General features: G+C 40.4%; 33 protein-coding genes, 1 tRNA gene and 3 pseudogenes. 15 read left to right on the top strand and 22 right to left on the bottom strand.

The window, feature by feature from the left end; translation table 11 throughout:
• Positions 1 to 436: TlyA family RNA methyltransferase (locus tag CV014_RS19770; protein WP_236143586.1), on the bottom strand; the 436-nt coding region annotated here is incomplete at its 3' end.
• Positions 437 to 570: 134 nt separating this feature from the next.
• Here CV014_RS19770 and CV014_RS19765 point away from each other — a divergent pair.
• On the top strand, positions 571 to 831 hold the full coding sequence (locus CV014_RS19765; protein ID WP_236143585.1) for a DUF4160 domain-containing protein: 261 nt from the start codon (positions 571 to 573) through the stop codon (positions 829 to 831).
• Positions 832 to 834: 3 nt separating this feature from the next.
• On the top strand, positions 835 to 1,110 hold the full coding sequence (locus tag CV014_RS19760; RefSeq protein ID WP_103139870.1) for a DUF2442 domain-containing protein: 276 nt from the start codon (positions 835 to 837) through the stop codon (positions 1,108 to 1,110).
• Here CV014_RS19760 and CV014_RS19755 read toward each other — a convergent pair.
• A pseudogene (locus tag CV014_RS19755) lies at positions 1,106 to 1,291 on the bottom strand (S4 domain-containing protein); the annotation flags it as partial. The gene CV014_RS19760 and the pseudogene CV014_RS19755 overlap by 5 nt on opposite strands.
• Before the next feature lie 148 nt (positions 1,292 to 1,439).
• Here CV014_RS19755 and CV014_RS19750 point away from each other — a divergent pair.
• Together CV014_RS19750 and CV014_RS19745 are read left to right on the top strand one after the other, a co-directional pair.
• Positions 1,440 to 1,655, top strand: coding sequence for a hypothetical protein (locus tag CV014_RS19750; protein WP_236143584.1), 216 nt, complete (start codon positions 1,440 to 1,442; stop codon positions 1,653 to 1,655).
• A 2-nt stretch (positions 1,656 to 1,657) separates the two neighbouring features.
• Complete coding sequence (locus CV014_RS19745) at positions 1,658 to 2,062, top strand: type II toxin-antitoxin system VapC family toxin (protein ID WP_236143583.1); 405 nt, start codon at positions 1,658 to 1,660, stop codon at positions 2,060 to 2,062.
• 67 nt (positions 2,063 to 2,129) lie between these two features.
• On the opposite strand, the gene pcrA is transcribed toward CV014_RS19745, so the two are convergent.
• From pcrA to CV014_RS19725, 4 genes are all read right to left on the bottom strand, one after another.
• On the bottom strand, positions 2,130 to 4,451 hold the full coding sequence (pcrA, locus tag CV014_RS19740) for a DNA helicase PcrA (RefSeq protein ID WP_236143588.1): 2,322 nt from the start codon (positions 4,449 to 4,451) through the stop codon (positions 2,130 to 2,132).
• Between the two features lie 121 nt (positions 4,452 to 4,572).
• Positions 4,573 to 6,288, bottom strand: a complete 1,716-nt coding sequence (locus CV014_RS19735) for a sensor histidine kinase (protein ID WP_236143582.1) — start codon at positions 6,286 to 6,288, stop codon at positions 4,573 to 4,575.
• Between the two features lie 742 nt (positions 6,289 to 7,030).
• On the bottom strand, positions 7,031 to 8,305 hold the full coding sequence (gene metK, locus CV014_RS19730) for a methionine adenosyltransferase (protein ID WP_236143581.1): 1,275 nt from the start codon (positions 8,303 to 8,305) through the stop codon (positions 7,031 to 7,033).
• Positions 8,306 to 8,643: 338 nt separating this feature from the next.
• Positions 8,644 to 9,648, bottom strand: a complete 1,005-nt coding sequence (locus CV014_RS19725) for a phosphoribulokinase (protein WP_236143580.1) — start codon at positions 9,646 to 9,648, stop codon at positions 8,644 to 8,646.
• Positions 9,649 to 10,538: 890 nt separating this feature from the next.
• On the opposite strand from CV014_RS19725, the gene petH reads away from it, so the two are divergent.
• Together petH and CV014_RS19715 are read left to right on the top strand one after the other, a co-directional pair.
• Complete coding sequence (petH, locus tag CV014_RS19720; protein ID WP_236143579.1) at positions 10,539 to 11,783, top strand: ferredoxin--NADP reductase; 1,245 nt, start codon at positions 10,539 to 10,541, stop codon at positions 11,781 to 11,783.
• Positions 11,784 to 11,927: 144 nt separating this feature from the next.
• Positions 11,928 to 13,217 (top strand): homoserine dehydrogenase, encoded by a 1,290-nt coding sequence (locus tag CV014_RS19715; RefSeq protein ID WP_236143578.1) that lies wholly within the window; start codon positions 11,928 to 11,930, stop codon positions 13,215 to 13,217.
• A 118-nt stretch (positions 13,218 to 13,335) separates the two neighbouring features.
• Here the strand turns inward: CV014_RS19715 and CV014_RS30165 are convergent, their stop codons facing one another.
• Positions 13,336 to 13,458, bottom strand: a complete 123-nt coding sequence (locus CV014_RS30165; RefSeq protein WP_268964812.1) for a hypothetical protein — start codon at positions 13,456 to 13,458, stop codon at positions 13,336 to 13,338.
• A 3-nt stretch (positions 13,459 to 13,461) separates the two neighbouring features.
• On the opposite strand from CV014_RS30165, the gene CV014_RS19710 reads away from it, so the two are divergent.
• On the top strand, positions 13,462 to 14,517 hold the full coding sequence (locus tag CV014_RS19710) for an S-layer homology domain-containing protein (protein ID WP_236143577.1): 1,056 nt from the start codon (positions 13,462 to 13,464) through the stop codon (positions 14,515 to 14,517).
• 275 nt (positions 14,518 to 14,792) lie between these two features.
• On the opposite strand, the gene CV014_RS19705 is transcribed toward CV014_RS19710, so the two are convergent.
• The 4 genes from CV014_RS19705 to CV014_RS19690 form a co-directional block, all read right to left on the bottom strand.
• Positions 14,793 to 15,230, bottom strand: coding sequence for a CAAD domain-containing protein (locus tag CV014_RS19705; RefSeq protein WP_236143587.1), 438 nt, complete (start codon positions 15,228 to 15,230; stop codon positions 14,793 to 14,795).
• 451 nt (positions 15,231 to 15,681) lie between these two features.
• Positions 15,682 to 15,936: a hypothetical protein gene (locus tag CV014_RS19700; RefSeq protein ID WP_236143576.1), complete on the bottom strand. Its 255-nt coding sequence runs from the start codon at positions 15,934 to 15,936 to the stop codon at positions 15,682 to 15,684.
• A gap of 279 nt (positions 15,937 to 16,215) precedes the next feature.
• Positions 16,216 to 16,674 (bottom strand): pentapeptide repeat-containing protein, encoded by a 459-nt coding sequence (locus tag CV014_RS19695; protein WP_236143575.1) that lies wholly within the window; start codon positions 16,672 to 16,674, stop codon positions 16,216 to 16,218.
• Positions 16,675 to 16,984: 310 nt separating this feature from the next.
• Positions 16,985 to 17,848 (bottom strand): alpha/beta fold hydrolase, encoded by an 864-nt coding sequence (locus CV014_RS19690; protein ID WP_236143574.1) that lies wholly within the window; start codon positions 17,846 to 17,848, stop codon positions 16,985 to 16,987.
• Positions 17,849 to 18,011: 163 nt separating this feature from the next.
• On the opposite strand from CV014_RS19690, the gene CV014_RS19685 reads away from it, so the two are divergent.
• The 4 genes from CV014_RS19685 (at position 18,012) to CV014_RS19670 (ending at position 20,450) form a co-directional block, all read left to right on the top strand.
• The gene (locus tag CV014_RS19685) at positions 18,012 to 19,094 is read left to right on the top strand and encodes a glycoside hydrolase family 10 protein (RefSeq protein ID WP_236143573.1); all 1,083 of its coding nucleotides are present in this window, start codon (positions 18,012 to 18,014) and stop codon (positions 19,092 to 19,094) included.
• A gap of 167 nt (positions 19,095 to 19,261) precedes the next feature.
• Positions 19,262 to 19,405: a hypothetical protein gene (locus CV014_RS19680; RefSeq protein WP_236143572.1), complete on the top strand. Its 144-nt coding sequence runs from the start codon at positions 19,262 to 19,264 to the stop codon at positions 19,403 to 19,405.
• A gap of 77 nt (positions 19,406 to 19,482) precedes the next feature.
• Complete coding sequence (locus CV014_RS19675) at positions 19,483 to 20,031, top strand: NYN domain-containing protein (protein ID WP_236143571.1); 549 nt, start codon at positions 19,483 to 19,485, stop codon at positions 20,029 to 20,031.
• 347 nt (positions 20,032 to 20,378) lie between these two features.
• Positions 20,379 to 20,450: transfer RNA gene (locus tag CV014_RS19670), tRNA-Asn, on the top strand.
• A 189-nt stretch (positions 20,451 to 20,639) separates the two neighbouring features.
• Here CV014_RS19670 and CV014_RS19665 read toward each other — a convergent pair.
• The 5 genes and pseudogenes from CV014_RS19665 to phnD form a co-directional block, all read right to left on the bottom strand.
• Entirely contained in the window at positions 20,640 to 21,134 is a 495-nt protein-coding gene (locus tag CV014_RS19665) for a DUF427 domain-containing protein (protein ID WP_236143570.1), read from the bottom strand.
• A gap of 154 nt (positions 21,135 to 21,288) precedes the next feature.
• On the bottom strand, positions 21,289 to 22,857 hold the full coding sequence (locus tag CV014_RS19660) for an HlyD family efflux transporter periplasmic adaptor subunit (protein ID WP_236143569.1): 1,569 nt from the start codon (positions 22,855 to 22,857) through the stop codon (positions 21,289 to 21,291).
• A 40-nt stretch (positions 22,858 to 22,897) separates the two neighbouring features.
• Positions 22,898 to 25,912, bottom strand: a complete 3,015-nt coding sequence (locus CV014_RS19655) for a peptidase domain-containing ABC transporter (protein WP_236143568.1) — start codon at positions 25,910 to 25,912, stop codon at positions 22,898 to 22,900.
• A gap of 501 nt (positions 25,913 to 26,413) precedes the next feature.
• Positions 26,414 to 28,155: pseudogene (locus CV014_RS19650) on the bottom strand (sensor histidine kinase).
• A complete protein-coding gene (phnD, locus tag CV014_RS19645) occupies positions 28,152 to 29,189 on the bottom strand; it encodes a phosphate/phosphite/phosphonate ABC transporter substrate-binding protein (protein WP_236143567.1) in 1,038 nt (345 codons plus the stop codon). Before phnD ends, CV014_RS19650 begins: the two are co-directional and overlap by 4 nt.
• Positions 29,190 to 29,504: 315 nt before the next feature.
• Between phnD and CV014_RS19640 the strand changes: the two genes are divergently transcribed.
• Both CV014_RS19640 and CV014_RS19635 read left to right on the top strand, forming a co-directional pair.
• On the top strand, positions 29,505 to 31,232 hold the full coding sequence (locus tag CV014_RS19640; protein WP_236143566.1) for a succinate dehydrogenase/fumarate reductase flavoprotein subunit: 1,728 nt from the start codon (positions 29,505 to 29,507) through the stop codon (positions 31,230 to 31,232).
• Between the two features lie 129 nt (positions 31,233 to 31,361).
• Positions 31,362 to 32,540 carry a TIR domain-containing protein gene (locus CV014_RS19635; protein WP_236143565.1) on the top strand — a complete coding sequence of 393 codons (1,179 nt, stop codon included), beginning with the start codon at positions 31,362 to 31,364 and terminating at the stop codon, positions 32,538 to 32,540.
• Between the two features lie 252 nt (positions 32,541 to 32,792).
• On the opposite strand, the gene CV014_RS19630 is transcribed toward CV014_RS19635, so the two are convergent.
• Positions 32,793 to 37,196, bottom strand: a complete 4,404-nt coding sequence (locus tag CV014_RS19630; RefSeq protein WP_236143564.1) for a CARDB domain-containing protein — start codon at positions 37,194 to 37,196, stop codon at positions 32,793 to 32,795.
• Positions 37,197 to 37,960: 764 nt separating this feature from the next.
• Here CV014_RS19630 and CV014_RS19625 point away from each other — a divergent pair.
• Positions 37,961 to 39,520 (top strand): phytoene desaturase family protein, encoded by a 1,560-nt coding sequence (locus CV014_RS19625; protein ID WP_236143563.1) that lies wholly within the window; start codon positions 37,961 to 37,963, stop codon positions 39,518 to 39,520.
• A gap of 565 nt (positions 39,521 to 40,085) precedes the next feature.
• Entirely contained in the window at positions 40,086 to 41,312 is a 1,227-nt protein-coding gene (sbcD, locus tag CV014_RS19620) for an exonuclease subunit SbcD (protein WP_236143562.1), read from the top strand.
• A gap of 142 nt (positions 41,313 to 41,454) precedes the next feature.
• Here the strand turns inward: sbcD and CV014_RS19615 are convergent, their stop codons facing one another.
• From CV014_RS19615 to infC, 5 genes and pseudogenes are all read right to left on the bottom strand, one after another.
• Positions 41,455 to 44,511, bottom strand: a complete 3,057-nt coding sequence (locus CV014_RS19615) for a hypothetical protein (protein WP_236143561.1) — start codon at positions 44,509 to 44,511, stop codon at positions 41,455 to 41,457.
• Positions 44,512 to 44,575: 64 nt separating this feature from the next.
• The gene (locus CV014_RS19610; RefSeq protein ID WP_236143560.1) at positions 44,576 to 47,308 is read right to left on the bottom strand and encodes a tubulin-like doman-containing protein; all 2,733 of its coding nucleotides are present in this window, start codon (positions 47,306 to 47,308) and stop codon (positions 44,576 to 44,578) included.
• A 20-nt stretch (positions 47,309 to 47,328) separates the two neighbouring features.
• Positions 47,329 to 49,158 carry a VWA domain-containing protein gene (locus CV014_RS19605; RefSeq protein ID WP_236143559.1) on the bottom strand — a complete coding sequence of 610 codons (1,830 nt, stop codon included), beginning with the start codon at positions 49,156 to 49,158 and terminating at the stop codon, positions 47,329 to 47,331.
• A gap of 784 nt (positions 49,159 to 49,942) precedes the next feature.
• Positions 49,943 to 52,980, bottom strand: a pseudogene (locus CV014_RS19600) (MFS transporter).
• 119 nt (positions 52,981 to 53,099) lie between these two features.
• A partial coding sequence (gene infC, locus CV014_RS19595; protein WP_236143558.1) for a translation initiation factor IF-3 occupies positions 53,100 to 53,507 on the bottom strand: 408 nt, incomplete at its 5' end.

Raw genomic sequence — 53,507 nt, 5'->3', positions numbered from 1 at the left:
CATCTTCACTATATAAATCCCCAGGTTGTAGTTGTCGTAAATTGGTACGTTCCCGCAACACCACCTGGGGATTATTGCGTAAACCCCAATCAGTTTGTCCGTAACCGACATCAATTCCGTAAACTAATTTTGCCCCAGCTTGGAGTAAACAGTCAGTAAAGCCGCCTGTAGAAATTCCCCCATCCAAGCACACCCTACCCGCTACGGGAATAGTGAATAATTCTAAAGCTTTAGCGAGTTTATCACCACCACGGGAAACAAAGCGCGATCGCTCTTTAACTTTAATTTGAGCAGCAACATCAACCTCTGTTCCAGGTTTATCAATTACCTGTTCATTGACCATCACTTCCCCCGCCTGAATTAATCTCTGTGCTAAAGCGCGGGAATTACATAAATTTAACTCTACTAATAATGTATCGAGTCGCTGCTTCACCAATTAACTTGATTCTCCTGTTGTTGAAAAATAAATTTTTTGAAATTTTTGTATAGCCGCAATGCTGCGCCCCGACGTAGGCGATCGCTTCTTTGGTATGTTAATAGTCGTGATCAGCTAGTCATAGAGGTGAACTAATGCCAGAAATTAGCCGCTTTCTCGGAATTATTATCACTATGTATTATAACGATCATCCACCGCCACATTTTCACGTCCGCTATAATCAACAAAAAGCAATTATTGATATCGAAACTTTATCGATACTAGAGGGTAAACTCTCTTCCAGAGTATTAGCACTGGTAGTTGAATGGGCAAATTTACATAAAACAGAATTGATGAATAATTGGGAAAAAGCTAGAGTCAATGATCCTGTAGAGAAAATCGAACCACTGGAGTAAGTCATGCTCAAAGATATTATTGCAGTTGAACCGAGAGAAGGTTATCAACTATACATTAGATTTGAAGACAACCAACAAGGCATTATTGATATTAGTAAGTTAATTTCTTTTACAGGGGTTTTCGCACCGCTACAAAATATTGACTATTTCAAACAGGTAAAAATCAACCCGGAATGGGGAACTATTTGTTGGGAAAATGGCGCAGATTTTGACCCTGATGTACTTTATGCTGAAATTACTGGAGAAGCAATCAGTAATTATCAAATTGCCAAAACTTAGTCAAAATTTGCGATCGTTCCTTAATTCTAATTTGAGCAGCAGCATCAACTTCACATCCAGGCTTATCAATTACCTGGTCATTCACCATCACTTCCCCCGCCTGAATTAGCCTCTGTGCTAAAGCGCGGGAATTACATAAATTTAACTCTACTAATAATGTATCTAGTCGCTGCTTCACCAATTAACTTAATTCTCCCATGATTGAAGGTAAATGCTCAATATTGTATTTTACGAATATTTATAGATGAAAGCAAAAACTAATATTCATTGGCTATTGAAACTACAATGGAATTAGCTAATAGGGAAACTGACACAGGAAATAAACAAGAATGCTTAAAACTGTTGAGGGAATTTATAAAAACGGACAAATTGAACTAACTGAAACACCACAAGGTATTACTGAAAGTAAAGTCTTCGTGACTTTTTTAGAAACAAAACCGAATATTTGGCCGGAAAATATCATACAACATCAAGGCATAGCAGAAAGTATCGTTTTTGAGTCCTACCGAGATGAACTGCTCCCGACTGATGAAATAGAGTTTTAATTATGGGTTATTTACTTGATACTTGTGTAATTAGTGATTTTGTCAAGGGAGAGGAAATGACTCTCCAACAACTCAAGTCTAGCAATCCCAAAGATATTTTTATTTCGTCTTTAACGGTGATGGAAATAAAGTATGGACTAGGAATAAATCCCCAACGCGCCATCAAAATTCAATCATTAATTGAAACATTATTAAATACAGTGACAATCATTCCTTTTGGGTTAACTGAAGCTGAAGAAGCTGCCCAAATTAGAGGCACCCTCAAAAAATTAGGTACTCCTATCGGTGCTTATGATGTATTGATTGCTGCAACAGCAATAGTTCACAATCACATTCTTGTCACATCAAACATTCGAGAGTTTCAACGAATAGCCAGTTTACAAATTGAAAATTGGCGTTCTGCATAAAGAATATCTAATATTTGCATGATCAGACTAAAAAAAGACATCCCCAGGGTGTGGGGTATGGGAAAGATTAGTCTAGCTTTTGCAACTGCGCTACCCTGGGGTCAATAATCTTCTTTCCTAGACTGTCAAATTTTACAGCGACAGAAACTTTATTCCCTTCACCAAAAATATGAGTTATTTCACCTATACCGAAGGTTTTATGTAATACCCTATCTCCTACTTGCCAATTTGTTGTCGTTGCTTGCTTACCGTTAGTTTGAGCAGTTTTTGTGTAAGTTTGTCGGCTTTGATTAGGGTGTGCTAATAGTTCTGTGGGTAATTCATCGAGAAATTGCGATCGCATTGCGGGTTCGCGTGAACCATATAAGCGACGTTCTCTCGCAAAGGATAAATGTAGTCTTTCTTGGGCGCGGGTAATTCCTACGTAACACAAACGCCGTTCTTCTTCTAAGGCGGCTGGGTCGTTCATGGAGCGATAATTGGGAAATAATCCCTGTTCTAATCCCACTAAAAAGACTACAGGAAATTCCAACCCTTTAGATGCGTGTAAAGTCATCAAAGAAACTGCGGTTTGTCCCTCTTTTAAGTTATCTAAATCGGAACTGAGGGCGGTACTTTGCAAAAATGCTGTTAAAGAAACGTCTTCATTTTCTTCTTGAAATTGCAGCACAGCGTTATAAAGTTCCTGGACGTTTTGGATTCTATCTTCGGCTTCATCTGTACCTTGACTTTGCAAATCCTGCACGTAACCAGAATCGTCTAATACCCCCATCACCAACTCAGAAACGGGAACAGTGGCGATTTCATTTTGCCATTTGTTAATCATTTGGGCAAAGTTATTCACAGATTTGGCAGAACGTCCAGCTAAAGTATTCACTGATGTTTCATCACTTAAAATTTCCCAAAGAGTTGTACCCAATTGTTGAGAAGCATTCATTAAATTATCAATAGTGGCTTTGCCAATTCCTCGACGGGGTGTATTAATAACTCGTAATAAACTGACTGTATCAGATGGGTTTGCGATCGCTCTTAAATAAGCTATGACATCTTTAATTTCTTTGCGGTCATAAAATTTCATCCCACCCACTACTGTATAGGGAATTTGATTCCTGACTAATAATTCTTCAAAGGGGCGAGATTGGGCGTTAGTACGGTATAAAATGGCGAAACTTCCCCAGTTCAATTCGGGGTGTTGATTTTCTAAGTAGCGAATTTGTTTAATCACAAAATCGGCTTCTACTAGTTCATCATCGGCTTTGTAGCAATAAATCTGTTCTCCCGCGCCTCTTGTCGGCTTCAGGACTTTATCAATCCGTTGGGTGTTATTTTCAATTAGTTCATTAGCCGCCTGTAAAATATTTTCACAAGAGCGATAGTTTTCTTCTAACTTCACCATTGTGCGTGTATCTTCATCAGGCAAACCATCACCAAAATCTTCCTGAAATTCTAGCAAAATTGTAAAGTCTGCCATTCTAAAACTATAAATAGATTGGTCAGCATCACCCACAACAAAAACTGAGCGATTTCGCCAATCCCAGTCATTTTTATTATTTTCTCCGTTAGTTACCAATAGGCGAATCAATTCATATTGAGTGCGGTTAGTATCTTGATATTCATCAACCAAAATATGGCAGAATTTCCGATGCCAATAACCCAAGATTTGCTCGTTTTGTTGAAATAATCTTGTAGGGACAAGAATTAAATCATCAAAGTCGAGCGCATTATTTTCTGATAGTTTATCTTGGTAACGGTTGTAAACATCAGCAATTACCCGTCCCCGATAATTAGGCTGTTCCTTTTCAAATTCTTCTGGTGATAAGCCTTGGTTTTTGGCATTGCTAATAGCATACCGAACAGAACGCGGTTCAAATTTCTTATCGTCTAAATTTAACTGTTTAGTAACGATTTCCTTAATCAAACTCTGGACATCAGACTCATCAAAAATCGAAAAATTCCTATCCCACTTTCTCCCCTTTTCGTCTTGATATTTATCAACATCAAAACGGAGAATCCGCGAAAATAGACTGTGGAAAGTACCACACCACAAGTCTTTAATTATACTTTTATAAACACGCGATCGCAGTTTCGTTTGTTCGTATTCTGGCAGTAAATCCAACCGTTGACCATGTTCTGTCATAGCCAACTGTTCAGCAAATAGCCTTTGAATCCGGTCTTTCATTTCCCTGGCGGCTTTATTCGTAAAAGTCACCGCCAAAATATTTTCCGGTGCAACCCGATGTTTCAGAATTAAGTTAGCAATCCGGTAAGTCAAGGCGCGTGTTTTACCAGAACCCGCACCAGCCACCACTAACAAAGGGCCGCAATAATGTTCCACGGCTTGGCGTTGACTGGGGTTTAAGTGGCTCAGAAAGTCGATGTTAGTAGTCATGGTGTGAGTTTGGGCATTGGCTATGGGGCATGGGGCATAGGAAATATAATCTATCTTGTCTACCTTGTCTACCTTGTCTCCCGATTCCCAATTCCCAATTCCCAATTCCCTATTCCCCAGTTTACTCCTGTACTGTCAATGGTAGATGCACAGTAAAAGTAGAACCTACTCCTATTTGACTTTGCACTAAAATTTCCCCTCCCATCATCTGACAAAAGTGGCGACTGATAGCTAACCCTAGTCCTGTACCACCGTACTTTTTCGTGGTTGAGGTATCACCTTGAATAAAAGGTTGGAATAGTTGTTGCTGTTGTGTGGGAGACATCCCAATTCCTGTATCACTGACTGTGAAAGTAATCATTCCCAGGGGTGCTTCTAGGGAAGCATTTTGCAAATCATTTTTCACTGTCAGCTTAATTTTGCCGTTGGTGGTAAATTTCGCGGCGTTACTTAAGAGATTAAACAAAACTTGTCGCATCCTGGTTTGATCTGCGTACATTGTACCTAAGTGTGGATCACAATATACTTCCAATACATTGCCGTTTTTCTCAATGGCGGGTTTGACGGTAAGGACTACGTTATTAATTAACGTCATAATCTCAAATGTCTCTGGGTAGAGAGTCATTTTCTCGGCTTCAATTTTCGATAAGTCGAGGATGTCGTTAATTAGTTCTAGTAAGTGTCTTCCGGCTGCGTTGATGGTTTCTAAGTCGGTGATAAATTCTGGTGATAAGTTAATGTCAGTCGCATCATCTTGGAGGAGTTGACTTAAGCCAATGACTGCGTTTAAGGGTGTACGTAATTCATGGCTGACGTTGGCTAAAAATCGACTTTTAGCTTTGCTAGCGGCTTCTGCTTGTTCTTTTGCTAGTTCTAATTCTTTGGTGCGTTCTGATACTCTCTCAATCAACCGATTTAAAGATTTTGCCAATAAGCCAATTTCATCTTCGGTAGTGACTGGTGCGCGTAAGTCAAAATTATGTTTGCGTGCGACTTGTTCGGCGACTTGGGTGACAATAATTACTGGTTCTGCGATCGCGCGACTGGTGCGCCATGCGATAATGGCGGCGATCGCCACTGACACCAGCATACTCACCATCACAATTATTCTCTCTACGCCTTTAGCCTGTTCTACATCACTTTGTCTTCCCTGTTCTTGCTCTTCGGCCGTGCGTAAAATGTTACTTAATTTTTCTGCTAGTTGGTCTAACTGTACTGCTGTTTGACCACGCATAATTTGTAACAGCCTATCTCTTGTTACAGATACTTGCTGTTGATTACTGTCTTTTAATACAGCCTCTATTTGATCAACATAAGATTTTAAGTAATAGGCGTAATCTTGCAATAAAGCCTGTAAGTTAGCACTAGTTGCAGCTAACTTTTTAGTCGGCTTGCTATTAATAAATTTGTCAATTCTGCGCTCTAATTTTCTGGCTCTCTCTACATTTTGCAGGAATTCTGCTTTTTTTTCTGGGAGTCGTTGTCCATCTTCTAGAAAGGCCACAATATGAGAGCTGTGCAGTTGTGCATTGACCACTGCCTCTTTATAATCACTCAATAATTGCCGTTGTTCTTGTGCTTGGGTGAATTGCCGAATTTCTTTCCCACGATAGTAATTAGCAATGACTAGTCCTGTGAGTGAACCGAAAAAGCCAATACCAATGGCCACAAAATAACCGTAGCCAATTTTTTGGTGTATACGCCAAGAACTAGCTTTGAGTTTCCCCCGTGAGGGAAATTCTATTGTTGGAAGTTCATCGTTGTTGGATGTCTCTTCTATTGACACTTGTTCGCTTTCTAAACTGCTTTCCACAGGGATTGGCTGTTGAGTTTGCATCCCTCAAATCTCCTTCCTCCCCCAACAATTATTAAATAAGTTTTGCTTGTAAAATTACTGCCATGTTGATCAACACTTTACATAATTTTTTTTGATTACAAGTGCAACAAATTGCTTCTAGATAATTTGCATAACTTTCCGACATTCAATTAGTTTTGATACGAATTTTTACACGAATATTAACTTGTGTGTAATATCGTGCTTAATTGGTTGACAGTGGACTAATACAATTGCTTCTAGGAGCAGGTTATTCTCCTCTATGGTTTTCAGCCAGATTTTAATGGCGGTATGATGATACCTTACTCTAACCCATTTTTTCTATCTCCGAGCTAATGTCTTGGTAGTCTTCCCAAGTAACTTGGTTTCACCCAACTAGCATTTTAAAGACTGATTCTTCAAAATGCACCGCCATCCAATGGGCTATTTTACTTTACGGGGACTTTGAACACATTCAGCACAGGAAAACTTAATATCGAACGCAAGTAGGGAACTTTTTACGAAACTGTTTTGGTTCTAGAGTGCAATATTAGCAAGACAATAGGAACAAGAACAAAACTTTTTTTTGGGATACAGCAAATATTATCATCAATATCGGCGATTTTTCTATCAATTAGCTTCATTTCGGCTTTTCATCAGTTATCTTGTGACACACATGAGCAACAGAAAACCCTCTACTGAGCATGAAACTCAGCAGAGGGCAGATTATTGATGGTTTAAATCTTTTGTGGAGTAGGATGCTCCTCTACTTTAAAGCCTGAGCGATCGCATTTGACATCGCCTGACTAGCTGCTTGCTTCAAAAATTCAGCTTTATCGGTACGTTCCCAAGGCAAATCTAAATCATTGCGTCCAAAGTGACCGTAAGCTGCAACGTCCTGATAAAAACGTCCGCCTCTTTCACTTGGGAGGTTACGTAGGTTGAAAGCATGAATAATTCCCGCCGGACGTAGTTCAAAATTTTGTTTGACTAGTTCCAGTAAGGTTTCATCATCGACTGTACCAGTACCGAAGGTATCTAAGAAAATGCTGACAGGTCGCGCTACACCAATGGCATAACTCAACTGTACTTCACATTTTTCTGCCAATCCAGCCGCCACAATATTTTTAGCTACATAACGAGCTGCATAAGCGGCAGAACGGTCTACTTTTGTGGGGTCTTTACCAGAGAAAGCACCACCACCATGTCGGGAATAACCACCGTAGGTATCCACAATAATTTTTCTTCCCGTCAAACCGGAGTCACCTTGAGGCCCACCAATCACGAATTTACCGGTGGGGTTGACCAAAAATCGGGTGTCTTGGTCTGGTTTAACTTCCAAGTCGCCAAACACAGGTTCCACTACAGCAGTCCACAGGTCTTGCTTAATTTTGGCTTGCACTGCGGCCTCATCGGTAATATCGCCGATGGTAGCTGTGTGTTGGGTGGAAATCAGAATGGTATCAATCCCGACAGGACGACCATCTTCGTAAACAACAGTCACCTGAGTTTTACCATCAGGACGTAAGTAGGACAAATCTCCGGTTTTACGGACTGCGGCGAGTCGGCGCGCAATGCGGTGCGCTAAACTCACAGGTAAGGGCATCAGTTCTGGAGTTTCGTTACAAGCAAAACCAAACATAATCCCTTGATCACCAGCACCAATAGAATCAAATAGTTCATCACTATCTTGCTGGCGGGTTTCTTGGGCTGTGTTTACGCCTTGGGCAATATCTGGTGATTGTTCATCCAAAGCCACAATCACACTAGTGCTGTTGGCAGAAAAGCCATTGTCAGCATTAATGTAGCCAATTTCCGCAATTTTTTTGCGGGCAATATTGACATAATTAACATTGGCTTTGGTGGTGATTTCACCAGTGATTAACACCAAGCCAGTATTGACAACTACCTCTGCTGCAACGCGGCTAGCGGGGTCTTGTGCGAGTAAGGTGTCTAAAATCGTGTCAGAAATCTGATCACAGATTTTATCGGGATGACCTTCGGTAACTGACTCGGAAGTAAATAAATAACGTCGAGACAATAGAGTATTCCCCCTGTAATAGTATTTTCACTGACTAAAGTCTCAATACTTAGTGCAGCTACTAATTACTGAAATCATAACAATATTGACACATCCATTAGTTACTTTCCGTTAACTAGTCGTAAAGAGGTTGAATCAATCCCAAATCCAAAGTTCAAAATTAAATCCCCAATTCCCCATGCCCAAATGATGATAATTGCTCAATTTGTTAGCAAAGCTACATTTTTGTGGGGCGAATTCCTGTAATTTGTACTTACTATGTAAAATTGCCCGTATATATACAAAAAAAGGGGTTACTCACGAGTAACCCCTAGATTTTTGACACAAACACTGCTGTTTTAAACTTGAACTGCTATCTGGGCTTCTTTTGATGTTAAACGTTCGTAAGTAGCACGCATTTTCAGACCTGTTAACACTTGGAATAAACCAGTACCATTGTTAGAACCAGGATACTCACGGTGTTGTAACAACAGATGGGTCATCTCACCTTCGTACTTGGTGGATGTTTTGCTGAGGTGATTTTCGATGTAGATGACTTCTTCTAAGTTATCAAATTGTCCATCTACCTCTAACACGGAGACGTAACGACCATAGTAAACATCAGAACCATAGTATAGTTGCATACCTGGGTAAGAACAGGTCAATTTGCGTCCGCAGGGAGTCCATTGAATGCTTGAACCTTCGTCAAACAGATAAACTGGTTCAAATCCTTCTTTGCCTTCCCGTTGTAGCATCCGTACCCGTAAAACTTTACGCTCTGTATCGTTTTTAATTAAGTTGGTAGGTAATACTTGCAGGACTACATCGGCGAATTCTCTTTGGGGTTCGATGTATTTTTGGAAATCGGGTTTACGGGAGTTGATAGCGGCTAAGACATCTTCATAGCGATGGCCTCTTTCTGCCATGTCACGCTGGATTTTCCAGGCAATTTTGACTTCATCACTGATGTCGAAGTAAACGCTAAAATCGAGCAGCGATCGCACCCGTTCATCATACAGGGGGTGTAGACCCTCAACCACAACAATATGGTTTGGTTCTACGATCTCTGGGGGATCGATCATGCCGGTTTCGTGGTTATAAATCGGCTTATTAATCGATTGACCTTCTTTCAGAGCCTTAATTTGCTCATACATCAGGTCAAAGTTATTGGCTCTAGGGTCAAGTGCCGTGATCCCGGTTTCTTTACGTTGTTTGCGATCTAAGCAGTGATAGTCATCTAAACAGATGACTGTCATAAACTCTTCCCCAAACAAATCGATCAACCGACGCAAAAACGTAGATTTACCGCACCCAGAGTCTCCGGCTACTCCAATCAGTACCACGCGTTCCGGCTTACTTGTCATAAATCTCCTCTAAAAACTAAATGTGTCAATCAATATTTTTTTCACAGCAGAATGTGAAGCCAGGAGTCTACCCCGTTTGGTTTATCCTGCGTTCTTGCTACTTAAGCCACCTGTGACACTCTCCTGAAACAAATTCCAGAGATTCTTGCTTCTCATCCTCTTAACTAGACTAAACCAAAGTAGAATTTAGCCCTCATCAGACCGAATCCACAAGCGTTTTATTTTTACTTCCACTGGCTGTCAAACAGCAGAAGGTGCTGAAGTTTATTTACTTTTTCGTCTCATTTTAGAACAACTGAGCAGATATTTTGACAGCTACCATGTGTGAAGCTGTCGGTTATCTGAAGTATCTGAATGTTGACGAAGGGTAAGTATTTAATCCTAGTGTTAAAGGTGATTTTAACAGAATGATGTAACCCATACAAGATTTACTGCCAATAATAGGGACTGGGGACTGGGGATTGGGGATTGGGGAGTGTGGGGAGCAGAGGAGAACAACTAATGACTAATGACTAATGACTATTGACTAATGACTATTGACTATTGACTCACCACTTTCAACCTAGTAAGGGAAGGAAGAAACATCTCCAGCCCCATTTTTGATGCTCAATCAAAAAGCAGCATAGAAGAAAAGATTAAATTGACTCATTATTAACATTATGCCCAAGACTTATCCTCTAACCTTAGAAGTTAAGCGGGTGTGTATATTACTTCCACTACTGAAGCCCCCATATCCTTGGTGAGTGTATCAATGCTGGGCATTATTTACTTAGTGCCACTTTCTCAAAACGCTAGTTTTAGGAACACCAGATCCGATAAACTAAAGCTAGCTTGTGATGGGAAAAGTTTTTTTGATAAACGGTTAAGTAAGTATCGGAGTGGTAGAAAGAATGTTCAATCAAGGTGCTTTTGAAGGTGCTGCCAATGGAGAATCAGGTAGCCGCATCTTCGTTTACGAAGTGGTGGGTCTGCGTCAGAGTGAAGAAACTGATCAAACGAACTATCCTATTCGTAAAAGTGGCAGTGTGTTCATTAGAGTGCCTTACAACCGCATGAATCAAGAAATGCAGCGTATCACTCGCTTAGGCGGTAAGATTGTGAGCATTCAATCCGTGAGCGGGCTACAGCAACTCAATGGTAAAGCCACACCTGTAACAGCAAAAAGTGAACCAGCTGAAGAACAGCAGAAGAATAAGGACAACAAAGGCAACACCATGACTCAAGCGAAAGCCAAAAAAGCCCACGCTGACGTTCCCGTAAACACCTACCGCCCCAATGCACCATTTATTGGTAAGTGTATTTCTAACGAAACGTTAGTGAAAGAAGGCGGGATTGGTATTGTTCAGCACCTCAAATTTGACCTAACTGGTGGTAACTTAAAGTACCTCGAAGGTCAAAGTATTGGGATTATTCCCCCTGGTCTAGACAAAAATGGTAAGCCAGAAAAGCTGAGACTGTACTCTATTGCCTCTACTCGTCACGGTGATGATGTTGATGATAAGACAATTTCACTGTGCGTGCGTCAATTAGAATACAAGCACCCAGAAAGCGGTGAAACAGTCTACGGTGTTTGCTCTACATACCTGACTCAGTTAAAACCTGGGGATGATGTGAAAATCACCGGGCCAGTGGGTAAAGAAATGCTGTTACCCGATGACCCAGACGCTAACGTCATTATGATGGCTACTGGTACAGGTATCGCCCCCATGCGTACTTACCTGTGGCGGCAGTTTAAGGATGCAGAAAAAGCTGCTAACCCAGATTACCAATTTAAAGGATTTTCTTGGTTAATTTTTGGCGTTCCTACAACTCCTAACATTCTATATAAAGAAGAATTGGAAGAAATACAGCAGAAGTATCCCGATAACTTCCGTTTGACCTACGCCATCAGCCGGGAACAACAAAATCCCCAAGGCGGTAGAATGTACATCCAAGACCGCGTAGCAGAATATGCTGATGAACTGTGGCAATTGATCAAAAATGAAAAAACCCACACTTACATCTGCGGTTTGCGCGGTATGGAAGACGGGATTGATGCTGCTTTAACTGCTGCTGCTGCTAAAGAAGGTGTAACCTGGAGTGACTACCAAAAAGAACTCAAAAAAGCAGGCCGTTGGCACGTTGAAACATACTAAGTTAGTAATTAGTCCATAGTCATGAGTCAATAGTCCATAGTATAAGACTGAGACGACTGACAAAAACAACTAACAAACGATAATCTGTAGGGTGGGTGAATAACTCACCCTACAATTGTTATTGGTAAAATTGGGTGCAAGTTTGTGGGTGTAAAGCTGGGAATTTTAGGATTAGGTACAGTCGGAACAGGAACGGTAAAGTTGCTGCAAGACGCAGCTGGTCGTCATCCGTTATTGCAAGAAATTGAAATTTATCGTGTGGGCGTGCGATCGCTCGATAAACCCCGTAATGTACAATTACCTACACAGGTCATCACTACAGATTTAGAAGCAATTGTCAATGACCCCGAAGTAGATATTGTAGTCGAGGTGATGGGAGGATTAGAGCCAGCGCGATCGCTTATCCTCCAAGCTTTGAAAAACGGCAAACACGTTGTTACCGCCAATAAAGCCGCCATTTCTCGCTTTGGGGCAGAAATTTTCACCATTGCCAATCAAGCAGGCTTATACGTCATGTTAGAGGCGGCGGTAGGGGGTGGAATTCCAGTCATTCAACCCTTAAAACAAGCTTTAAGTGTGAACCGCATTCATACCGTCACTGGTATAGTCAACGGTACTACCAACTACATCCTGACGCGGATGCAAACGGAAGGTAGCGACTTTGCTGATGTGTTAGCGGATGCTCAACGCTTAGGTTACGCGGAAGCTGACCCCACAGCAGATGTTGATGGTTTGGATGCTGGAGATAAAATCGCCATCTTGGCATCTTTAGCTTTTGACGGTCGGATTCATTTACCAGATGTCCATTGTGAAGGAATTCGCCAAGTTAGTAAAACTGATATAGCCTATGCCGAAAAATTGGGATTTGTGATTAAATTACTAGCGATCGCTACTAATAAAGTCAGCGATGCTGCCCAATTATCTATCAGAGTTCATCCCACACTCGTACCCAAGGCGCATCCCTTAGCCAGTATTAACGGTGTTTATAACGCCATTCTGGTAGAAGGAGAACCCATCGGTCAGGTGATGTTCTTTGGCCCTGGTGCGGGTGAAGGTGCTACTGCTAGTGCGGTGACTTCCGACATTTTGAGTCTAGTAGCTGCTGTAAAAAGTAATACCGCCGCACCCAATCCTCTATTAACTTGTAGACATGAGGATTATTGCCAAATTGCCCCCATATCAGACCTCGTAACTCGATTTTATGCCCGATTCCTCACCCAAGACCAATCGGGAGTCATCGGTAAATTGGGAACTTGCTTTGGCAATCATGGCGTGAGTATAGAGTCAATTGTGCAGACTGGTTTTCAAGGAGACTTAGCAGAGATTGTAGTTGTCACCCATGACGTAAAAGAAGGCGATTTCCGCCAAGCCGTCGCCGAAATCCAAAGTTTAGCAGCAATTGATAGCGTTCCCAGCATCTTGCGGGTGTTGTAATTGGGAATTGGGCATAGGGAATTGGGCATAGGGGTAAAATCTACCTTGTCTACCTTATCTCTTATTCCCCAGTTCCCAGCCTTTTAATTTTGGATTTGGGATTGACGATAGCGTAGTATTAGCGACGCAGGAGCGTCTTTTGGATTGGTTTCCATCTAAAATTCCCAGTCCCCAATCCCCAATCCCCAGCGATGCACTGAGCTTGTCGAAGTGTCCCCAATCCCCAATCCCCAATCCCCAATCCATGACAAAACCTCCCACTGATCAAGACTCATCTCCATCGACGGCTTTGGGCTTCGATGAATTTATCGGGATTTTCGTAGCTTTCCTCACCATAGGAGGAATTTTGCTTTGGTCGTTTTCTCGTCAGGAATCTGGCTGGAATTTAAGTGGCCTATTATCTTTAAACACCACTGCGCCTAGTGCTACAACTAATCCCCCTACACCGTCTCTAACTCCAGAGTTACCAGCAGATACCGATGCGCGCTTGCCTAATGTGTCTGCACCTCCAGAGACGGATATAGTTGAACCTCCAGTGATTCCTTCACCTAGTTTTCAGGAAACACCAACTCTCCAACCGCCAGCAAAGTTACCACCTGCTGCTTTATCTTTGTCGGTAGAGTTGAATTCGGCTGAAAAACCTCCATCTTTACCCTTAGTCACGCCATCTGCACAGAAATCCACCATTCCGCCACCAATAGCTTTTAATGATGTACCTGCTAAATTTTGGGCTGGTGATTTTATTGATGCGCTGTCTGCGCGTAAAATTATCCAAGGTTTTCCAGACTATACTTTTAGACCAAATTTACCTGTAAGTCGTGCGGAATTTGCGGCTATATTACAAAAAGCTTTTAACCAAGACACTACAGCCGCTACCATTCCTTTTCGGGATGTATCGGCAGAATTTTGGGCTAAACCAGCAATTAATCACGCTATTAGCACCAAATTTTTAAAGGGTTATCCGAATCAGACTTTTCAACCACAACAAAATATTTCGCGATCGCAAGTTTTAGTCGCCTTAGCCAGTGGCTTAAATCTCCAACCACCAGCTAATCCCACTCAAGTTTTAAGCATTTATCAAGACGTTCAGGATATCCCAAAATATGCTGTTGATAAGGTAGCATCTGCGACTGTTAACGGGTTAGTGGTTAATTATCCCAATGCCAAAGTTTTAGCCCCTAATCAAGCCGCTACCCGTGCCGAAGTCGCAGCAATGATTCATCAAGCCCTAGTATTAACAGGAAAGTTAGAGAAAATTAATAATTCTCCTCTGCCAAATCAGAAGAACCTGAACCCTTAAGTAAAACCACTGAAAAAAACGAATTATGTTAAGTAATGTAAAAATAATAGGATTCAGTTTGTAGTAAGGACTTTAGTCCTTTTCTGTTCGCGGAGCGTCTCGTAAAGCCTACGGCATAGCTGCGCTTAGGGCGTAGCGAACACTACAAACCTTTAATTATTTACTCCGTCCTACTTAAAATAAAATGGTCAAGCCGCAAAGCTTGACCATATCAATAAATTATTGTCTATACCCTGTAATCGCTGTCAGTAGTTGATATGTCATCGAGTCAGATATTAGTTTTCTGAACCGTCTTGACCAACTACTTGGGACTTCAGAGTTGTGATTTCATTGTTTAACTCTTGTCTGGTTGAAGCTTTGAGTAAGTAGCGGTAAACAAACCAAGCAGAATAACCAATGCCAATCAATTCAAAAGTTGGTGCTACTAAAGGAATATCATTCAACGCGTCTAATACTGCCAAAAGTACCCTGACGGTCACTAGTGAACCTACAATTAAGCCTACGATGACTAAAGGCTGTTTATATTGATTGAAGAAATTGCCCACATAATCAGGCAGAGTTGCTAAAAATTGAGAAACTTGTTCTACGTATTTTCCCCATTCCTCTTGAGACTGTACAGGGGGCTGGAGTTTAGTAATAGTTCCTGTTTGGTTGTTGATATCTGGCATTGTTGCCTCTTTAGGTTGGGTTTGGGCGAATTCTGGTTCTTGCATTTTCACTTCCATAAATTTGACAGTTGAGGTTCTCTAATCCTGACAATTACAACCAAAAGGCTGTTGATTAGGCAATGCACTCTTGCATCCCACTGAGTTGGGAAATAGGGTTTAGCGTCCTATCACCATAGTCGTCCCATAACATCTACTGCATCAACTACAAGGTAGACAGTCAGTAGGTGGATAGAAGTCAGAAGGCTACAGGATGTCATAAAATCAGCGGCTTTCTGAGTTCTGTTGTCATGAATCAACTGGAATCCTCCGGTTGTCATTATCCCAGGCTGTGTCAATTGCTCGTCATCGTACTTGGAATAAAGTACAGATCATGCAAAAATCACTCCACCTCTCATTTATATAAGCACAAACGCTGATTTTATCTGAATATTAAAGCTATCTTAAGCCGCGTTCGTCAATCACAGTATTGATCTCGGATAGCAATACTTCATAAAAATTAGGACTTGGAGGGTGAAAGTGGTGAGTGGTGAGTGCTGAGTGCTGAGTAGTGAGTGCTGTTAGCGGAAGCGGGGCGTTTAGCCCGTGCTGAGTTATGAGTGCTGAGTAATGTTAGCGGTAGCACAGTGTTTAGATGGTGCTGAGTAGTGAGTTGAGAAATAAACTCTACCTTGTCTACCTTGTCTACCTTGTCTACCTTGCCCACCTTGTCTACCTTGCCCACCTTGTCCCCAGCCAAGAGTTTCTCTTTCATCCTTGCTTGACTAGATATGTTCTTTTAAAATTCCTGAAACATCCAACAGCTAACACGCGCCATCTGCTTTTGAATGTTCTAATACCAATTCTCCAAAATCCAGCGACAGATACAACCCTTAAAACCCAGATAATACCTGACTGTTTTCAACTGCGAACTGCGAACTGCGAACTGCGAACTGCGAACTGCTATAAGAGGTATGTGAGAGATGTGATTGGCTAACACCCAACTCTCTCACTCCATCTTTTATTTCTTAAAATTCACCTAAATCGGTTGATACTAATCCCAGTCGGGAATTTCTTGACCTGCTTCGCCACCAACGCCGATCGCAGTATTATAAATTTCTGCATCTGTGATGGTGAGATTTTCCATTGATGCTTGATACACGTTGGAATCGAAAACATGAGCGCGGGTCATGTTGGCGTTATTTAAGTTGGCTTTTTTGAAGTTGACGTTGGTAAGAAAGGCGGCGGTAAGATTCGCTCCTTTCAAATTGGCGTTAGTCAAATCAGCTCCTTCGAGGTTAGCACCAGCTAGATTTGCACCAGCTAGATTTGCCCCTCGTAAGTCAACACCAATTAAATGCTCGCCACTGAGGTTCATGCCTGATAGATTACACCCTACGCATTCCCCAGTTGATAACAGTTTTTGTAAGTCTTGTGGATTCCCAGCTTTGACTGAATTCACAAAAAATAGGGGAGTGGCTAAGGCTACAGCTGCTAATAGCTTGAGTTTCATAATTTCCCCCTTTCTCCTTGATTAACATCCGTTCTTTTCCTCACATTTCTATTATCTCACTAACTTTCTAAACAATGTTGATTTAAATCACAATTTACTTGTCTAGATTATGGCTAGTGTAGTGAGTCTCAAAATATTATTGGCTATGGTTTTTGGCTATTTTGTGTCTTTCAATTTCAGCATAAATACTGGATTTAATTTAATATTAAATATTTTTAAGTGAATGTATCATTCGATATATTTTCGTAAAAACATTGCCAGTATTCACTTATATAAAAATATTACTCATACTTTTGATGTAAATTATAATTTAAATTACTAAGTATTCTTGCATATACCGATTAACTAATTCTGGTTTTTCTTGTTGAACCCAATGTCCACAATGGGGAATATACTTAATTTGGAGATGTTTTACATAGTCTTGAGTGTTGTAAGTAAGCTCTTTGCCTAAAGCGGTATCATTTTCACCCCAAATCAACAGCGTAGGAGTCTCTAAAATTTGCCAACTTTTCTGAAATAGGAGACTGGAAAAAAGATTGCGGTAATAGTTCAACATAGCTGCAATTGCCCCAGTTTTAGCAGCAGCTTGTTGATAAGCGGCAATATTATCTGGAGTAAATGCTGTTTGATTAACTGCTGTCTTAGGAATCATATTAGCGATCGCCAGATAATTATCAGCTTTGAGCATCAATTCTGGTAGCCAAGGTAGTTGAAATAAGAAGATATACCAACTGCGGCGTAACTGTGGGGGAGTCAATAAACCTTGAGTAAATTTAGCAGGATGAGGCAAATTGAGAATAATTAAACGTTCTACCATTTCAGGATGAGCATAGGCAAAATTCCAGGCGATCTCTCCACCCCAATCATGTCCAACTAAAATACAACTATCGTGTCCTAATCCTTGAATTACTCCCGCAATGTCTTGAATAAATTCAGCCATCACATAGGCGGATTTCTTGACAGGTTTATCACTGTCGTTATAACCACGTAAATCTAAAGCCACGACTTGAAACTTTTCCGCGAATTTAGGGATTTGATGCCGCCAAGAATACCAAAACTCAGGAAACCCATGCAACATCAGCATCAAGCGTCCTGTTCCTTGGGTGACATAGTGCAGTTTTATCCCATTGGTATTGATATATGCGTGCTGCCAAGAATCCTGAACCACAGACATAGGTGTTATTTTCACAAGAATGCTAATTAATTATTTGATAACGTGCTAGTTCAAACATCTACTTTAGGGATTGGGCATTGGGAATAGGGAATGGGGCATAGGGCATCGTATTTTCCTCCCCCTGCTCTCCCTGCCCCCTGCCTCTCTGCCCCAAAACAAAACTATGGAAATACGCGGTGTCTGGTTAACTACTACCGATAGTCAAGTTTTGCGTTCACGGCAAAATATTGCTGAAGCTATGGATTTTCTGGCTACCACTGGGTTTAATGTGGTGTTTCCTGTGGTGTGGAATCAAGCTGTGACTTTGTATCCCAGTCAGACGATGCGCCAAACCTTTGGGGTGGAAATTGATCCTCTATCTGTCGGGCGTGATCCTTTATTGGAGGTAGTGACGGAGGCGCGGCGCGTGGGATTAAAAGTCATCCCTTGGTTTGAATATGGCTTTGCCAGTTCCTACAATTTAAACGGGGGCTTACTGTTACAGCAGAAACCAGAATGGGCAGCGCGTGATTCCCAAGGTAATCTGCTCAAGAAAAATGGTTTTGAGTGGTTGAATGCCCTGAACCCCGATGTCCAAGCATTTTTGATGAATTTAGTCTTGGAAGTGGTGAATAATTATGATGTGGATGGCATTCAAGGTGACGATCGCTTTCCGGCTTTACCCAGTGAAGGTGGGTATGATGCGGATACTATCGCCCGCTATCGTCAGGAATTTCATCGCCAACCACCGCTAAATCCCAAAGATAGACACTGGTTACAATGGCGCGCTGATATTTTGACAAAATTTTGGGCAAGGCTATATCAGCAAGTAAAAGCCGTTAACCCAAACTTATTGGTGTCTATCGCGCCTAATATCCATGACTGGGCATTTCGGGAATATTTGCAAGATACACCCACATGGTTAAACCAGGGAATAGTGGATATAATTCACCCGCAAATTTATCGGCGGGATTTTCCTAGTTACCGAGCGATCGCCGATAAACTAGTCAAAGAACAATTTACTGCTGCCACCCTACCAAAATTAGCCCCAGGAATCCTGCTGAAGTTAGGAACTTATTGCATCAGTCCCCAATATTTGGTGCAGACGATTGAGTATAACCGTCAAATAGGGATTAAAGGCGAAGTCTGCTTTTTTTATGAAGGTTTAAGAGAGAATAATCATACCTTAGCTAGAGTTCTGCAAAATCATCTCTATGCTAAATCCGCCGCATTTCCCACTTGTAGCGATTTAACTGGAATGGGGTAATACCAATTCGCAATTCGCAATTCGCAATTCGCAATAGACTTCGTCCCGCTACGCTCTAAGCGCAGCTATGCCGCAGGCTTTACGCAATTAAGAAAGTCAGATAATATCTTGGTTTCAAGCTTTGCACCTGTTGCTTAATTTTGGGTAATTGGTATAAATACTTGTAATTGGAACACACAGAGGAAGTTAGTGAAGCAGGGGAAGAAAAACACAATGCCCCATGCCCAATTCCCCATGCCCAATCCCCAATCATCATCACTTTTAATTCAACTTTGCAATTAAATCACATTATTTTCGTCTTTGTAACATAGTGTTACAAGCAATGCTTCATTTACTATAAAAGTTATGAATGGATCTTGTTAACTCTAGAAAATTGTGATTAAAAACCATGTCCTGTCCCCCAGTCCCAGCCGTTTTGTTAGTAGACGGTTATAACATCATAGGTGCTTGGTCTTGCCTCAAAAAAACCCGCGACACTGCCGGACTAGAAGCAGCAAGGCGTGAACTTGTGGAAACCATGACAAGCTACAGTTCTTTTCAAGGGTATGAGACCAAAATAGTGTTTGACGCTCACTATCAAAATACCGCCAGTAATCAGGAAGTAATCACCGAACTTTTATCAATTCATTACACTGATTTTGGGCAAACGGCAGACTCATACATAGAAAAAACCTGTGCATCTTTGCGCTATGAGTTTCTACAGTCTAGGATGGCTCGGCTCATTGTTGCCACATCTGACCGCGCACAACAATTAACAGTACAGGGGTACGGGGCTGAATGGTTATCAGCAGAACAATTGTGCGGCGAAGTTAAAACCACGATTTGTCTAGTTAAGCAAAGGGCTAAACCACGCCAACACTCTCCACGGAGATTGGCTAGCTCTATTGATCCCAAAGCCAAGCAAAAGCTTGCAGAGCTTCGGATGGGATTGAAGTAGTAGGCTGAATATTTCCATAGTCTTTGCTTGACAAGGGTTAAGTACAGACAAAAATAATTAACTGTATCACCGTCACTGGAGTTTCTGGCGGCTGTTTGGACTGAAAAGAGATTTTCAACGAAACATCCTATCCATTTTGTAGGCAAGGGGCAAGGGGCAGGCTTCCGCCGTGAGCGTCAGCCGAACGGGAGCAGGGGAGATACAGAAAATATCAACTAAGTACAATGGATAATTTATTTTCTGGAAGTCCCAAAATCAACGCCTTGAGGGTGAGCAAAAAAATTTTCTAAAAATGCTTGCCAAATCCAGAAGACTAAGATACTATTATAAATTGTGAGCGCAATCATTCCTCAGTAGCTCAGTGGTAGAGCGATCGACTGTTAATCGATTGGTCGCTGGTTCGAATCCAGCCTGGGGAGTTTAAAAGATTAAAGCAAGACTGGTATCCTTGAGTGACTGCTTAGTGAATCTCTGGTCACTTTTTGGATACTATCAAAGTATTGTATAGAATTCCAAAGGCGATCGCCTGCTTTTTTGTTTGGAAGTATCCTGTCGGCGATCGCAGTTGAGATTTCCCAACAAGATTACTTCCAGAACTCTGGCTTAAATCACCATCCCCAACTACCAGGAATACCCTTAAAAGGCCCAACAACATCGCTAGTTATCCAACCACCATAAAAGTTTCCTGGTTGTGGTTCTACTCGTTCACCATCTACGTAGCAAGCATCCATGAAATGGGCATAGAAAGCCACATGATCTTTAATATCTGCAAAAGCGCGCGTTGGACTGGCGTAAAACCAAGCTGCATTTTCGACTTCTCGCTCGCCCACTCGGATTGTATAGTATCCAGAGCGTCCCTTCCATTCACAAAAACTAGACTGTGGTGTTAACACCAAGTATTCCATTTTGATGTCTGTAGGCGGGATATAGTACGTGGGTGGATGGCTAGTTTCTAACACACGCTTGGCGTGGCGGGTATTGACGATTTCTACACCATTAAAAATTACCTGAATATGTTTGTTTGTGTCCTCCAAGCGGGGGGGACGGGGGTAATCCCACACAGATTCTTGTCCAGGTTGGGGTTCAATGCGTTGAGGATACATATATATTCAAAGTCAAAAGTCAAAAGTTTTAACGGGGAACAGGGAACGGGTAACAGGGAACAGGGGAGACTCTTTATCTGATATTTCCCCCTGCCCCCTGCTCCGTTGCTATCAACGTGATAGTATATTTTTTTAATGAGAAATCCCTAAAGGATTATCTTACTTCTTTTAAGCTTTCAACTTGGTTGGTAAACATCTCTGTAAACAGACTCAAAACTGTGCGTTCTTCTTGGACTTTGATGTTAGCACTTAAAGACATACCAGATTGCAGGGAAATTTTTTTGTCTTTAATGTCTAAGTATTGTTTATTTAACCTAATTTTGGCAGGAAAGCGATAGAACTTATGGGTTTCATCTGGTGGGAGTGCGTCTGAAGCTACTTCAACTAACTCGCCTTTGATGTCGCCGAATTCGCTAAAGGGGAATGAATCGATTCTGACATCGGCTTTCATTCCTTTGCGGACAAAACCAATATCTTTATTGGTAATGAAAATCTCAGCAACGAATTTGTCGTTGGGTACAATCTCTAAGATTTTTTGGGTGGGATTAGCTACAAAACCAGGAGTTTTAGCTTGTAAATTGAAAACTGTGCCGGAAACGGGGGCGCGTAATTGTTGATATTTAAATTCTAATTGAGCTTGAGAAATTTTACTATTGACCTCAGCTAAATTTTGTTCATTATTTAGCACAATTTTCATGAATTGGCTATCAATATCAGCAATGCGTTTTTTGTTATCTGCTATTTTTTCTAAAATGGTTTTATCGGAAGCTGCTACAGTATTGTAGACTTGTTGCCTAGATTTTTCAATATCAAATTGTAGACGTTTCTTCTCTTCGTTTAATTGCGCCACTTCGGCAGCATAATTTTGGACTTGTTGTTGCTGATTCAGGTATTGTAACTGAGAAACACCGCCTTGTTCTGCCAGGATTTTTAGTTTATCTAAAATCTTTTGTTGGATATCTAAACTGGCTTGTGTATCTTGGAGTTTGACTACAGTTTGGGCTAGTTGTTTTTCGATTTTAGATACTTCTAGCCTAGCGGCAGATGCACGAGTATCTAATTCTGTTTTCGCCACTTCTAACTGTTGTTTTTCGTCACTGTCTAAACCGATACCTGTAGTAGAGTTTCTTAATTGAGTGCGTAATAAATCATTTTCTGTAACTAATGCTATGCGACTTTTGAGCAGAAATTCGGCGTTTCTGGGCAATCTAACTCGCGAAAATTGTAATTCGGAATTAATGCCAGAAGATGAACTCATTAATTGACGATAAATTTGATTTTCCTGTATTAAACTGTTGCGAATATTATTTAAAGAATTCAACTGGGCAACAGTGGCAACAGTTTCAAAAGTAATTAGTAGGTCGCCTTGAAGGACTTTTTGTCCATCTTTGATATGTACTTCTTTGACAACTCCATTTACAGGAGCTTGGACTTCTTTAACTGTGCCTTCTGGTTTTAATTGACCAGTAGCAGGAATTACCTGTTCGATTTTAGCGAAATATGCCCAAGCAACACCAAAACAAGCCAAAGCCATGAGAGTCAGCATGATGGTGCGTGACCAAATAGGAGATTGACGCAATACAACCGACTGTTCAAACTCTTCGTAATTAGTGTTAATAGAAGATTGAGGAGGGGGTGGGGTTTGAGGTGTTAAAACTTCAGCATCAACCGCGATCGCCTGGTCATGCTTGCCGTTACCATTGTTATTGTTAAGTTGCGTCATATTAGTAATTTTTGACTGTTGACTATTGACTATTGACTAACTACAAACTCACTTCTTGTTGTTGATATAAATAGAAATAATGACCTTTAGCAGCCATTAATTCTTGATGGCTACCTTGTTCGATGATTTTACCGCCATCCATGACGATGATTGTATCTGCGTGGCTGACGGTGTTGAGACGGTGGGTAATGAAAAAGACTGTACTACCTTGAAAAGCATTGGCGAGGTTCAGACAAACCTGACGTTCGGTGGGATAGTCTAAAGCACTGGTAGCTTCGTCTAGGACTAATAGTTTGGGTTTTTGCAGAATAGAACGAGCGATCGCGATTCTTTGTCTTTGTCCGCCGGATAGTCCCGCACCACGTTCGCCAACTCTGGTATTGTAGCCGTTGGGTAAACCCATAATAAATTCATGGGCGGCGGCGATTCTTGCGGCTGCGATAATCTCTTCTGTGGAAGCATCGGGATTAGTCAAAGCAATATTCTCTTGGACTGTACCATCAAATAACAGGGTTTCTTGGGGAACTACACCGACTTGGCGACGCAAAGAATAAAGTTCTACTTTGGAGATATCGTAGCCATCAATCAAAATTCTGCCTGCTTCTATGTCATAAAGTCGCAGTAGCAGTTTCATCATCGTACTTTTACCAGAGCCACTCTGCCCCACAATCCCGACGAATTTTCCTTGGGGAATTTCTAGATTGACATTGCATAGTTGCAAAGGCCCGCCATTGACGAATCTAAAGGAGACGTTTTCGTATTTGATCGCACCTTGAATTTCGGGAAGCGGGATGTTGTAGCGGTCAATTTCTGCTTCTTGGGGTGTGTCTACAATATCGCTTAATCTTTCTAGGGATAGGGCTGTTTCTTGGAAGCTTTGCCACAGTTGTGCTAACCGTAAGATGGGGCTAGTAACATAACCAGAGATAATTCTAAAGGCGATTAATTCCCCTAAAGTTAACTCCTGCTGTAATACCAAATAAGCACCCACCCAAAGCACGAGTAAACTACTGAGTTTATTGAGAAATTGACTGGTGGAGTTAGCGAGGGTAGAGGTGACGACAGTTTTAAAGCCAGCTGCTACATATCGAGCGTATCGTTCTTGCCAAGAAAAGCGCGATCGCAATTCAATATTTTGCGCTTTGACTGTTTGAATCCCCGACATTACCTCGACTAAATAGGATTGGGTGTTGGCGTTGCGTTCGGCTTTGGCGCGTAGCTGTCTACTAACTGTGGGAGATGCAATTAAGGTAATAACGATAAAGATGGGAATCGTGGCTAAACCCACTATGGTCAACTGCCAACTGTAAAACAGCATGACAATGATATAAACCACTGAAAATACAGCATCTAATCCCACGGTTAAAGCTGTACCTGTGAGAAACTGACGGATATTTTCTAATTCGTTGATGCGTGTAGATAACTCCCCGACTGGCCGCTTTTCAAAGTAGCGCAATGGTAGCCGCAATAAGTGGTCAATAATTTGTGACCCCAAACCCATATCAATGCGGTTGGTGGTATCCACAAATAAATAAGTTCGTAAGGTGGTGAGTATAGCTTCAAATATCCCCACTACTAATAACAAGCCTCCCAGAACATTGAGTGTGCTGGTACTATTTTTGACTATGACTTGATCAATAATGAGCTGGATAACTAGGGGGTTGGCTAGCTGTGCTAACTGCACAAAAAAGGAAGCGATAAAGACTTCTGTGAGGACTCTTTTGTAGCGTGACAAGTAGGGAAGAAACCACCGTAAACCAAAGCGTTCTTGTGGCGTTTCCTTGGTGGCGGTGAGCAGTAGTACCTTGACTTGTGGCGGGAAACTATTTTCTATCGTCTCTAAATGTTCAACTATTTGTGCTGGTTTGCAGCGCACTATCCCTTGGGATGGGACACCTAAAACGACTTGATGAGCATCGGCGGCGTATAAAACGGCAAAATTCTCGCCATAACGCACTAATGCTGGTGTGGGGATGCGGGTAATAGCAGCAGTGGGAACATCGATTAAATTGGCTTTCAAGCCGATTAATTCTCCCAAATAGGCGCAAACAGGAAAAGAAATCGTCCCTTGGCGTTTGATTTGTTCAGATAACAGACGACGCACCACTTCCCGACGAAAAGGGATTTGTAAATGTTTGGTGAGCATCTGAAAACAGGCAAAAGTGCTGTTTAATTCTCCCTTTCCACCAAAGAAGGGGTATTTTGTCCGGGGATTTTTGCTATTTGGAGTTGTACTGCGAAATTGGGAATAGTCTTCATCTGAGGCGTAGGGAATTTCCATCGTCTCAGTGATGTGGGTTTGACTGCTACTAACAGCTAGTTGTGATTGATGATGATTACTAGGATTGAGGAATGATAAAGCCGATGGTGCTAAACCCAACAACCGCGCAGGACTGTCACTTCTGACGATAATGGTTTCTTGACCGTCTTGGGGTTCGAGACGCGAACCAACAGGAAATTCGTTAATGATCCCGCTACTCAAAAACCAAACGGTATTCTTCTCTAGTTGATGAAAGTAGTTTCTTCCAGGTGAGAGATATTGTATTTTAGCGGTTTGCCAAGCTTGTTCTGCTAGTTCATCTAGGTTATCGATGACGTTGGCTTGCTTTGCTACTTGTAAACCTAAAATATCGAAGATTTCCACGATATGACAGGGGTTTTGGCGTGCCTGTGCAAAGGCGGGATAGGTAGACAATAACCGCAGATAGTCGCTGGCTTCGATGCTTAAACCGATCATCTCGTCAGTAGAGGCGATCGCCGTTTCACAACCTAATTGACGCAATGATCCAATTTCGCCAATTATCTCTCCCCGTTGCGATAATTTCAGGGTTTTGGGCATTTGTGTTTGGGGGTCAAATCCCAATAACCGCGCTTGTCCCTCATAGATGATTGTGATGCGATCGGGGACTATTTCTTTGCTGATAATACGTTGACCGATACGATAACGGAATGCTTGCAGGCGGTCTAGTAAAAGATTGATCTCTGTATCGGGTAAATGCTCAAACCCCTGGATAGTCAATAAAAATTCTTGAAAGGCATTTTTTATATAGGTCATAGCTAAAAATCTGATTTGATTTAATGAAGTTTATCTAGCAGTTTTTCTACAGGCATTTCAAAAAATACTTTAGTCCCTGGTTTAACCATCTTGACAACTTGCTGAACACTGACAAGGTATACATGACGGCAATTGCATAAATTGACTTTGGGGACGTACGTAAGTATACAGGTATTAATTCTAATCACGATCCAGGGAACACTTGCTGATTTTATACAATCGCTGGACTAAAATTCCAATCAATCGTTAATTTCTCATGCTAACCATACAGCTAAGGAGAACACAAATTTAGTCAAACGAAGTATTCCAGCCATTGAGAGTGCAATACTTACAAAGATATATTTAGAGACAAATTATCACATTTTCTTACTATGATAAATACTTAGAAATGTGAAGAAATGGTAAAAAATATAACGATAGTGTAGGAATGGCTAATATTTTTCTAACCCATAGGTCGATTTGTAGTTGATTCCAGCGTCTGAAAACAAGACTGATTTGGTCTTAGGCGATCGCTTGTATGGGGACGGTTGAGGTTGGGGTTTCTTGCTGGTGTAGGGGAATTTCAATCCAGAATTCGCACCCTCTACCTAACTCCGACTCACACCGTAAGACTCCAGAGTGTTTTTCTACAATAATTTGGTAACTGATAGACAAACCCAATCCCGTACCTTGTCCTACTGGTTTAGTGGTGAAAAAAGGATCGAATAACTTTTGTTTGACTTTTTCTGTCATTCCTGGGCCATTGTCAGCGATTCTCACCACTGCACGCTCATTTTGGAGTAATTGGGTAGTGATTTTAATATAACTGGGGTCATCAGCAATTTCTTGGGGCGATCGCTCGGCATTGTAACTATTGAGAGCATCAATGGCATTATTAATAATGTTTAAAAATACTTGATTTAACTGTCCAGCGTGACATTCTACTAAAGGTAGTTCTCCATACTCTTTGAGAATGTCGATTTTTGCATTCTCTGGTTTCGCTTTAAATCGATTTGTAAAATTAACAGTGTACTTTCAATCCCTTCGTGAATATCAACAGCTTTCATTTCTGCTTCGTCTAAACGCGAGAAATTACGCAGGGATAACACTATTTGCTGAATGCGTTGAGAACCCATCGTCATTGAACCGAGAATTTTCGGTAAGTCTTCCTGAATAAACTCTAAGTCCATGTCATCAATTTTTGCTTGAATTGTGGGACTAGCGTTAGGAAATTCTTCTTGATATAAACGGATTAACTGTAACAATTCTTTAGTGTATTCATTGGCGTGGGTGACATTGCCATAGATAAAATTAACGGGATTATTAATCTCATGTGCCACACCAGCCACTAATTGACCCAAGCTAGACATTTTTTCGGTTTGAATTAGCTGTGCTTGGGTGCTTTGTAGTTCTTGTAAGGCTATTTGTAGTTCTAACTCTGCTTGTTTGCGTTCAGCTATTTCCAACTCTAAACGCTGATTCATGTGGGTGAGTTCTGTATTTTTAATTAGCGTTTCGTGGGATTTAGCCAACTTCACCGCCATGTGATTAAAGGCTTTAGCTAAATCTTCAATTTCATCACCTGTGAGAATATTTAAACGATATTCAAAATTACCTGTGGCAATTTCTGATGTTCCTGTTTGTAAGTTCTGCAAAGATTTGATGGTTGGTTGCCAAATGAGCATGAATTCACCAACCATCAGCATTAAAATCACTGCGACAACGACAAAAGAAATAATTCTTTGGACTTGGTGTAAATTTTCTAAATCTTGTGCTACAGCTAATCTTTGTTCATCAGCCCGTTTAATTAGTTGGTCAAGAAATAATTTAATATCCCTGTTAAAAGAATTGATTGAGCGAAAATACAACTGTGAATTTTCTACATTATTTTGACTAGAACTCTGTTCAATTAATTGAGTGGCGATGCGGCGCAAAAACTGATGACGAGTACGAATAACGGAGATTTCTGGAGTATTTGGCATGAGGCGTTCTAACTCATCCAATGCTTGAATAAACTCCGCATGGGACTTTTCAATTTCGGCATTTTGCTTTTGGAAAAGCACAAAATCTTTGAGTGTGATAATTTCCGACTTTAAGGCGTTATCTGCTGCTAGTGCTGCTTTGATGGTTTCCGCAGTTCCATTACTTTTTTCGCGCACAGTTTCCTTAATCTGCTGCACCACCACTGTATTCCCGATGAGGATAGCCACTACGAGTCCAACAGATACAGCAGAACTAGTCAGTAGCTTTGTAGAGATTTTCATTTTGACGGGAGAGAAGTTAAGTTCAAGTCTTGGCGGATTTGTTGTATTTGATCATATTCAGCAGCGATGACAAGAGTGTATCCGTCAGATTGACTACCTCCAATCAAATCAAGCCCTTTAGGAAGGCTGAGAAAAGCTTGCTGAAGCTGATGAATGATCTGGTCTGGTAGTTCTGCCGATACTACTATGGGAAAATTAGGTGTGAGAATAGATTCTGTGATGATTCTGATATTTTTTGTAGGCATCTTACCATCTTTTTGTTGATTAGTACAAGCCGTAAGATTAGTAGCTACAGCATCTACGAGATTACTTTCTAAGGCTGCCATACTTTGCTCATGATTGCCTACATAGATGACTTGAGTAAAATCTTGATAGGGGTTTGCTTGTCTTTCTTGCTTCCACTCTGCTAAGGCTGTCAGATACCCGAAGGTAGAGGTTTGATCAACAAAAGCGATACTTTTTCCTTTGAGGTCTGATAATTTTTGAATGTTGCTATTGGCATTAACTACAATACACATTCGATACCAAGGTTGACCTGAGTTGATATCTATGGGAGCTACTAAAGGTTGAATTTTCGCACCTTTATCTACTGCTTCTAAATAAGTAACAGAACCTAAATAGGCAATTTGTATTTGATTTTCAACTAGTAACTGAACGACTTCTTTATTATCCTGAGCAATTTGAAATTCTACTGGTCGCTTGAGATAATCTTCTAAATATTTATCTAAAGCCTGAAGAACTTTTTCTTGATCTGTTTGATTCTGGGTGGGCATAACTCCAATACGGAGTTTTGGCAAGTCGTCCTTGCTACTATCAGGAAGAGAGCCTTCGTATACTGTACCCTGTCGTTCCTGTGTACGTCGGTAGATCCTCAAGGGAGATGGTGGGGAAGTAGACTCGATATTGGAGCTATTGTACTCCGAAGCGTTGCCAGTACAACTAACGGTCAGTAGTAAGGCGATCGCACAGGAAATTAAAATCTTACTACTCCGTACCGACTGCTTAGTAATCAGCCAATGCCAGGCTTTTTTCATAGGATTAGAATTGAGCGAGCAACATTGCTGGAGTGGAATCAGCTAAACACATATTGCTTTAAGAGTATATTCGGTGATCATGACCAAGTCTATAGTGAGTGGTGAGTGATGAGTGGTGAGTGCTGAGTAATGAGTAATGAGTAATGAGTAGAAATAATTGCACTCTGTTCAACGCCTCACTACCGCTAACAGCACTTAACACCCAATTTTTCTTCTCCCCACCCCTACACCCCTACACCCTTACACCCCTATACCCTCCCCAACACCCAAGAAGAAGGTCAAAATAGAACAACAGTATTTAGCCAGGGGCTAGTTATGTTGGAACATGATGTGATTATCGTCGGGGGCGGATTAGCGGGATGTCGGGCGGCGGTGGAAATTGCGCGGACTGATCCTAGTTTAAAGGTGGCGGTGGTGGCGAAAACTCATCCTATTCGCTCCCATTCGGTGGCGGCTCAAGGTGGTATTGCTGCAACTTTAAAAAATGTGGATGCTACGGATACATGGGAAGCACACGCCTTTGATACAGTCAAGGGTTCTGATTATTTGGCTGACCAAGATGCAGTAGCAATTTTGACTCAAGAAGCACCCGATGTCGTGATTGACTTGGAACACATGGGGGTTTTGTTTTCCCGCTTAAATGATGGACGCATTGCACAACGGGCTTTTGGGGGACATTCTCACAATCGTACTTGCTACGCGGCTGATAAAACGGGTCACGCAATTTTACATGAATTGGTGAATAATTTACGGCGGTATGGTGTGCATATATACCAGGAATGGTATGTGATGCGCTTAATTTTGGTAGACAATGAAGCCAAAGGTTTGGTGATGTACCGCCTGTTAGATGGTCATATAGAGGTAGTAAGGGCAAAAGCTGTGATGTTCGCGACGGGTGGCTATGGTCGCGTTTATAACACCACCTCTAATGATTATGCTTCCACGGGTGATGGTTTGGCGATGACCGCCTTGGCGGGTTTACCCTTGGAAGATATGGAGTTTGTACAGTTCCATCCGACTGGGTTGTATCCGGTGGGGGTATTGATTTCGGAAGCGGTACGGGGGGAAGGGGCGTATTTGATTAACTCTGAAGGCGATCGCTTCATGGCTAATTATGCACCTAGCCGCATGGAACTAGCCCCCCGTGACATCACTTCACGGGCGATCGCCTATGAAATCCGTGCGGGAAGGGGAATCAATCCTGATGGGAGTGCTGGCGGCCCCTTTGTCTATCTGGATTTGCGACACATGGGGAAAGAAAAAATTATGAGTCGTGTTCCTTTTTGTTGGGAAGAAGCACACCGCCTAGTAGGGGTAGATGCAGTTACTCAACCCATGCCGGTACGCCCAACGATTCATTATTGTATGGGGGGAATTCCCGTCAATACCGATGGGAGAGTCCGCAGCAGTGGCGATAGTTTAGTTGAGGGTTTCTTTGCGGCTGGGGAAACGGCTTGTGTGTCCGTCCACGGTGCAAACCGCTTGGGGAGTAATTCCCTATTAGAATGTGTAGTTTATGGTAAACGCACTGGGGCGGCGATCGCTCAATACGTACAGCAACGTAAATTACCTCATATAGATGAACAACATTACATCAAAGCCGCCCAACAAGAAATTCAATCTTTACTAGAACAGCCAGGAAAATACCGTATTAACCAAATTCGCCAAGACTTTCAAGATGCGATGACTGAATTTTGTGGCGTTTTTCGCACTGAGGAATTAATGCGTACAGGCTGGGAAAAAATCACCGCCCTACAACAACAATACAATCAGATTTATTTAGATGATCAAGGGAGTTGTTGGAATACAGAACTTGTAGAAGCTTTAGAATTGCGGAGTTTAATGGTAGTCGGACAGACTATTTTAACCTCAGCTATCAATCGCCAAGAAAGTCGCGGCGCACATTTTCGGGAAGATTATCCTCAGCGTGATGATACTAATTTTCTCAAGCATACAATGGCTTATTATTCACCAGCCGGAATTGATATTCAATATCGTCCGGTAGCCATTACTATGTTTGAGCCACAGGAGAGAAAATATTAGTCTTGGCAAGTTGATTGATACAATCTTCGTGTTTGCGGGAATACTGAGTTTGATGCCAAATTTTAGGTAATTGGCAAGGGTGAATATCAGACCAAATTTTGACATTAAACTCAGTATTTGCTTAAAAATATGAACGAAATTTATATATCCTATGCTTGGAAAGACAATAACAGCGAATCAGGAAAACGCCGGGAAGAATTAGTTGATCAAATCTGTGATACTCTACTTGCTCAAAACTATAAATTAATTCGCGATCGCGATCATTTATCTCTAGGGAAAAGCATTAAGCAATTCATGGAGTCAATTGGTCGCGGTAATTATGTGATTTTGGTAATTAGTGACAAATACCTAAAATCAGAATACTGTATGTTTGAGGCTATAGAAGTTATTAAATCTAAAGAATATGAACAAAGAATTTTTCCCATCGTCTTAGAAGATGCCGATATATACAGCAAAGAAGGACAGTTTTATTATATAAATTACTGGAAGCAGCAAAAAGAAAAAATAGAGAAAATTGTCAATGAAGATTTTCAATCAGATATATATTCTGCTATTCATCATATATCTGACAAGATCATTGAAATCTCCCACCAAATCGATGATTTTATTTTCTTCATTGCTGATAAACTCAGTATTAATCCGATGAAAAACTTCGATGGTTTTATTAATCAGCTTACCTCCAGTATTCAAGATGATGCAGCAAAACTCAGAAGTAATCAAAATATTTTAGTAGCTGGTACAGGTAATTATCAACTTGCTCCAGAGATTTATCTAACTGCGAAACACCTGGGTGAGAAAATAGCCAAGTATGACTATAATTTAATCACAGGTGGTTGGCAAGGCGTAGATTATGTAGTAGCAGAAAGTTTTGCCAATCAGCTAGCACTTAAAAATATTCCCCTTTCCCGCAAATTAACCCAAGTAGTTGTGCATGGAACCCAACCTATTTTTAGAGGCGGTACTTTAGAATACACAGAACCAGGGATTAATGAATGGCTGAAATGTTTGCAAAAAGCTGATGTAGTGATACTACTAGGGGGTCTTGGTGGTACTTATGAAACTTACCTCTATGCTAAACAAGAAAAAATCCCAGTGATTCCCATTGTCTGCACTAATGGTGATGCTAAACGGGTATTTGATGAAATACTACAAGATTGGAATACTCAAATTATGGGTAATATTTCAATCACCAAATTTAAGTCACTCAATCAATATATTAATAATGAAATGACTGCGGAAGATGTTGTCAATGATGTGATGGATATAGTCAATGAAATTATTTTTAATCAAACTGTCTTAAAACTGTAAAATTCTGAGGGTTTTGGTTGACGCTCTTTAAGTAATAAGTAAAGAGTAATAAGTAACGGGCATTTACTCATCACTCATTACTCATTACTCATCACTCATTACTCGTCACTCATTACTCATTACTCATCACTCATCACTCATTACTCATTACTCATCACTCATTACTCATCACTCATTACTCATCACTCATTACTCATCACTCATTACTCATTACTCATTACTCATTACTCATCACTCATTACTCATCACTCATTACTCATTACTCCTCATCCAAGACTTACGGCTGTTGCTACGTCTTTTCCCTATGATATTTTCATGAGTATCAACCTGTTCATCTGAGAGAATGTTTTGCCGATTATCCTGATACCGTAAAAATGGTTTCGAGAAATTGTCAACATTTTCAGTGTGATTTTCAGTTACACTTTCCTCACCAATCATTGCAGTCCAATTAGAAATTATCAATGGTGTCTTATTCGTAGGACTAGAAATTGACCTAGATACTACAGAATTGCTACTACTGGCTGTCGATGCAGTGCTGGAAGTAGCACTGGGGAGAGTACCACCATTCGCGGCGGTAGAAGTGAGAATCTGACGCACTTGAGCATCGGTGAGATTGTTCTTAGCACTCAGCATCAGCGCAACTACACCCGCAACATGAGGAGCAGCCATTGATGTCCCTGACTTAAAATCATAACCACCCCCTGGTACGGTCGAATATATACCTATGTCTAAGTTACTGTATGCACCAGGAGCTGTGACGTATGCCAGTGTAGTTGTTCCAGCACGATTGGAAAAATTAGTTAGGGTTCTATTGTAATTGACTGCTCCCACCGCAATTCCAAACTGGTCTGCATAGCGGGCGGGGTAGCCAGGTGCTAACTCACTTTCATTACCTGCTGCGGAAACAACAATTGCTCCTTTACTGATGGCATATTGAATAGCTTGTAGCCTTTCAGTATTAGTAGATGAACCACCTAGACTTAGATTAATGACTTTAGCTCCATTATCTGCGGCGTAACGAATACTATTGTTGACTGCTTCAAAGCTAAGTGATCCATCAGAAGGGCTAGTACCACCAGTTTTCAATGCCATAATCTTGGCATTATAGGCAATACCAGTCACTCCAAAGTTATTCCTTACCGCAGCTATAGTACCAGCTACATGAGTACCATGACCATTTTTATCTAAGGGGTCGTTATTGTTGTCGAAAAAGTTCCAACCATATATATCATCGATGAAACCATTGCTATCGTCATCTATGCCATTACCCGCAATTTCTCTGCTATTCCTCCACATATTGGCACTCAAGTCTGGGTGTGTATAGTCCACGCCGCTATCCACCACCGCAACGATCACACCCTGACCAGTGTATCTCCTCGCCCAGACTTCAGGTGCTTTAATTGCATCCGCGCCCCAGTCACTACCACCCAAGTCAGGGACATCAGCAAAGGTGCTTTGATTAAGGGCTTTGGCTACGGCGGCGGCGGCGTTGACTAAGCCATAACCTGTAGTGGAGTTAAATCCACCGCCATTAGGAGGAGTGATATTGATTTGTGCTGTGATGTAAATGCTGTTGTTACCTTCATTGCTTTCGGTAACAGATCCTGCTCCATCGGCTTTAAGCATGAGGTAGTATTTGCCAGGATTCAGAGTTGGATCAAACGTAATAGATATGGAGCGAGAAATAATGGCAGCAGGTGCTAGGCTAGCATTAGCCTCAGTTTCAATACCTAACGAGATATCATCATCATTACCCAATGTTGTATCTCGTGACAGATAAAAACTTGTCTTACTTCCTCCAGCAGAGCCATTACCTTGGTTTTTCAGTTGATAGTTAACTTGTAGTGTAGCCCCGATGGCAACACTACTGGCAGATGTAGCATTTTCGATCACTAAATCTGGTGCAGTAATCGTAATTGCTTGGGCAATAATGTTGTTATTTTCATTGCTTTCTCTCAATGAGCCAGAACCATCAGCTTGGTATAACAGATAATAACTACCAGGGGTAATGGTGCTGGAAAGGTATACAGATGCAGACTCGGAAACTACACCAGAGGGTGCAATATTACCAAAAATACCAACTGTATCCCCAGCGAGAAACCTATCATCACTGCTGAGACTGGTATCTTTAGAAAGATAAAAGTATGTGCTGTTAATACCAGCGTTGCCATTACCTTGATTTCTCAGCTGATAGCTCAGTGAAATTGTTGTCCCAATGTTGGCACTAGCGGGATTAGAAGGATTCTGGACAATTAAATCTGGTGCAGCTAGTGTAATGGCTTTGGTGGTGATATTGTTAGCTTCGTTGCTTTCACTGATTTCGCCATTGCCATCAGCTTGCAATAGCAGATAGTAGTTACCAAAATTGATATCCCTACTTATAGACAAATAGTAAGATTCTGAACTATAAGTGCCAGCATTTAGTACAGGATAAAAGTAGTTCGGGTCAGAGGCTAACAATATATCATCACTACTAAGAGTTGTGTCTCTAGACAAATAAATCTTAGTTGTATGATTACCAGCACTAGCAGTACCCTGATTCGCTATTTGGTAATTGAGTGTAAATAAGTTTCCAGGGTCAACAATACTTGGCGCAGAAATATTTTGAATGATGAGGTCTGGTCTTGGCCCATCAATTGTAATGGCTTTAGAAACCACATTATTTGTTTCATTACCTTCTGCTACTGTGCCATCAGCATCAGTTCTGAACAACAAATGATAGTTACCTCCAGCGATGCTATTGGCTATGAGAATTGAGGCTGTTTCGGAACTGACAGCACCTGCGGCAATACTATTCACTGCATCCGAACCTAACAACACATCATCTGTGCTGAATGTTGTGTCTCTAGAAAGGTAGAATCTGGTGGTACTCGCTACAGCATTTCCAGCACCTTGATTTCTTACCTGATAACTCAGTGCAATAGTGCTACCTACTGATGTAGTCGTTGGTGCTGTGGGGTTTTGAATAATTAAATCGGCAGAGTTAATCGTGATGGCACTAGAAACCACATTATTATTTTCATTACCTTCTGCTACTGTGCTATCTGCATCAGTTCTGAACAACAAATGATAGTTACCAGCCGCAATACTATTAGCTATGACAATGGAGGCTGTTTCGGAACTAACAACACCTGCGGCGATACTATTCACTGCATCTGAACCTAACAACACATCATCTGTGCCGAATGCTGTGTCTCTGGAAAGGTAGAATCTGGTGGTACTCGCTACAGCATTTCCCAAACCTTGATTTCTCACTTGATAACTCAATGCAATAGTGCTACCCACTGATGCAGTCGTTGGTGCTGTGGGGGTTTGAATAATTAAATCAGCAGAGTTAATCGTGATGGCACGAGAAACCACATTATTAGTTTCATCACTTTCGCCTAAGTTATTATCCGCATCAGTTCTGAACAACAAATGATAGTTACCAGCCGCGATGCTATTGCCTATGAGAATCGAGGCTGTTTCGGAACTGACAGCACCTGCGGCGATACTATTTACTGCATCTGAACCTAACAACACATCATCTGTGCCGAATGCTGTGTCTCTGGAAAGGTAGAATCTGGTGGTACTAGCACCTGCACTTCCCACACCTTGGTTTCTCACCTGATAATTCAATGCAATAGTGCTACCCACTGATGCAGTCGTTGGTGCTGTGGGGTTTTGAATTATCAGGTCTGGATTCCCTGCTGGGGTAATATTAATGAGATTGCCAAAGGCATTGTTATTTTCATTACTTTCAATCACATAACCATCTGCATCAGCGTAGTAAATCAAATAGTAGTTACCAGGGTTGATGTTACTACCGATGGTGAATGTGACTGACTCTTGACTAGATGCACCAGCCGCCAGACTATTCACAGTGTCTAAGCCTAGATAGACATCACTACTGTCAATATTCAAATCTGGAGATAGGTAAAATCTGGTATTACTAGCAACAGCACTTCCACTACCTTGATTCCTCACTTGATAATTGATTTGAATACTGCTACCAGCTCTGGCTGAGGTGGGAATTGAGGCGTTTAATACTGTTAAGTCTGGCTGGGTAATGGAGATTGGCGCACCGAAAGCATTGTTACTTTCATTACTTTCGCTCACATAGCCATCAGCATCGACATAGTAAATCAAATAGTAATTACCAGGCCTGATATTACTACCAATGTTGAATGTAGCTGATTCTTGACTAGATGCACCAGCAGCTAGACCATTTACATAGTCAAAGCCTAGATACACATCACTACTATCGAGATTCAAATCTGAAGATAAGTAAAAATCAGTGTAGCTAAATCCAGCACTCGCACTACCCTGGTTTTTCACTTCATAGGTGATTTGAAGATTGCCACCAACGATTACCGACGGAGGAATTAGGGCATTTGGTGCTGTTAAATCTGGTTGAGCCGTTGCAGTGGCTGTCATCAAGATACTATTGCTCTCAATATCTTGAGTTAGATAGTTAACAGGATAAGTATCGGATGTTAAAGAGTCTAGTGTTTTCAATATGGAACTACTATGAATGCTTGACTGGAGGGAATTCACATTACTTAAACCAGAAGGGAAATAATCTCCACTCTGATGGAAAATACTAGGTTGCTGATTAGATGACAGCATTCTATTTACATCATCCAATGGATAAATATTGTTAATTTCATTATTCATATAACTGAATTTTCTGAACTAAATGAATAAACTGAATTTTTCCAAATATTCAACCTGAAATTGACTGAATATATATCAGAAGTTATTGCTGTACAATAACTGTGATGATTTTACACGATTACATGAATTAGTGTAATCAAATTAATTCTCAGTGACAATCATGCTTTATAAAATATATATTTTATCTCTAGGAAAAATATTTAGTGGCTAATTTATTTGTACAAAATATGTGCAGTCAGAGATACTTGATCGAACAATACAGCCCAAATTTAGAGCAAAAGGATTATGTAGAGATAAGATTTATTGGATATATGAATCAATTCTAGATTCATAATCAAATATAGGCATTAATAGGGTGTGGGATTTGAAACCTAGTCTTTTCCGAGCAGAGGGTGTGGGAAAGGTCAGATGATTTTGCGATCGCGATCCTTTCGTCTCCACTCCAGTTAAGAATAATAAAGTTTATTGAACAAATCTTGAAAGCTTAGATAATATAAAATGCGTTGAATCATAAAAATCAGCACTACTTAGCCATCGAGTATCTGCCATTTCATCAAAACGAATGGCTTTGTATTGCTTAGTTGAGAGACTTTCAGGGTAACTACATAACAGTTGCTACTCAGCACCCGGAGTAAAGACTTAACAATAATAATTGCGTTTTTTCAGGTTTGTTGTCGCTATTGTGTCAAAACTGTAAATCACGAAATTCATAAAAATCAGATTACTGAAATCAAGAGCAATCAAGATGACCAGAGGAGGAGAGCATGGAAATCTTTGATTATGTAATTTTAGGAGCTGGATTAGGTGGACTAGCAACAGCAGCCTGCTTAACACGCCAAGGATATAATGTAGCCGTTTTAGAAAAACATTATTTACCAGGGGGTTGCTGTCATACGTTTGATTATGGCGAATATAGTTTTTGTGCTGATGTGCATTATGTTTCTCAATGCGGTCATGGTCAGGCGATCGCACAGTTTCTTAACTATATCAACAGAGATATACCCTTTAATAGTCTTGATCCAGACTGCATAGATCGTGTGATTACACCAGAGGTAGATTTTAAAATTCCCCTGGGATGGGAAAGTCTGCGTTATCGCTTGCTTGCAACTTTTCCAGAAGAAGCTAATGCTATCAACCGTTACTGTCATGAAATTCAGCAACTCCACCAAGAAATTCGCAATTTAAACCAGGAAGTGCATTGGTATCATCAAAAATGGTCTGATTGGCTAAAATTACCGAAATATCTCCATTTGTTTCGCAAACGCCACTGGACGCTACAAGATTTATATAATCACGTCGGGTTATCACCCAAATTACAAGCCATCTTAGCGGGACAAAGTGGTGATTACGCACTATCACCCCAAGAAATCGCCCTCATCACCCATACTTCCCTAGTTTGGGACTATTCTGAAGGTGCTTATTATCCCAAACATCACTTTCGGCACTTTGTAGACACTATTGTTGATACCATTACCGCAGGTGGTGGAGTTGTTGCCTATGCTACTACCGTTAACCATATCCAAGTTAGTAACGGTAATGTTCATAGTGTACTAGCTGATGGCAAAATCTATCGTGCTACCAAGGCTTATATTAGCGACCTTGATCCAAAATTAACAGTGGAGTTGATGCACGATAATGAAGCCATCAGTCACAAAGAACGTCGGCGGTTAACTGGCTATGAATACTCAGCCAGTGCTTTTAATATCTACTTAGGTTTAGATAGCCACTTTCAACCTCAGAATTATGGTATCGGTAACTGGAACATTTGGTACTATCCTACAGGCAACCTCAACCGAGAATATCAACAACAATTGCAAGGAGATTTTAGCCATCCCTGGATTTTCTTATCTTGTCCCACTATGAAATCTGACGAACCAGGAATGGCCCCTCCAGGACATCATATTTTGGAAATCGCCACAGTTTGTCCTTACGCACCCTTTGCACATCTGCATAAAACAGACGTACAAGCCTACAAAGCTAAAAAGCGGGAAGTCTACCAACAAATTATGCACAGCGTCAGAGATTTAATTCCTGATATTGACGACTACACCCGCATGAAAATTTATGGTACACCCACCACCAGTGAATATTATCTAGGACAACCAGAAGGGAATATTTACGGCGCGAAATTAGTCCCCCAACAAGTAGGATTAAATCGCATAGGCTACAAAACGGAATTACCGAACTTGTTTCTAGTTGGCGCAAGTGCTGGTTATCCCAGTGTACCTGGTGTCATCGGTAATGCGATGGATGTAGTAGAACTGCTGACTGGGGAATCAGTGTGGCGCAGAGTTTCTCGGAATCAGGCTTTAGTGGGGGTGTAGGGAATTGGGGATTGGGGACAAGGTAGACAAGGTAGGAGGGAAGAAACACTAAATTTGCATTCCTCATTTTTGTTACTAAAATTAAAAACTCCTCTCAGGAACGAGGGGAGTTTTGTAAACCTTTGTTGCTAATTTTTTATTTATTTTTTTAGAAAACACTCATGATTGTGATGATGCTGACACTAGTCAACATAATTAAAACACCCATAACCATTGATTCTCCCAAGGAATTAGGACGTTTTGAATTATTCATCATAGTAGAATCCTGCAAGTTTTAGTTATCTCCTAAATATAACAGTCTCAGTATAAATATCTATGGAAGCCATGCAAAACTTAAAATAGCTTTACTATTCTTAGTTAAAACTGTAGTGTTTACTTAAAAATCAGATTCATCTCTTTAGATAAACATAATTTCTGATTCCGTACAATAACTTAAGTCGGCGTTGTTGATGAAAAAATAGTTTGTAGTCAGGACTTTAGTCCTGACTACGAGCCTGGAATCATTTACGCGCTTCTATTGATTTGATTAAGTAAAAATACTATCATCTAGCGTTTAGTCATCATTATGATTAAAATTCTTCATCTCTCCGACATCCATATGGGAAGCGGTTTTTCCCACGGTAGGATTAATCCGGTAACGGGTTTAAATACACGACTGGAGGATTTCGTTAAGACCTTATCTTTGTGTATTGATCGGGCGTTAACTGATGCCGTAGATTTAGTTTTATTTGGTGGTGATGCTTTTCCCGACGCGACACCACCGCCATATGTGCAGGAAGCTTTTGCAGCACAATTTCGGCGGTTAGTTGATGCTCAAATTCCAACAGTGTTGTTGGTGGGAAATCATGACCAACATTCCCAAGGTTTGGGAGGCGCGAGTTTAAATATCTACCGCACTTTGGGCGTACCTGGTTTTGTGGTGGGAGATAAGTTAACAACACATCACATCTCCACACCCAACGGAAAAGTACAGGTAATTACTTTACCTTGGCTAACCCGTTCCACTTTGATGACTCGTCAAGAAACAGAGGGTTTATCACTAGCGGAAGTCAATCAATTATTAACAGAACGCTTGCAAGTTGTGATTGAAGGGGAAATTCGCCGACTTGATCCTGATGTGCCGACTGTACTGTTAGCGCATTTAATGGCGGATAATGCCACTTTAGGGGCGGAACGTTTTTTAGCTGTGGGTAAAGGTTTTACTCTACCTTTATCTTTATTGACGCGTCCCTGTTTTGATTATGTGGCTTTAGGACACGTCCACCGTCATCAAAATTTAAATAAATCTAATAACCCGCCAGTGATTTATCCAGGGAGTATTGAACGGGTAGATTTTAGTGAAGAGAAAGAAGATAAAGGTTATGTGATCGTGGAATTACAACGGGGGAGTGCGAAATGGGAATTTTGCCCTTTACCTGTTCGGACTTTCCACACCTTAGAAATAGATGTGTCAAAAGCAGAAGATCCTCAAGCTGCTTTAATCAAAGCAATTACTAAACATGATTTGCAAGATGCAGTAGTCAGGTTAATTTACAAAATCCGTTCCGAACAAATCGATTTAATTGATAATGCTGCGTTACATTCTGCCTTGAGTGCTGCTCATAGTTACACAATTCAAGCAGAATTAGTGAGTCAATTAGCTCGTCCCCGCATTCCTGAATTGAGTGCTAGTAGTAGTATTGACCCAATGGAAGCACTGAAAACTTACTTACTCAATCGTGAAGACCTCAAAGATATATCAGGATTAATGTTAGAAGCCGCAGAAAATTTATTAGGGACTTCTATGGAGTGAAATAAGATTTTTTACCTTCTATAGCGATTTGCATTTAAGTCTTTTTTTTACGCGGAGGGGCGCATATTCAAGCGCAAAGTTACGCAGAGGTTTGTCTATTTTTAAAGGGAGGTTTAAGAAAATTTTCTATAAGGTTTGATGACTAATTTAAGGGACTATACTGTGTAATTAGTCGTGTTAAACGCTTACGTTCGTAAGGTGTGAAATCTTTTGCAAATTTTTCTAGTTTTTCTAATTGCTGGTAAATTAAATCATGTTCAAAAGATTCTACGCGTTCTGTAATTTCTCCGTAGAGTTCTTGATGGGTAAAATCGGTTGCTAAAGCATGAACTATTTTTTCTCTTTCTCTACCAAGTAATTGATTATTAAACTGATAATTATTTTGAGAATTTGGCGATATTAATTCAAGTGCGATCGCTAGCAGTAGAGTATCATAAGCCAAGGTTAATTCTCTACTAGAACTAATTTCTTCGGGAATTAAATCGGGAATCTGACTATCTTGTGCTGATGCTTCTTTTTGAGTACGTTCATAGCAGTCTCGATAAAACTCAATTTGACTGAGAAAGTAAGCTGGGAAGCCTAAAGAACGTACCAAAACGCACAAATTTCGTTCGTCTTCGGCAACAAAGGGAGTTACAGCACGGTTGAAGCGACTGTAAAGCCGAAGTATTTCTTCTTTATCTTTTGCTCCTACCCAAAGTGTAATTTCTGGTTGCGAAGTTGGATTTAAGTGAGCATCGGTATCTTGAAGACGCAACAGGAGTTTCGCACTGTTATAAAGTTGGTTCAATCTCACGCTAGCTGTATTCTCTGTGATTAAATCTGACTTTAAAACGTCTCCAATGGATAACTTACTTAAATGTTCAAACTGCTTTTTGGCAAATAAAACTAGTTTGTTCTGAAATTCTGTAGCGGGAATTTGCCATGCTTGAGAGCGACTAACTTCTTCTTGGGTAAATTTATTAATTGGTAAAGTTTTGAGAATATTTTGATGGTAATAAATATCAATATCTGAATTTGTCAATACGGCTAATCTAGTTTCCGAGTAATTTGTTGATGCTTTGTCGTGTTGAGTAGTTAAAATATCATATAACTGAGAAAAATTAGATAAAGTTTGACGTAAAGTCTCAGTTTTCTGTTTAGACATTTTAATCAAATAATTGACTACCTCAACGCGGATATTTTGAGCATAGATGTCATATTCTAACTTTAATCGCTCATTATAGTTGCGACGTAATTCTACACCATTAGCTTTTAAGCTGCTTTCTAGGCGTTTGATTTGTTTTTGAGCTTTTTGAATGCGATCGCGGATGGTTGTACTATACTTGAGCCAAACAATACCCAAGTAACCGAGTATACTAATTAACCCCCAGATTAAGTAATTAAATAAGTTGACCCCTATCTGTTGTAATAATACCCACAGGGTTGATTGACTGAAAAGCCCAGTGATCAGCAAAATCCCAATGACAGCAATAGCAACGACAGCCGGAAAAACTACGAGATATAAAGAACGAAAACGGTTTTCTTCTGCTATCAATTCATTTAATTGATCTGTAGCTATTTCGTATTGATTTTCTAAATAATGTAATTGTTTTTGCGTTTGACTAATTTCTGTTAGGGCTTTGGCACGGGCATCTTCAATTGCTAATGAGCGAGTTTGTCTAATTTGTTCAATTTCTGTATTTATAGCTTGGTGATAATCAGTCACCACCAATCTTAATTGTTCTTGGATTTTTTGTAAATCTTGATTAAGTAATTCTGAACTATTGGCAGATACAGTATCTTGTAATTGTTGTCTTTGGGATTTGAGAGTGAAAAATTGATTGAGGAGCTTTTGGCTATTTTCTTGATTAATTTTTATTTGTAATCGAGTATCTAAAAATGCTTCGGCGGCACGTAATTCTGTAATTAAATTTTCTGGGCGATCGCTAATCGACTCTGTTTGCAATTCCAAATAAGGATTATTCAAAACATTGGATAATCTCACAGCTTCATGTAAGCCGCTAGTTGTAGCATCCACATATTGATTAATCTTTTGATCCAATAGTTTATTCAGGGCGAATTGTGCCTGTTTGCCGCAACTTTCTAATGTACGCTTATATGAAATCAGTTCTTTATTTTCAAATTGCTGATAAGCACGTTGCAATTCCATTCCATATTCTTGAGTCTGACCAGGACGAAGATCAAGACGGGGGCTGAAATCTTGCCAAACTGGTTTACCATTGTCTCGTTCTAATTGCTGTAAAGCATCGTGATAATCTTCGCTGAGGACAAATTCTTTTGCATCTAATAGTAATTGGCGATTTGCTTCGGGAGTTAGTTTGGCTGGGGGGAGAAATTCCTGGGTGATAATATCGCCCGCTAAGGCTGTACTCAAACGTTCTATAACTATGTCTGCGGGAAAAAATAACTCCCCATAGCCAAATGCACTGTAAGCGGGAAGTTTTCCGCGTACTGTATGCGCCCCAATTAACAATCCGCCTGTTTCGGCTTCGACAGTCAATAAACCGGCAAAAGCATCAGCATAACTATCTAAATTAACTCCTAGTTCCCCGATGCGTTCGTCAATCAGCCAACAATTATCAAAAGGTGGTCTTTTTTGAGTATTCCTAATGACAACGCCTTTAGTCATTTTGTCGTCTAATTCCTTCAGGAGTTGATAAGCTGCACTATAATCTTCAGTTCTGGCTTGGGCAAATAATCCTGGTAAGAGTATGAAAGCTTCTAAACTATGGGGAACATCGGCAAAGTAGACATTAAATAGCCAATGAATTAAGCGGGATAGTTCAAATACTAGTTCTCGCGCCCGGTGGTCATTGGCGGAGAACATGATGTAGATTCTATACCAAGAACTGATATCAACTCCGGCATTTTTGGCGGCGATCGCTTCTGGAGATTGGTTAACTGATTTAATTAAATCAATTAACGTTGTTTGCAAATCCTTTGCTGCTTGTTGGAACTGGTTACTTAATTGGGATACAGAAGCTTGTCTAGCGTTTGTCAAAGCGAGGTCAAAACTCGCATCAGCAAACTTATCTAATTCGCTACTAAACCCAAAAGTTTGACCATCCCAAGTCAGAGTATAAGCCTGAATTAAGCGACTTTGGGCGTTGGGGAGTTGTAAAAGTTGCCGCTTAATAGCTGCACATAAAGCAGTACCGTGGGGATCGAGTGCAAGTAAGATAGTTGGTTTTGGCATGATGCTAGTACCGCTACGCGGAATTTTAAATGCTGGTTTTAGCTGAGGAACATTGAAATATGTATTAGTTAATTACATCCAAATCTTCTAGGTAGGCATCAATTTCTTGAATTTCCAGTTCCACCTGTTCTTTAATTGGCAAACCGACTCTATTATTCTTTAAAAGCTCATTAACTTGCTTCATATAGGTTTCCAGAGACAATCTCGCTTTTTCTTTGTCTTCGTGGGTAATTTTATCGACCTTCTGAGCAATTTCTTTAACTAAAGAAACGTTATTTTTGAAAGCTTTAAACGCTGATTTGCGGTCTTCTCCTAACAGCAATATGCCGTCTTCTAATTTTCTGGCTTGGTCTGTATGTACAAAATATTGCTTCTTCTGATTGACAATTAAGGAATATGGATTAGGTGCTAATGCTAAAGCAAACCAACGTAATGCCCCGCCATCATCTTCGGGAGGAATTAAATTTGCTAAGTTTGTCCAATTACGATGTAAATGTTTAAAAACCTTATCGGGATCTAGATAAGCTAACTCCATATCTTTTATCCCATTCAGGGTAAACAAAGGTACACCTATTTCTACACGAAACAGTGTGAGTTTATGGGGTTCACCTGTAGGTACAAAAGAAACATTTCCTTTGCCTTTAGGTAGACGACTAGAAAGGGGTGGATTACTAAAAATAGTGTTGTTACTTTCCACTCCGTAGTAATAAAATTCTGTAATAATGTGCTGCTGTTTAGCCGGAATTTCTGCATCTTGATATTTCCACAAAGGAACTGCAAGTTTACCGAGTTGTTGTAAATCCTCTCCCGCATCTTCTGGGTTACTATCCGCTAATACTTGTTCAACATTCATACTAGTTAGTGGACGATAGATTTCATCCATAAATGATAAGATGTCATTTTTCACATCTTCGGCTTTTTTCTCAGACCAATTAGTTAAACTTTGGGACTTTTCTCGATACCAACGGATGAAGTCTTCACCACTAACTTTGGGGCGTTTTGATTCTAAATCAACGCGTTGAATAGTATGAATAAACGGATTATCAGAATTACCTTGGCGACTAACTTCGGCGTAACTTTGTACTACATCTCGATAAACTTTATCTAGGTTGCTGTGTATGCGTTGACATTGTTCTTGAATTTTTTCTAGCTTATTTCGTAGCATTCCACAAAGTTCTGCCGCTTTATCACAGCGTTTCCAGTGTAAGTATACCCGCCACTTTTGATCAGCCCGTTCTTTATATCTTTGACAAGCAGCTTGGATTGTATTCTTATTGGGAAACCAAGTTTCTGCGGCTTCTTTGATTTTTTCTTCTTGGGGTTCTAATTTTAAAGTGGAAAAATTAGATTGTGCTTCTTTAGATTTGCGCTGCACATTTTGCTGTAACTCATCTATCTTTTGAGAAAGTTTACTCAAAAATTGCAAAGTAGAAGCTAGACCATTAGGACGGTTCAGACTCCTCTCTAACCAAGCTGCAATAGTCGCGGTTGCATTCTGTTCTAAGCGGTAAAAATTCATCGCTAAATCTTTAGCCGTTCGTTGTTCCATTTGATCTAACTGTCGCTTGTACAGTTCTTTAATCGTCGGTAAAGATGTGCGGTCATATTTCATTTCTCCGATGCGGAATTCTGGCTTGGCTTGTCCACCGCGATCGCTCTCTGTCAAACTATCTAATAAGGTGTTAGCTTCTCCTAATTTGCAGTCTTGTAAAAAACGCTCAATTTCGCTGTCTACATCAATGTTTGTAGTCGTAGCCATCAACTCATTTTTCAACAGGTTCTGCGTATCTTCTAGTTTCATTCGCTCATATTGCTGTACTGGCAAAGTCAAGGTAGCAAAGCCAAAACTACAATAATTTATATTCCGTCCTCGGACTTTCTCACCAGCTGCTAAATAAGCCCGAATATTATCAGCAACGTTGGCAGCATCTAGACCAATTTGAGAGCCAATTTGAATATACAAACCATCAGCAATTAAGTTTTGTAGGTCGTTAGGACGGCTGACTACAGTACCATTTTTGTTCATCCCGTCCATCAAAAACACAGCATCAAAAGGAGGGCGATCAGCTTTGACTTTGGTAATACCATAATCAATCTCTAAAGCATTGGATGGTGACAGATTCCAACAGTGTTCAATCTCTTTTAGCGCACCATAAGCATTGGATTTGACTAGATGAGTTTGGGGAAGATTAGCAAATACTCTAGGTAAGACAAATAGTCCTGTAATATTGGAAAAGCTATTCAGATATTGTCTGGTTAAAAATGCCACATCTAAGAAAGTACCGCTACCTGTTCCACCTGCTAAACTACCAATAATAAAAACTTCTACACCATCACGATTAGATACTTGAAAGTTATCTGAAAATGCCTGTTTACCACTGCGAATTTCGCGGACAGAATTAATCGCCTGATTGATTAAACCGTTGATATCACCTACTTTCGCAAAGAAAGCCAACCTTCCACGGGCGCGAATTTGACCTGCACCATTAATTAAACTATGTGCGGGAATATTTCTCGGCCACCATTCATCAATATGATCGTTGCGTGTTAATGGTAATGGATTTGCCACTGAAATAGCGTAGAGTTCATTAGGTTCTAAAACGACCTTAATTCCATCAGGTGATTTTTCGCGAGTTTGAATATTTTCGGTTGTATCAATAGAAAGAAATCGAATAATTTCTGGTACGTAGCCGTAAACATCAATGAAGCGTTTTTTAAGTTTGAGTACAACTTCGTAACCAGTACCACCTAACCCAATGACAACAGTAGGACGAAAAATAACTGTGGGACGAGACATTTCATTTCCTCTAATTTTAATTAAAAGTTTGCTAGCCCACTGTTTTGTTCATAGGGCCGTTGGTTGCCAATCCAGTTAAATCGCAGCTTCACATCCCCAATTTGGATGTTGTCTTCATCGTAGAGTTGATATGTATTTATCTTTTCATTATTGACAAAAATAGCACCTTTTTTACTACGTATATATACATATTTTTTCCCTGATTGCCAAATGATGACTAATTCTGCATCGCAATTTGTCGCTGCGATCGCCGGAATCAATTCACTCAAATTGACTTTTTGCTGATGCTGGTGTGTGAGACTGATATACTGTTCTTCCGGCGATGTTGGCAATGGTTCTAGTAGTTCTAGTTCTCCTTCTAAATGGTTGCGAGTCCGAATCTCTTGGGTTAATTCCCAAGGTGTTTTACGTTGAATCAAGCAAATTACAGTTAGAACAATTAAAAACAGCAGTAATATTAATAACAAGGAAATGATAATTTTTCGTCCCAGTGGCATCAAGATTTGCATCTGAACTGTGGTACTGAGGGGACTAGCAAGCTGGCTATTGGGAGTTATCACCACATTGAAGCTACGTTTACCTTCAAAACTGCTATCAGCAACCTCGAATTGTATAGGTATTTTGGTTTCTCCCACAGCTAAAGATATATTTGCTGGAGGTTGTTTTAAAGAAATATTTTTAAAGTTACCTTGCAGTTGTAAGCTAGCTGTTCCTGATATATTGCTGCGAACTATTACAGTTTGTATTTGACTATTCTTTCCAGCTTCTACAGAACCAAAATCTAAGTTGTTTGGTTGCAATGATAATTCTGGCTTAATAGTTAAAGATAAATCAATCACCTGTGATGCAATTGCTTTATCTGTGGCTTTCAATACTAAGCGCAGCCTGCGATTACCTCCCTGTGCATTAGTTGGGATTTGTAAACTTATCGGGATAGATTTTTTTTGATTAGCAGTTAAGTCAATTGTGCTAGGTGAAGCTAAACTAATACCGCTTTTATCTAGGTCTTGTAGTTGTAAATTAACTTTGGTGTTAACATTACTGACACTATTAATATCAATTGGTTTAGTAACTGTTCCTGGTAATGCAGGCGGCGAATTAATGTTAGATAAACTCACATCAATTTGTGGTTTTATAAGTGCTGGTCTAATATTTTGCGCCAGTCTATTTAATTGCACTCCTCCAGGATCTCGCAATACTCTTCCTTTACCACAAAGTGCTGGATTATTAGCAAATTCATTTAATTGATTTTCGTGTTCTTTCTGACCTAAAGATACAAAAAATACATAAGGCTTACATTGTTGTTCGCGTAAAAGTTGGTTACTCTGAGGGATTCGGATAGGATTAGGAATACCTTGCACATCTTCTAATCCATCGGTAAGCAAAACTATACTTACAGTTCGATTATTAGCATCAGCACGTTGGTTTAATACGGCGGAAGTTTTTAATGCTTGTTGTACTGCTTTACCTGTGTGAGTCCGCACACCATCGGCTTTGAGGTCATTAATGATTTTTTTGAGCTTACCACGATCTGGATTGCTGGTAATAGTAATTTCTTGGGCTTGTAGAGTTACATCACTATCAAAATTATAAATAGTAACTGTATCGCCTAATCTCGCAGTGTTGACAAACTCAGTAATAGAATTCTTGACTTGATTAAAAATATCTTTTGTACCGCCTGCACCCCGCATAGAAGCAGAAGTATCTACGACGATAATCCAGTCAATTCCACCTTTTGCAGTCTGAGCCGATGCACTACTAAATTGAGAAATTGACATGACGAGCAGAATGAAAATACTTTGAGATAATGGTAAAAACCTCAACCACTTTTTAAAGTATTTATAATTCATTGATAGATGTCTCCAGCCATACATATATTTATGACTCTTTCTGCAAACTAATAAGTGAATAATTATGGTAGGCGATTTTTAGCTAAAATAGGTTGATTTTTATGCCAATTTTCTCTACCAAAAGTTATATTTTTTTAATAGCGATTCTTGAAGTATGTTATGTCCATGTCGCAACAATTTAATGTTGTTGAAATCACATTAATAATTAAATAAATTCTCCTTGATTTACACCTGTTAATAGTCTATTCTCCTCGAAAATATAGACAGGTAACTGGTTTTTTAATGACTATTATTTTTCGCAACAACATCAATTTCCATCAGAATATTTAGATGGACTGAGTAAGTGATGTATCAATTTACATCTTAGCTATTTAATTTTAAAATGTCACGTTTTTATACTATTCAGTAATAGCACTTAAACAAAATAAGCTCCATCATCAAATTAGACGGCTAATATATAAAATGAATTTGTATATTTAGATAATTAATTTTACTTAATTAAAAAGTATCAAAAATTAGGTTTATATTAATATTTCCAGTCAATATACTGATACGCTGGAAACATCAAACTAATTTATTATTTAAATTACTGGCGTAAGTAGCGATCATCAAATGAGTAAACTAGAAAACATGAAAAATTCGTTCCCTTACACCAATTTGTCAGAAAAGGACTAAAGTCCTTACTACGAACTGAATTCTAGTTTTTTGAGATTACTGAAAGTCAATTTGTCCTATTTAGTTCGAGAAAAGTAATACTCTGTAAATCGAAAAGCTCAAATTGCTATTACACAGGATGGGGGATTTCATATTTGGCATCAATATCACTTTTATGAGGGTATTTCTTAATTAACTCTTGGACTTGAGTTGCTACAAGTGGATGTGAATCTTGTTGTAATTTTGGTAAAAGTTCCAAAAGTACACGTTGAGAGACTACGCCTAAATAAGCGATCGCAGCTTCTCTCACAAAACCTGTAGGATGACGCAAAGCTAGTAAAATTTCATTAATGGTCAAGCGAATCCGGTTAACTTGAGCAAAATGGAAACAGCAAGCCAAGCACCAATCAGAGAAAAATTCCCCTAAAGTCAGCATTCGGCGGATTCTTTCACTAGGGGAAAATGGTTCATATTCTACTAGCCCAGCTTCTACAAGATAAGAGAGTTTTTCTTGGGGCGATCGCTGATCTAAAATATTCAACAGCAATGATTTTGTGGGTAAGTTGACTGTATGCTCTAATATCTCTAGTCCCTTGCTAAATTAGCTCCTGATTCTGACCGTAAATTAAAAGCTGCCGCCTGCATTTTTTCTGGGGAATAAAGTAATCTTAATAAAAGTAAGATTCTTTCTTTCACATCCCATTCGATTTCTTGCAAGGCGCGTTGTAATAATTCTTCAATAATGACAACTCGCTCTTGAATTTCATAACTTTCAAAATTTTGTCGTGCTTTTAAGTCTATGTGTGCAGCATAGATTTCACCTAAAAACTTTAATTCTTGGTCAATTAAATTTTCCACTCGGCTGTGCTGAAATCTATCTACTAAATTGGTAACTTCTGACTGTTTTTGAATCTTTAATACACTCCGCAGAATATGATATCTGGTTGCTCCCCAAGAGGATTCTAAATGTAACCATAAAGTTTCTAAGGCTTCGAGGGTAGAAATATGAGCGATTGTCCGCCAAGCATACATTCGTAATACTTCTGGTTTGTAAACATTGGTGGCTAATTGTAATAACATCTCCAATGCTTCATTTTCCATTTTGACCAGGGCGCGCATCGCTGTTTCACGGGTAGATTTGTAATACAGTGCTTTCAATAAGGCTGGGTAATATTCTTCCATGCGAGTCGCCGCAATCATTTCCAAAACAGCACAGCGCACTCTTAAAGATTCATCTTGTAACAAATTGGGGACATGAATCCGCAAAGCTTGCAAATAAACTGCTTCTCTTAAGGCTTTGACTGCGTTTATCCGTTCCAACTCTTGTTTGTGAGTCAGCATCCGGCGCAGGGTTTTAGTCGCAGCAGCTTTTTGTATGGGTGTCCCTTGACGTAGCAGTAAAGCCGCCGCAGTTCCACGCACGAGGGAATGGTGGCGCGGATGTAGATAATCTTCTAATAAGCTGAGATTGGGATGGCTTTCCGCTAACCAGACATAACGCAACGCTAAAGCAAAAACCTCTGGATTTACCACACCAGGAGGCCTTTCTAATAGCCAGCGTACCTCTGACACATATTCAGCCTTCGCACCCGCAGCTAACATGACTTCTAAACAGTGGTGCTGTAAATCTGGGGCGAGTTTAAATAATAATCCGGCTAAAATTTCCGCCGCCCCTTGGGGGTCAATTTGGGCTAAAAGTTCAATACAGGAATGTTTATCGGTGGTGTTACCTGTTTCTTCTAAAGCCTTGACTACACCTTGCTTAAAGGCGCGCAATCCCACCTTAGAAGCACTTAACTCACCACGTTCTGCACTCAAGACTAGCAAATCTACATAGCGCGATCGCAATACCCACACTACACGCAAGCATCCAATCGCTACAACTGCTGTCTCTGCAATAAATATCCATTTCTGGACAGGGGTGGAGACAAAATTTCCCCCAATTGATAAAGTTAAAAATATTACTAACCCTGCTAACCCTGTGGCGATCGCTTCGGCTGTTCCTCCTGATAAAGCCTGCATTCGGCTACGAATTCGCTCTGGTATGGGTTGATATAACACCGGGCCACTACTGACCACAAAGGTATAACGTAGCAACTCATCAGCAAATTTCAAACCCACTAATCCCCAGAAAAAAGCCACAGATTGAACTCCTGGGATTAAATTCAGCACAAAAATCACACCAGGAACAATAAAACCTACGGCTACAGGTAAAAGTGCTGCACTAAAAAACACTCCAAAACGTTCAATTAAGCGACTAGAGACAAACCACTGAGTGGTTAACTCACAAAGTCCGACAATCCCACCAAATAATCCTAAAAAACCCGCTAATTCTTTGTCACCCAAATTGAATTTTAGTTCTTGCAGGTATTGAAAATCAATTAATAAACCCATGATTTGCAAAAGACCCACAAAAGCAAACAACTGTAAGGTGTAACGTCGCAGAGGTGTTTCTAGACGGCGATGTCGAGATGCTTGTTCTTGAGGAAGTACACGCTGCGGCGCATCAGGAAAAACACCGCGATATTGATAAGTTAAATAAGCGAGAATTGCCGAACCCAAGAAAATCACACCGCAGGCGATGATAATCACCCGATTGAGTTTGGCAAATTGCAGCAGCCAAGGTAAGCTAAAACCACTAATGACATCTGCAACTAGTAACCCACTGCTAACGATGGGGTAAGTACGTTTAATTTCTCGAATATTGAAAATTTGGTTAGCGACTATAGAAGTGTTGAGATCATTAACTACATATAAAGAATCCACCCACAGGCGCAGTAAAAATACTACTATCACCGTTAGGTAGGAGATAGTAACCCCTTTATGCAGTAATACCAGAAAGATTAACGGTACTACCATACAAGGTGCGATCGCCACCACTACCCAACGCAAAGGAAAAATCTTTTGTAACCAAGAATACAAGAAAACTAGTGCAATTCCCATAGCCGCACTAGCTATATATATCCAAGGTAATGGCCCCACTCCGTATTCATCCAGAAAAAGCGCGACTGTACTATCTTCTGCCCAACGTAAACCTATAGATACAGTTGTATAAAAGGCAAACATCAACCCAGTACGTTCACCTTCTTCTGGTCGTAGATTAACCCATTTTAATAGCTGTGTCAGCAAATGATGATTTGCCGCCAACGACTTAGTTTTCAATTCCATTAAAAATGGCAAAAGTCCTGAACAACTGAGTATTATGTTTCCCACTCAGCTCTCAGGACTATCAGGTTTAGTATTTTCAGTGGTTAATTATTTGACCCAGCACTCATTACTCAGCACTCTCACTTCTTAGGCGAAATCAACATCATCATGTTACGCCCTTCTTTTTTCGGTGCTTGTTGGACTTCACCGAATGGCTCTAAATCTGTAGCCATCCGCTTGAGTAAGGTTTCTGCTAAGTCACTGTGTTGAATTTCTCGACCTCGGAACATTACAGTCGCCTTGACTTTATCACCATCTTTCAAGAAGCGTTCCGCCTGTTTCACACGCACATTGTAGTCGTGTTCCTCAATTTTGTAACGCATCTTCACTTCTTTGACATCGGCTGTATGCTGTTTCTTCCGGGCTTCCCGCGCTTTCTTCTCCTGCTCAAACTTGTATTTCCCGTAGTCCATAATCCGACATACTGGCGGGTCGGCCTTGTCACTGAGCAGCACTAGATCAAGCTCCTTTTCTTCTCTAGTTGCAGA

Origin of the sequence: Nostoc sp. CMAA1605, from assembly GCF_021596505.1 — a bacterium.
Classification (GTDB): Bacteria; Cyanobacteriota; Cyanobacteriia; order Cyanobacteriales; family Nostocaceae; genus Trichormus.
Note: the sequence above shows the minus strand (reverse complement) of the source record. Positions and strands in the feature narration are given on the sequence as shown.

Bases quoted from the DNA above. Each gene is read 5' to 3' on its own strand.
- CV014_RS19765 (WP_236143585.1), top strand. From the start codon at position 571: ATGCCAGAAATTAGCCGCTTTCTCGGAATTATTATCACTATGTATTAT.
- CV014_RS19760 (WP_103139870.1), top strand. From the start codon at position 835: ATGCTCAAAGATATTATTGCAGTTGAACCGAGAGAAGGTTATCAACTA.
- CV014_RS19750 (WP_236143584.1), top strand. From the start codon at position 1,440: ATGCTTAAAACTGTTGAGGGAATTTATAAAAACGGACAAATTGAACTA.
- CV014_RS19745 (WP_236143583.1), top strand. From the start codon at position 1,658: ATGGGTTATTTACTTGATACTTGTGTAATTAGTGATTTTGTCAAGGGA.
- pcrA (WP_236143588.1), bottom strand. From the start codon at position 4,451: ATGACTACTAACATCGACTTTCTGAGCCACTTAAACCCCAGTCAACGC.
- CV014_RS19735 (WP_236143582.1), bottom strand. From the start codon at position 6,288: ATGCAAACTCAACAGCCAATCCCTGTGGAAAGCAGTTTAGAAAGCGAA.
- CV014_RS19725 (WP_236143580.1), bottom strand. From the start codon at position 9,648: ATGACAAGTAAGCCGGAACGCGTGGTACTGATTGGAGTAGCCGGAGAC.
- petH (WP_236143579.1), top strand. From the start codon at position 10,539: ATGTTCAATCAAGGTGCTTTTGAAGGTGCTGCCAATGGAGAATCAGGT.
- CV014_RS19710 (WP_236143577.1), top strand. From the start codon at position 13,462: ATGACAAAACCTCCCACTGATCAAGACTCATCTCCATCGACGGCTTTG.
- CV014_RS19705 (WP_236143587.1), bottom strand. From the start codon at position 15,230: ATGCAAGAACCAGAATTCGCCCAAACCCAACCTAAAGAGGCAACAATG.
- CV014_RS19700 (WP_236143576.1), bottom strand. From the start codon at position 15,936: ATGAAAGAGAAACTCTTGGCTGGGGACAAGGTGGGCAAGGTAGACAAG.
- CV014_RS19695 (WP_236143575.1), bottom strand. From the start codon at position 16,674: ATGAAACTCAAGCTATTAGCAGCTGTAGCCTTAGCCACTCCCCTATTT.
- CV014_RS19690 (WP_236143574.1), bottom strand. From the start codon at position 17,848: ATGTCTGTGGTTCAGGATTCTTGGCAGCACGCATATATCAATACCAAT.
- CV014_RS19685 (WP_236143573.1), top strand. From the start codon at position 18,012: ATGGAAATACGCGGTGTCTGGTTAACTACTACCGATAGTCAAGTTTTG.
- CV014_RS19675 (WP_236143571.1), top strand. From the start codon at position 19,483: ATGTCCTGTCCCCCAGTCCCAGCCGTTTTGTTAGTAGACGGTTATAAC.
- CV014_RS19665 (WP_236143570.1), bottom strand. From the start codon at position 21,134: ATGTATCCTCAACGCATTGAACCCCAACCTGGACAAGAATCTGTGTGG.
- CV014_RS19660 (WP_236143569.1), bottom strand. From the start codon at position 22,857: ATGACGCAACTTAACAATAACAATGGTAACGGCAAGCATGACCAGGCG.
- CV014_RS19655 (WP_236143568.1), bottom strand. From the start codon at position 25,912: ATGACCTATATAAAAAATGCCTTTCAAGAATTTTTATTGACTATCCAG.
- phnD (WP_236143567.1), bottom strand. From the start codon at position 29,189: ATGAAAAAAGCCTGGCATTGGCTGATTACTAAGCAGTCGGTACGGAGT.
- CV014_RS19640 (WP_236143566.1), top strand. From the start codon at position 29,505: ATGTTGGAACATGATGTGATTATCGTCGGGGGCGGATTAGCGGGATGT.
- CV014_RS19635 (WP_236143565.1), top strand. From the start codon at position 31,362: ATGAACGAAATTTATATATCCTATGCTTGGAAAGACAATAACAGCGAA.
- CV014_RS19630 (WP_236143564.1), bottom strand. From the start codon at position 37,196: ATGAATAATGAAATTAACAATATTTATCCATTGGATGATGTAAATAGA.
- CV014_RS19625 (WP_236143563.1), top strand. From the start codon at position 37,961: ATGGAAATCTTTGATTATGTAATTTTAGGAGCTGGATTAGGTGGACTA.
- sbcD (WP_236143562.1), top strand. From the start codon at position 40,086: ATGATTAAAATTCTTCATCTCTCCGACATCCATATGGGAAGCGGTTTT.
- CV014_RS19615 (WP_236143561.1), bottom strand. From the start codon at position 44,511: ATGCCAAAACCAACTATCTTACTTGCACTCGATCCCCACGGTACTGCT.
- CV014_RS19610 (WP_236143560.1), bottom strand. From the start codon at position 47,308: ATGTCTCGTCCCACAGTTATTTTTCGTCCTACTGTTGTCATTGGGTTA.
- CV014_RS19605 (WP_236143559.1), bottom strand. From the start codon at position 49,158: ATGAATTATAAATACTTTAAAAAGTGGTTGAGGTTTTTACCATTATCT.